Genomic DNA, 57671 nt, shown 5'->3' with positions numbered 1-57671 from the left:
ACCACCTTTCCTGGTCTGGCCAAGGTAGATGTGCTTGCCGCTGATATCTATGATAACGATTATAAACAGCGTTATTATGAGGATTTGCTGGCATTGGCAGGCAACAAACCTATAGCCATCGGGGAGCATGGGGAGATGCCAAGTGCACGAGTGCTGGAATCCCAGCCGAGATGGACCTACTCCATGACTTGGGGCAAGATGCTGCTGGAGAACAACACAGAGCAGGATATTGTGAATTACATGGAGCATGAGCGTACGTTAACCCGTGACGAGCTTATAGAGGATATGGAGGGGAATAACGAAGCTCCCACTCCGTCATTGCCTCCACAAGATCCAGGCACTTCTGAAGGGAATCCGAGTCTACCAGAGGAGCCCATCGGTTCCCCACCTTCTCCTGCACCAGAGCCTCAGCCAGAGCCAGAACCAGAGTTAATTAATGGCTTATATGGAGAGTATTTTAACAACATGACACTGAGCGGTGATCCTGTGCTTCGTCGATTGGAGGCCAAGCTGGATTACAATTGGCGTACGGCTTCTCCTGATCCTGCTGTACAAGCAGACCGGTTTTCTGCCCGCTGGACAGGGAGAGTAAGCCCACGATTTACAGATGTGTACACGTTTACGACGATATCGGATGATGGAATCCGGGTATGGGTAAATGATCAACTTATTATTGATAGCTGGTTCAAGCAGAGCTGGACAGAACGTAAGGGTAGCATCGCTTTGAACGGAGGCGAGCTCTACGACCTCAAGGTCGAATACTATGATCAAGAAGGCGATGCCATGGCACGTCTCATGTGGGAAAGTCAGCAAGAAGCCAAAGCAGTTATACCTTCTAATGCTTTGTTTCTGCCATTGAATTGAACGCTCTTTCCCGGCCATTAAACCAGTGGAGAAAGTGTGGACGAGGATATGAAAAAAAGGTTGGCGAACAAATATGCCTTATTATGCATGGGGCTACTAGGTCTGATCGTGCTGGTATCCCTGCAGCTGAATGGGGACAGCCAGACGACCGAGCCAGAATCCGTGAATGCGGCAACCACGATCTGGAAGCTGGGGACTCGTGACAACTCTGCGGAGGAGTTCAAGGGAAAGGCAGGCAACCAGCCCGCGGCCGTTCGTGTGACCTCGGCTAGCCAGACAGGAAGCAGCTCTACTCAGGTGTCTTCGGGCACACTCAAGCTGGATGGGGCCATTCCTACTGGACTGAATGCGTCGATTAATCCCGAGCTGGTCCTTCAGTATGAGCTGGATCAGGTTCCTCCTAACGGGGTGCTATTTAATGTGCGTATTCTGGATGCGGGCAAGGCAGTTCCTCAGATGGCTGTGTTCTCCAACCGACAATTGGCGGGCATTATCCAGATTGCTGGAGTATCGGGTACGGGAAGTGCACACTCGTTCAGAGAGAACTATCAATTGTATATTCCCAAAGAACAGCTAAAGAAAGGCAACAATGAGCTGCGCCTGGAGGCGGTACGATGCCTCTACTGCACGAGCTCTGAGGACCCGAATCTGTGGTGGACCTGGGATGATCTGAATCTTCAGGCACTCTCTTCCCCGGCGCAAGAGCCAATTCATGGACGCTATATCCGTACAGGCACCAATGTCAACAATCAGGAGTTCTACTACGATCAGGGAGCTGTACGTCATCTGCCTACGGTGATGAAATGGCTTGGAGTTGCGTATAGCGGAAATATTATGAGGGTGACGTGTGCCAGTAATGTGGGCAATGCCTGCTCGGATGTGGATGATTATTACAAGACCCTTAAGCAGTACAATATGCAAGCGGTAGCCTTATATTTGTATACAGGTGATATCAAGCTAAAAGCCGACGGCAGTCTGCCAGACACGGCGAAGCAGAAGCTGACCTCCTATTTACAGAAATATGGACCTTACGTGCAGTATTTTGAGGTCGATAATGAGCCTGGACTCTTCAACCGCTCCAAAGCCGTAAATCTGGCGGTAGCCAAATGGCTGAATACGGAGGGCAAGAAGATAGCCCCTCATCTGAAGACCGTCGCACCAGGCTGGGCGTACTGGCCAGCTTATTCTGTCAAAGCCTGCAAGAATCAGGAAGGCGGTGCGAAGGCTTGTGGTACGCCTGATGGATGGGAAGCCGACCCGAAGCAGCGACTTGAGCTGGAGAAGGTTACGGATCTGACAAATGGTCATGCCTATGGTGCATCCTATGTGGATGCTGTAGGTGGCAGCTTCGTAGAGAACCTGCGTACCTTTGGCGGTGCAAACAATGGTCTTAGCAAGCCTATGCTGAATACGGAATTCGGTACGTCAGGTACGCATGTGGATGATCCGGCTTATGGCGCGAGTCAGCCGAATGCTGCGGCATTTGACCGAATTATGCGTTCGCAGATTGGATTTGCCGATATGTTCGTACAGCATGCGGCCTTTTATCAGGACTTCTCGCTGTTCAAGACGGGCTTTGATCTGCAAAAACATAATCCAGCAACGACGGAGGTCTATCCGTTCAGCAATGGTCAGGATTCGAGAGTCGACATTATGCGTAGACTAAGCCTTGCTTATGCAACCCATGGCAAGCCCTTGACCTACACCGTATTGAACACCTCCGATACGGCGGACAAACTGGTGTATGTGCGTGCTGTAGATACCTCGTCGCTTGCTCCCATTGCTGGCAGTGGCGCTAAATCCAACAAGCAGCTGGTAAATTTGGTGAACTTTGAACCGACTACACAGCAGATCAAGGTTCGCGTAACGATGCCACAACAGGGGGAATATCGTGGAGAGCGAATCGGTTCAGGTGCGACTTATACAGCGGCACATCGGAATGTGAGCGGTCTTAAGGCATCGCCGACACTGGAGTTCGAAGAAACATTAGGGCCGGGCGAGTCTGTACAGTACATTCTGGAAAAGGTAAATGCGACAACCGCGAGTACGGCTGTGGCCCCGGATTGGGTCCAAGCCAGTGCAGCCAAGTCAGATCAGATTCAGGTGAGCTGGATGCAGAGTGAAGGGGTGCAAGCTTACGACGTGCTACGTGCCAGCAGTAAGGAAGGGGACTATCGTGTTATCGCTGCGGAGGTAGAGGGAGGCTCTTATGCCGATCGTACCGCTGCAGCTGGTACCACCTACATGTATAAAATCCGTCCGACTGGCTCTACCCAGATATCTGAGAAGGCTGAGGTGACCTTCACGGGTCTGGCGCAGCTGGACAGGAGCAATTGGAAGACCAGTGCCAGTGTGAATAGTGACAATGCTAGATTGGCTATTGATGGTAATGGGCGTACTAGGTGGGACACGGGTAGCGCTCAGCGCTCGGGAGTCTTTTATCAGGTGGATTTAGGAGCGACGCAAGTCATTAGCCGTTTATTGCTGGATACCACCCCTTCGGAGGGAGATTATCCGCGTGCCTATGATGTTCAGGTGTCTGCGGACGGCAAGCAATGGACCAAAGTAGCTTCTGGGACAGGCTCAGGCGCACAGGAGGAGATTAGCTTCGCTTCTTCCCGTGCTCGCTACCTCAAGATCACCCTTACCGGTACAGCTTCGAACTACTGGTCGATTCATGAGCTTCAGCTATATGGATCATAAGCTTCATGGAGCTTTCATCTGTAGGCTGGCAGGTACGGCCTCTACTAGGAAGGCAGATACAAACGAAGGCTTACTGGAGTCATGTCCCCTCCGGTAAGCCTTCGTTTGTTGTATTCGCCAAAAATATCTTTTGCAGCTTAACGTCGATGGTGGCCTCAAGCTTATAAGTCTTTACGGATGAACCGGCGCATTCCGATTGCAAAAAGCACTGCCGTGTATACGGCGGCATACACCACAAACGTTGTCGAGGGAACGTCGCCAATACCGAAGGGACCGTCCATTCTTACTGGGACAATTCCCTGAATGTCTTCATAGCTGAACAACACAGCCTGCATTTTCCTGTGCAGTCCATCAGCCGGCATAATCAGTGACAGGATGCCTGTAATGTTGCTGAGCGTCTGGAGGGGGCCTGGCTCAAGGCCCACAGAGCCGATGATTTTGCCAATCATGCCGCCGAGCCATCCCGCTCCATAGAGCATCGTCATGACCACTCCATTCGCAATCGAAGACAAATAGCCAGACCCGAACATGGATACAGTTACGAGTAAAGGAACAACCGAAGCAAAGAGCAGAAATGCCTGTGCCAGCACCAGTGGGTCACGTGGGATCGAGGCATGTACATCGGTGATCCATAGAATTAGGCTAAACAATATTAAAGCATAGACCAGACCAAATGAGACATAGCCGAGCCAGCGGCCTGTATACCATTTCCATCTTGGGATCGGTCGCGGCAGCATGGCCTGCATGATGCCTTGCTCCGCCTCACCTGCAATCGCAGAAAATGAGCTGAAGATCGACAAAAAGGCGAGCACAAAGCCAGCGAAGAGAAAGCCGAACATCAATATTAACATACCTAACATGAATTGCTGAATCATAGCTTCACTATTCGTCATGGCTGTGGGGGCCTCTCCACCAATGGCACTGGCGATGAACCAGAAACCCAGCAGGAACAAGGCTGTCAGTATGATCGTCAGCAGCAGGACCCGTTTGCGAAGGAGCTCCTTCCAGGTCATGGTCCAAATAATCTTCATTCCTGTTCCCCCCTATGGTTCAAACCAGCTACAGCCTCCATGAACCATTCTTCAAGCCGTTCCCGGACCTTGGTGACCTCGTACAGCGTCAGCCCTTGTTCTATTAGCAGTGAATTGACCCATCCAGCCTGTTCTTCGTTCTCCAGCTCTGCTTCAAGCCAGACGATATCCTCTGCACTCGAACCATAGGCAGCTTCCCCCTGATTCTGTTCGTCATTATGTAAACGAAAGTCAAATCCTGTTGTATCCATTAGCCATGATAGCAAAAAAGGCGAAAATCCACCGACTTTAAAACGCCAGCAGACTCGCTTTTGGAGCACCTCATCTACCCGTCCATGACGGAGCACCTGTCCGTTGTTCAAGAGTGCCATCCTGTCACACAATACCTCCACATCCTCCAGCAGATGTGAATTTAAGAAAATCGTCTTCCCTTGCTGCTTCAGTTCCTCAAGCAGACCGCGTACATGCATCCGTCCGACAGGGTCCATAGCCGAGGAGGGCTCGTCCAGAAAAAGGATAGCCGGATCATTCACCAGTGCGCAGGCCAGCCCCAGTCGCTGCTGCATGCCTTTGGAATAATGCTTAACACGGTCCTTGCCACGTTGACCGACACCTACCTTGCGTAGCAGCTCAGGAACTCGCTGGCTGATTACGCTTTTGTCCAGGCCACATAATTGGCCGTGCAGACGAACAACCTCTTCGCCAGTAAGCCACTCCTGATATCTGTATAGCTCGGGCAAGTATCCGATCTGCCGCTTCGCTTCAATAGTACCGATAGGCGCACCCAGCAGGGTCGCTTCTCCTGCAGTCGGGTGGATGAGACCGACGAGCATTTTCACAAATGTGCTCTTCCCGGCGCCATTGGGACCGAGGAAGCCAAAGGCTTCCCCTTTCCCTACAGAGATCGTGACGTTACGGCAGCCACGACCATTGCTGTATTCCTTGGTTAGTGCCTTCGCTTCGATGGCCAGTTCACTCATGCCTCGACCAGCTCCTTAAGCTTGTTCATGAAGTCAGCCTCTTCTTCGTAGACGCTCCCGCCCTGAAAGTGGAACAGTTGCCCGTCCTTCACCCAGACCGCGATATGCTCTGTCAGCTGGTTGTATTGGCGTTGTTCAATGAGTACCTTCGTTCCGGCAATCATCGTCTCCTGGATGTCGGCTGCCTCATCAACTACATATGGCATGGGGATGGAGCCTGTCAAAATACCGCTCTGCTGCAGCTGTTCCTTCAGATCGGAAGGAAGAATAGGGAGCTGAAGAACGGCCTCCACGGCTTCTGTCACATCCACGGATGGATCAATCAGGAATTCAGGTGACTGCATTTGTCTCAATGATGCCCAATTCTGATCGCTAGTGCTCATGTCATACATGATGCCTTCATGAATATTCAATTCCACTTCTTTGCCGTCCATAGACTCTGGTAGCAGCTTGGTCGCTCCTACGCGCTGCATAGCTTGATTCAGCTCATTCACATTTAGCTTCATCATAATCTTATGTGAGGGAGTAACGTAGACTTCCTCTTCGGTACCTAGGAGGTTGGCCGGAAGCAGCGGCACCCCTAGACGGGATAGTGCTTCCTCACGCGTAAATTGTCCCTCAACGCTTCCACTTTCTGTGCTGAATTGTCCAAAAACATTCTCCCTGCTGGCCGATTCGCCCGGGACAAGTTGATTCAGCATATTCTCGATGCTTTCCCCGTCGACGGTAGCAATTTCCTGCACCTTGAATTGATTCAGAAGGGCAGCAAGTGCATTATTGCCCATTGGTGTGACAAGAACTGTCCCAACGATCACGGCAGCGACGGCAGCACTGGTCCATTTCCAGCGTCGACCTCCCCGTCTGCGGTGAGTGTCAACAGAAAGCGGAGTGCTCTCTTTCATTTGTGCTGCTGAGGTATGGGTTGTAGACACTGCAGGGGCTGCCGCCGAAGACTGCGGGTGAGTAGCTGGCAGACGTAGCTCCTGCTTACTCGCTTCCCAAGTTTCCCATTTAGCGTTTACGGGCTCGCTCGCCAGTTTTTTCTGTAGTTTGTCCCATGCCTCGTGTGTGCTTGTATCTATTCCTGAATCCTGTCCTTTGTTAGTCATATCTTGTTCACCCTTTCATAGCTAGGTTAGTCTTGTTGGGCCATAGCTTTGCTAGCTGTCGTCTCTAGCTTGCGTGTTGCCCTTTGCAGCAGGCTTCCAATGAGAGGCCGTCTGACCTTAAGCTCCTCCGCAATCTCTGCATAGCTATAGCCTGAGTAGCGAAGCAGTAGTGCCTGTCGGTCACGCTCAGGCAGGCTACTCAGCCATGTCTGGACCTCTGCCTGATCTAGCTGTCTCATTAGGACTTCTTCGCCAGATTCCGGGGTAGCTTCACCTTCATACATCAGCTCCTGCTTATCCTGGAGTCTTCTCTCTCTAGCTTTCTTCTCCAAATAATCGTAACCGATTCTTGTAAGTACCCGGTGCAGCCATGCCCCCAGGGTGGCAGGATTGTCTGGTGGATTTCGGTATAGTCTCAGGAAGACCTCCTGTGCCAGATCGTCAGCAGCGGCATCATCGCGCACCAGCGCGGCTAATTTTCTACGTACGGTTGGATAATGTTCAAAAAATATGTTGCGGAATGCTGAGGATTCCGGAATACTCATAGTGTAATTGCCTCCTTTCAGCTGCAGCTATTAGGAAGACGAACCTTTTTACGTTTTTGTAGCATGAACAGAAAAATTTTCTCGGATTCGTCTCTTTCTACATTACATAACAGAATATAGCATAGCTAATTCTAGCACCTTGACTACACCTGATTTCAGGTTCAATGATCCGAGAGAGCGTAGTTGTGAGCGGAAAGCGGGGAAGCTCTAGAGAAACGAAGTGTCCGTCTTTAAGCCTGCTGTTCATCTGTCTTCAACTTCGTTCGAAAGAACAGCAGGCTTAACAACGGTCGACAGGGCTCCCCGCTTGCAGCGGCTCTACACTCACGCTTGATCCGGCCAAGGTCTAATAGTAACTTTGCCTACATTCGTCAAATTTCATCATAAATAGACCAATTTCGCATCCAGCAGACGACAGTATTTGCTGTTCACATTGAATATGATAGAGATATGCAGCGGGAGATTACCTGAGAAAAGAGGGGAGTTACATGGGTGAAGAGTTCCGGATCTATAATCGGGAACTGGCAGCAGAGGAGCTATGGGTACAGGGTAGACAAGCTGTAGAGGCAGTTCAGCTGGATATCCTGGACATTCTTCGGCAATGTGGGATCAAGCAGCCAGAGTGGCTGAAGTCCGTGCATCCGGTGGAGGACTGAGCAGAACAGCCCAAAAACGAACTCGCAGTCCCTAGGGGAAGATACGGGTTCGTTATTTTGGCATGTCATTCAATTGTGGATGAATCTAGCGCTCCATCATGCGCTCCATGCGTACAAAGGCAATAAATCTACGGGCTTCATCTTCGCTCAGGCTACGACCGTCAATGGTCAGGTTGAAGCGATTTAGAATATCCTTATCCGATAACTCTAACTGATCGATGAATTGCTGCATTTCCGATGGCAGCGTTGTATTCTTATGGGTAGTCCGTCCAATGATATAGTCTATGGATACGCCGAACAGATTCGCCAGCTTCATAAGCATTTCAAAATCCGGCTTACGCCGGTTTTTTTCATAATGGGAGAGTGCCGCACGGGTAATGCCAAGGGTATGGGCGAGCTCTTCCTGCTTAAGTCCCAGCTCTTCTCGAAGCTCTGCTATGCGTGTACCGTAGTTCATCTAAATCTCCTCCTGATTGCAATTGTGTGTGTATACCTAGGAGTAGTATTGTTAATCAAACTCGAGCTTATGGACACATCGCGGAGAAGGTATGCCCATGGAGCCGTCATGGAGATTTATTCATTGAGGTGACTCCATTTGTGTAAGATCAGATTAGAGCTACATGAATGTAAACATTCATACATATTTATGCAAAAGGTATGTCTGAATCAAACATTAAGCGAGCTCAAAATATAACCATACATCATAATATATATAATATTTTACTATATAAAGTATGGTTATGAATAGTATTTTTGCGCCAATATATGGTATGTAAAGGCGTCCTTATGTTCTAGTCATGTTAACTCGTTGTTATTGCTTGCTGGCAGGATGTGATAGACTGAATTTAATGTAATTATTTTTTTGGGGTAGGCAGCGAATGCTGCAAGAAAGGAGTTCAACGGATGAGTCTGGAGCCAATTGTTCGCCTTCAAGGGGTCAGCAAAATCAAAGGTAGCAAAAGACTGGTGGATAAGCTAACTCTGGATGTGCCGCCTGGGCAGGTGTTCGGTTTTCTCGGGCCCAATGGAGCAGGGAAAACAACAACCATTCGCATGATGGTCGGGTTGATCTCGATCAGTGAGGGGGATATCTCCATCTGCGGCCATAGTGTGAAGACGGACTTTGAGCAGGCGATTGCTCAAGTCGGGGCCATCGTTGAGAATCCTGAGCTGTATCGCTTCATGACGGGATATCAGAATCTACAGCACTTCGCTCGCATGCTGCCTGGGATTACAAAGGAACGCATAGAGGAGACGGTTCGTCTTGTCGGGCTTGAACAACGAATACATGACAGGGTAAGGTCCTATTCCCTCGGGATGAGACAGCGTCTGGGTGTTGCTCAAGCCTTGCTGCATCGCCCCAAGCTGCTCATTCTGGATGAGCCGACGAATGGATTGGACCCGCAAGGAATTCGTGAGCTAAGAGATTATCTGCAGCATCTGAGCAGGGAAGAGGGCACCACGATATTTGTCTCCAGTCACTTGCTTAGTGAAATGGAGCTTATGTGCGATACGGTTGCCATCATCCAAAATGGACGTTTGGTGGATGTGAGGAAACTGAAGTCAGATGGCGTACTCCTTGCAGCTACAGAAGTTGCCTTTGAAGTTAGCGATCCTGCCCATGCGCTTACATTAGTAACGAACGGGAGAATTCAAGGGCAGACGCTGGTCGTGCCACTGGATCGGGAGCAGACAGCTGAACTGAATCAACGCTTAATTGAGGCAGGCATTAAAGTGTATTCCATTCGTCCATTGTCGCAGACGCTTGAGGATCAATTCCTGGAGCTAACAGGAGGTGAAGGAATTGTCTAACTTCTTAAAGCTTGTTCATAACGAGAATATAAAGATCTATGTCAGAGTGCGCACATGGGTGATGCTGGGGATCTTGCTGCTCATCGCACTGACAGTGCCTTTACTGGTGTCCTTATCAAGTGACCAGATTAGTGTATGGGATGGCGCCATGCTGACCATGTTGGTATGCTTCTTCCTGCTCACGATCTTCACGGTCATTGTTAGTGCAGATATTGTTGCAGGGGAATTCAGTTGGGGTACGATCAAGCTCTTGCTGATTCGTCCATGGAGCCGAACCAAAATTCTGATATCCAAGTATATAGCAGTCATTCTGTTCAGCCTGTTCGGCACAGCACTGCTGGCTGCAGGGAGTATACTTACGTCTGCGCTGGCGTTGTCACCCGAGTCGTTCATCCCTACAGGTGAAGGCTCGGAATTAACTCCTGCACAGTATGCATTTGCCATGATACTGACTAAATATGTGACGCTGTTCATCATTCTGACCTTTGCATTCATGGTGTCCTCCGTATTTCGGTCAGGTGCACTTGCGATTGGTTTATCACTGGGCATTCTATTCTTACAGAACTTCGTAGGAATGTTTCTGTTGTTCCTGCAAGGAAGAGCAGAATGGGTGAAATATTTACTCGTATCCCATCTGGATCTGACTGTGTATATCGACAGTCCAGTCTCAAGTATGGGCACGACACTTGGCTTCTCCATCACCGTGCTGGCTGCTTATTATATTGTGTTCCTGGCGGTAAGCTGGCTCGTCTTCATCAAGCGTGACGTCTCGTCCTGAGGTGAGGCATCATTAGAATTAGAAATAGAAGTAGTAGCCTATTAACAAGCCCTTTGCCCTTCCGTATTGCACGGTTCTGGCAGAGGGCTTGTGGTTTATATAATGACTACGGTGCAGATAATAGGGAGCATAGGATCAGTCTAGCCAGCCTCGGCACGTGAGTGGGCGGAGGAGGCCTCCGATTCTGAAGCATTCGTCTCTTCAGCAGTGGTACTAACGGGACGTTCCATTTTGGTAGCTCCATCGAGAATGGCGCCTTCGAACACAATAAGCGAATTGGCGGTGATATTGCCATGAATTTCGGCTGTGGAGGCCAGTGTCAAGCGCTGCTCCGCATGTATCTCTCCGATCAGCTTGCCTGCAATAACGATATCTCGGGCAGTGACGTCCGCAGTGACAATGGCAGACTCGCTAATAATGATGAGATCGGTGCTGACAATGCTACCGTGTACAACGCCTTCAATTCGTACGGGGGTGTGACAATGAAGCGTACCTGTAAAGGTCGCGCCATAGGACAGGACTGACTCAACAGGGGCTGCTTGTCGCTTCCCTAAGCCAGGCTTGAACATGTACATCTCTCCTTCGGAATAGGATAACTTCTCACAACTGGAATAGGTGACGGCTCATAAAATTTACATATTAACGCACATACAGTAGGGGATCGATGGGGATATTTTGTTTAACCACCTGAAAATGTAGATGTGGGCCTGTACTGCGTCCAGTACTACCGAGCTTGCCGATCAGCTCGCCCTTGCTGACTTGCTCGCCTACAGATACAGATAAGGCGTGCAGATGCATATACCAGGTCTGTAGGCCATTTGGATGCTCAATCATAATATATTTGCCGCGACTGCCGTCCTGAGCGGAGGCAATGACCTTCCCTGCACCTGCCGCATAGATGGGGTCACCTGTGTTCCCTGCAATGTCGATACCAGCATGATAGGCGGCACGTCCATTGAAGGGGTCTGTTCGATAGCCAAAGCTGGAGGTAATTCGCCGAGCGGCTGTAGGCCAGGCATTTGGCTTGCCATTCTCAGCCAACTCCAGTTGTCGTGCCTTCAGACGAGCTTGCCGCTGCCGTTGCTCCAGCGAGGTCTGTACGGACTCAGCTTTCTTCAGGACACGAGGTATCGAGGATTCCATGCTATCCAGCATGGCCGTGATTTCCTCGAAATCCTCGGTGGTCTCCTTGCCGAGTGTGCTCAACTGTTTGTCATGCACCGCGATCCATTGGCCGCCCTTGTTCCCGTTGGCATCCCAAGCCAATGGAGTAAAGGAAGACGCAGAGGTCTTGCTTGATGAGATGTCATGCTTCTGGATAAATTGCTCCAATTGCTCCTCCAGCTCACGTATTCGCTCCATGCGTTCCTTGACGCTCTCTGCCTGATTAGACAAGAGCAGAATCTCCTGCTGCAGCCGCTGGATGGCTTCATCCTTATTCGTCACGGTCATTTCCATCTGCATGCTCTGGGCAGCCAGTGTGGTCTCCAGACGAGATATCGTCTGTGAGGAGCGGATCTGGAGGGTAATAATCATAGTCGATATGGACAAAATAGCCAGCGTAGGTACTAGGATTACGATGGGCCTGGATATATGAAACTGCCGGGGGGACCGCTGTGCGTCAGAGAGCACAAGTAGAGTCATCCTCCGGTTCCAATCTTGTTTTCTCATAAACAGCTCCTTTCCGGCAGTCCGCCCGGCATGGTGAAGTGCGTGAGTGAAGTGCCGGCTATATGCCTGTTTGCTTACTATTTATTCAGCAATCCTATTAATCATGACAATAATGTACAAGGAGGTGCCTTATGCTGTGGCTGATGATTGTGCTGCTCATATTTATTTTTCAGACTGCAACCATCCTCATCCTTGAGTTTCGACAGCCTGCTAAGGCGGTCGCCTGGCTCTTTATTCTGTTTTGTTTTCCGCTGATTGGCTTCGTTGTGTACTATTTTGTAGCTCAGGATTACAAGAAACGAAAAGTGCTTCGCAATCAGGGGTCCAGATTGTTCCAGCAGATTAAGGAAGCTCTGTGGCGTCAGACCAAGGTAATCCATGACATCCAGCATATGTCCAACCCCGAGTTCATCCACTATGAACGCTTGTTCAACATGCTGTCCCGACTCACGGAGAGTCCGATTACAGGCCGTAACAGGGCAACGGTGCTCACGGACGGGGAAGAGACCTTTGCTTCAATGCTTGCAGCGATCGAACAGGCACACGATCATATTCATATCGAATTCTATATTTTTCGCGCCGATACGATTGGATCGACCTTTCAGAAGCTGCTGATCCGCAAGGCCAAGGAGGGCGTCAAGGTCCGCTTTGTTGTGGACGGGCTGGGCAGCTATCACCTCCCATCCTCCTTTGTCCAGACCTGCAGGCAGGCTGGAATAGAATTTCATTACTTTCTGCCGCCATTGCTTGCCACGCTTGATAAACGAATCAATTATCGTAATCATCGCAAAATTCTGATTGTAGACGGTAGAGTTGGCTTTGTCGGTGGTCTGAATGTAGGTGATGACTATCTGGGCCAATATCCGAAGATGGGATATTGGCGAGACACGCACACACGCATCGAGGGCGATGCGGTCTATTTTTTGCAGAATACCTTCCTTAGTGACTGGAAGCTTGCCTCGGGTGAGCGTATTGATGATCCCCGTCTCTTTCCGCCACATGAGTGCGAAGGGGAGGATCAGGTCCAGATTGTAGCCAGCGGGCCGGATTTGGCATGGAATGCGATTCAGGAGCTGTGCTTCGGAGCTATCGCAGTAGCCAGACGCAGAGTGTGGCTAACAACACCGTATTTCATTCCCGACCCGAGTATTTATGAGGCGCTCAAGACAGCGGCTGTCAGTGGGGTGGATGTACGAATCATCATTCCGTATGAGTCCGATTCCATACTGGTGAAGCTTGCCTCGTTGTCCTATGTAGCTGAGCTGCTGAGTGCTGGTGTCCGATTTTATCAATATCGCAAAGGCTTTATGCATGCCAAGATACTGATTGTGGATGATCTGTTCGGATCTGTAGGGACGGCGAATATGGATATGCGGAGCTTGTTTTATAATTTTGAGCTCACCACCCTGGTCTTCTCTCAAGCGTTCATTCAGCGGCTGGAGCAGGACTTCAGGCTGGATCTGGAGCACTCAACAGCGATAGAGTCTGAACGATTCAAGAAACGCCATCGCATTCAGAAGACAGCAGAAGTGCTGGCACGCATGTTATCGCCCCTTCTTTAAAGTCGATTTGAACCCGTTTAGCATAGATAATCCTGCTCATTGAAGAGTATACTGCTTTTTTCTAACTTTTTTGCCTAAAAATCTCCTGTTATGATATAGTATATATATGAGAAACAACGACGGGAGGAGGGGGCTGCATGGAGCGGTCCCTTTTCTTGTAATTGTAAGCTGAGAAAAATGGGGGGAGTAAAATGAGCAGCATGACTCCAGATGAGATAGCAACGAATCTACAGAAGCTTCCGGTTAGCCGGAAGGTGCAGACGAAGCGGCTGCTGCAGAAGGGTATCTTTATCGTACTCGGAGCAGCTTTGATGGCGGTGGCCCTTGAGATTTTCCTCGTACCAAATGGAGTAATAGACGGCGGTATTACCGGTATTTCCATCATGCTGTCTGAAATTTTCGGAATTCCCCTCGGCGTGTTCCTCGTGATGCTGAATCTTCCTTTTCTGATCCTCGGCTACAAGCAGATTGGCAAGACATTTGCATTATGTACGTTGCTTGGTGTCGTACTAATGTCAGGTGGTACGTACCTGCTGCATGACGTATCTGCATTAACACCGGGTGAGCCCTTGCTTGGTGCAATCTTCGGTGGTGTCATTCTCGGTGTAGGTGTCGGTCTGGTCATTCGCTCTGGCGGATCTCTGGATGGCACGGAGATTGTGGCGATTCTCGTCAGTGAGAAGTCACCATTTTCCGTAGGCGAGGTCGTGCTGTTTGTCAACGTCTTCATACTCGGAAGTGCAGGCTTTGTGTTTGGATGGCCGAATGCCCTCTACTCCATGATCGCGTACTATATTGCGATGAAGATGATTGACATTACCATCGAGGGTCTGGACCAATCCAAATCGGTATGGATTATTAGTGAGAAATATCGTGATATCGGTGATGCACTTACCGATCGACTGGGACGTGGTGTAACGTATCTGGATGGAGAAGGCGGCTTTTCGGGTGACAGTAGGAAGGTTATCTTCGTCGTCATCACTCGACTGGAGGAAGCGAAGCTGAAGAGTATTGTGGAGGATTGGGATTCGCATGCATTCGTGGCGATCGGCAATATTCACGATGTGAAGGGTGGACGCTTCAAGAAAAAGGGAATCCATTAGCGAAGCTGAAGCCGGCATAAATGAATGAATGGTTGGCAGGCTGTTGAACCAATAACTGGACTAATAGCTTGACGTATAGCGCATAGTGTGTAGCAGAAGTGCCCGGCAGGTAAGTGACCTGTCGGGCTTTTTTTGTCGTAAATAAGCTTATTATTTCTTGAGCTGACGGATAATCGGCTCCAGGGGCTGTGGAGGAAGGGAATCCAGCAGGTCACCCAGCTTGCCCAGCCGTTCCTCAATGTTAAGCAGATGATAATCCAGTGGAGAGACATTCTGCCTTACCTCTGCCCATGTGAGCGGTGTGGATACAGTTGCTCCGGCGCGAGCCCGCGGTGTATAGGGGGCTGCGATCGTCTTGCCAGCGTAATGCTGCAAATAATCAAAGTAGATGCAGGTACCGCGATCTTTTTTTAACCGCTCAATCGTGAACAGCTTTGGATGCTTCTCCGTTACGTACCGACCGACCAGATGCCCTACACTGCGCAATTCGTCGAAGGTAATCCCCTGATGAATCGGCACGATGATCTGAACACCTGTAGCCCCCGAGGTCTTGGCAACGGATGCAATGCCTAGCGAACGGAGGACGTCATCGACAAGACTGGCGGCCTCCATAATTCTAGGCTCGATTTCAAGCGTCGGGTCCAGATCAATAATCCATTCGCGAGGTAGTATACTGCCTACGTTATGCAAGGAGGGATGAAATTCGAGAGCAGCCTGATTGCCAAGCCATAATAGCTGGGGCAGCTCGTTCAGCACAATATACTCAATATCACCATCACGGTACGTCGATATATACTCGGGTCTGGGGACAGGAGCGTTTTTCTGATAAAAAAATTTGCCATGAATGCCATGCGGCCAGCGAATGACGGTTAAGAGACGATTGCGGCAATATTTCAGCAAATATGGTGCGAGCAGGGCAAGCTTCTCCAAATAAATGGCCTTGGTAATGCCTGCCTCCGGCCACAAGGGCTTGTCTGGGTTCGTAATGGGAATCTCGCAGCCCATGATGGTGATCGTTCCCTGTGCTGTACGTGCCAATCCTGCACCTCCTTTGCTGGTCGGATATGTGGACTAGGTCTTGGTCCGTTTTGTTGTGCTTTTACGCTTGGGAGCCGCAGCGGCATTACTGGCTTCGCCACCAGCAGCTTGCCGTGAGGCGGCTGGCTTGCGCGGCTTGCGTGTCTTTGCAGGAGCCGGGCCGGGATCTGTAGCGACAGGCTTGATGGACTCGATACTGGCTTGCAGTGCTGCCATGAGATCAACGACGTTCGTCTCTGGCTTGGATGGAGCTACCTTAACCTCCTCGCCTGCAATTTTATGAGAGATGAGCTCGAGTACCTTGTCACGATATGCATCCGTATATTTGGCAGGGTCAAATTCGCTCGATAGCTGCTCAATAAGCATTTTGGCCATCGTAAGCTCCTTCTCGTTCACCTGCGGCTGCTCGGGCAGATTGGGAACCTGACTTACGGGTCTTATCTCATCCGGGTAGAAGATCGTCTCGATTGCCAGACAGTTGTTGTACACCCGAATGGCCGCCAGACTGCTCTTGGAGCGGATGGAGATTTGGGCAATCCCGATTTTTCCGGTATCCCGCATCGCGTTCAGCAGTAAGGAATAGGCATTATCTCCTGTCTGATCAGGGGACAGATAATAAGTTTTTTGAAAGTAGATCGGGTCGATATCCTCCAGATTCACGAAATCCAGAATCGTGATATTCTTGTTGCTCTGCTCCGTGAGCTGCTCTAGCTCGTCCTTATCAAACATGACGAATCTGCCCTTCTCGTACTCGTAGCCTTTGCCAATCTCTTCCCATTCCACCTCTTTGTCACACACGGGACATTTACGAACATAGCTGAGCGGACTGCCACATTCCTTGTGAATGTAGCGCATGGAAATGTCCTTATTCTCCGTTGCGGAAAACATCTTGACGGGGACGTGAACCAATCCGAAGCTAATGGCTCCTTTCCAGACGGTATGCATGGCTGCACCTTCTTTCATCTTCGATTTGTGTGAGATCCTATTAGCATTGTGCATCGTATTCCATTTCAAATATTCTACTTGCTTCATTTTGCTTCATTTGGGTGGATGCATCTTGGCGATCATATGACCTTAAGCTGGACGTATGATGTTTATTATTAACAGGCGCTATTGTTGAAAATGCCGCTTCGACCTTCGGTTGATACCCCGGCTACAGCTATGGCTTGTGCATGGAGAATATGCGTCCATCTCGCTTATCTGTAGTATGCTTCATGAATGATTTTGTATGAACGCATGTCTGATGGATGTTCTGTACATAGTAACAAACGAACAATTTATGTGGAGGGATGAACAGCATGAAGAGACCCGCCAAGGTCAGACACAAGCTGGGTAGTCAAGCGTTGGTGATCCGTTTTCCGGCAGCCGGAGAGCGTGATGCATTGCCGCCAGAGTTCATGCTGTCACATGAATCTGTACCCCCATATCCTATTGCTGCACAGCATGTGAACTGGGAGGCACTGACCGCCAAGGACTCAGGTATGAAAGAATATCCGGCACTGGATGTGAACCAGATGGCGGAGGATGAATTGGAAGCCATGCAGGATTCGATAGCGGTAAGTAATGAACCAGAAGTGTCGGAGCATTAAGCTGGCAAAAGACTGTGAGAGGCTAACAAAAGCTGAAAGGGCGATAGGATAACATCAGAAAGGAGCTGTAAGCCGTATGATGGATGTGAAGCGTGCAGTAGATATTTACAACTCCAAGGAGATGATTTCGGTCAAACTGGAGGGAGAGCCGGTCTGGATCGAGCATGTGGATACCGAAAATGGCATGGCGACGGTTCAAGTTGGAAGCAGGCCCACGAATACGATGACAGTCCGGGTGGACCGTCTGGAGGAAGAAAGTTAAGGTTGAATGAGCAGGCTCAATGTCAGGATGCTGCAGCGATTGTTGATGCGGGCATCCTTTTTTGCGTAAATTCATAGGAATGAGCGTGCAATCGACTTAGGTGAATACTTCTTCATGGCAAGGTCTACATATATTATGAAATCACGAGCTTTCCTTGCTAGAGCTTGACGTGAAATATATAATAAAGGTCAAGTTATGGAAGCTGGAATATGGACCGAATCAAATTTTTGGGATGAGTGATCTGGGAAGCATGGTCGTTATCGGAAAAGCGGCTCGACACTCACATTGGATCTGGTCAAGGTACTAGTCAGGCTCTGAGGTGATGATGATGACGAGTTCAAATCAAGGTAGCTATACATTTCGTTCCCTAAGTGAACAGGATACGGACAAGCTGGCAGCACAGCTGGCGCTAAGATCCGTACCAGGGGCAATTATCGTACTGGATGGGGATCTCGGAGCAGGCAAAACAGCCTTCTCCAAAGCATTTGCCAGACATCTGGGCGTAGAGGGCGTTGTGAATAGTCCTACATTTACGATTATTAAGGAATATGAAGGCAGATGGCCTTTGTACCATATGGATGTGTACCGGATCAGCCAGGAAGAGGCCGAAGAGCTTGGCCTGGATGAATACTTTTATGGTGAAGGCGTGTGTCTGGTTGAATGGGGGAGCTTGATTCCCGAGCTGCTGCCGCCGGAGCATCTGCACATCAGGATTGAGTACACGGGAGAACAGGAACGGATTATCCAGCTGAATGGCTATGGTGAGCTATATGCTGACTGGTGTGCCAGTCTTGGAGAGAATGGAGTATGAACGATATGAATCATGAAAAGAACCAGCCGCAGATGCGGCTATTGGCGCTGGATACAGCTACCGCGGTCATGGCTGCGGCAGTAGTGGAAGCACCTTCGCAGCAGCTGATCGAGGAGAAAAATATACACGGAGAGCGCAATCATTCCGTTCATGTCCTGACTGGACTTCAAGAGCTAATGCTGGAGACCGGGACAGCACGTGAGCAGATTGCGGGAATCGCTGTCGGCATTGGGCCAGGCTCCTACACAGGGGTGCGAATTGCAGTTACGGCCGCAAAGACGCTGGCTTGGGCCTGGAAGGTCTCAGTGGTAGGCGTATCCACATTACAGGCACTAGCCTGGGGAGGCTGGAACCGGGCGCAGGCTGGTGAAACAGCGAAGCATTCTGAAGAGAGTCGGATTGGGGAGTCTGTATCTTCCCCCGCACAGGCAGACGAAGCAAATTACATACAGTGGATTGTACCACTGCTGGATGCGCGCCGAGGTCAGGTGTATACATCGTTGTTCGCAGCAGCTGGTAGTAGTGAACCACGTCGACTAGCCCCGGATGCGATCCGGCTTATGAGTAGTTGGGTGGAGGAACTGGTCCAGCTTGTCCAGGACACCTCACCACAGGAACGTCCCAAGGCCATATACCTGGTAGGAGAGACTGAGGTGCACCAACTTGCTGCCACAGAACTGGCAGAGCTATTGGAGCTTAGAGCTCAACCCTATGAGCTGGAGGGGCGATGGATTGGAAGGCTAGGTGCTACACGGTTACAGGATGGACAAGAGGATGAGCTTCATACCTTGGTGCCGAACTATACGCAGTTGGCAGAGGCGGAGGTCAACCTGCTTCAGGCACGTACGAAGGGGGCGACAAGCACATGAGGGAGCTGAACGAGCATGAACGGCAGGAGGCGAGCATTACCTTCCGTCCTATGCTGGTAGCTGACATTCAAGAGGTCATGAAGATTGAGCGGGAATGCTTTACATTGCCCTGGACCGAGGATGCGTTTCGCAATGAGCTAACCCATAATATGTTCGCCAAGTATCTGCTGATGGAGCTGGATGGAGACGCTATCGGATATGCTGGTATGTGGACGATTCTCGATGAAGCCCATATCACGAACATTGCCGTGCGTGAGCAATATCGCGGACGCAGACTCGGAGAGCGGCTGCTTGACGAGCTGATGGAGCAGGCGAGCCAACTAGGAATGGAACGGATGACGCTGGAGGTCCGTGTCTCCAATCATGTGGCACAGAAATTATATGAGAAAAAGGGATTTATACCTTCAGGCATGCGCAAAGGCTATTATTCGGATAATCAGGAGGATGCGCTTATTATGTGGGCCGATCTTCCTGCCGGACATAATCCCGAAGACCAGGAGGAGTGGACAAAGGGATGACAATGCAGGAGCACATCAAGGCAGATGTAGTTGAACCATCGAAGCCTTGTTATATATTAGCCATCGAGACCAGCTGTGATGAGACAGCCGTCTCGGTCATCAAGGATGGTACGGAGGTGCTGTCGAATCTGATCGCCAGTCAGATCGATACTCATCAAGCCTTTGGTGGCGTCGTACCCGAGGTTGCCTCGCGCAAGCACGTCGAGAGCATTACTTATATGCTGGAGGAAGCTGTGGAGAAATCAGGTATCGAACCGGAGGAGCTATCCGCTGTTGCCGTGACACAAGGGCCGGGGCTTGTCGGTGCACTGCTCGTAGGAATCGTAGCAGCGAAAAGTGCCGCGCTTGCCTTCGACAAGCCGCTGATCGGCACACACCATATTGCTGGACATATTTATGCTAATGCACTGACCTCGGAGTTGAAATATCCATGTATGGCTCTTGTGGTATCGGGAGGCCATACGGAGCTGGTCCTGATGGAATCAGAAGGGAGCTTTCAGGTTATTGGACGCACACGCGATGATGCGGTGGGTGAAGCATACGACAAGGTTGCTCGTGCCATCGGCTTCCCGTACCCTGGTGGACCGCATGTGGACCGGATGGCCTTGGAATCGGACGAGGTAACCCCTCTTCCCCGTGCCTGGCTGGAGGCGGACTCCTATGATTTCAGCTTCAGCGGCTTGAAGTCAGCCGTGCTGAATGCTATTAATCAGGCGAAGATGAAGGGAGAAGAGATTCATCCCGGGGCGATTGCCCGCGGCTTCCAGGAATCTGTGATTGAGGTGCTTGTGGAGAAATCCGTCCGTGCCATGCACCAGTTCAAGGCGAAGCAGCTGCTGCTCTGTGGTGGTGTAGCTGCCAATCGTGGTCTGCGAGCTGCATTGCAGGAGCGCTGTGAGCGTGAAGGAATTGAATTACTGATCCCACCGATGAAATATTGTACGGACAATGCAGCGATGATCGGAGCCGCGGCTTATATCAAATGGCAGCACGGAGAATCGTCCGCACTTGATATGAAGGCAGACCCAGGATTATCTCTGGAGCATTGGTCCGTTCAAAGGACAGAGTAACGTTGAAGCTTTACTGTAGCATTGGCCAGACGAGCACTATGCTTATCCAGGACTTCTTGTGAACTCTGATTAGGTTGGTTTTAAGACCCAAGCAAGCTCCAAATTAGATTGGATTAAGGGTAGCTTTAGATAGAATCACTGATCATTTAACATAGTGCCTGTCGTCTCTTTCAGAGTCGGCAGGCTTTTTTAATATACGCGAAAGCCATCCCTAAATCGGAAATTGGTGCAATGACATTTGTCAAGTTGTTAACAATGTTATCCACATATCCATGCTTTTCTGTGGATAATGACTGAAAAGGCCCGCCAGCCATGAAATTTGTCGAATGGGAGCACAGGGGATAGATCTTAACAAAATGATGACGAAAATTGTGGATAATGTGGATAAAAGGGTGGATAATACTGGTTATCGAGTGGATTACTTAACACAGCCCTTATATAACAAAGAAAAAAATGACCAATCAAGGTCATTTTCATCTATTGTGAATGCAGTTTTAATGTGAATAACTTTGTGTACAGACGGCGGTAATAAAATTTGTCGTTTTTTTTACACATCGTTTACACTGCGACAGATTTATTCTCCTAGGAGCTGCTCCCAAGCTGAGTACACTTCTGTAAGCTCCTGCTTCCGCTCCTCAAGCTTACTCTGAATGGCCTGCAGAGCTTCGTAATCCTGATATACCTCAGGCGAGGCCATCTCCAGCTCCAAGGCGTGAATTGTCTCCTCCAGCTCGGCGATCTGCTGCTCATAGGCCTCGACCTTACGCTGACGGCTGCGTTCCTCACTCTTGGCCTGCTTTCCGGCTGCATAGGAGGTTGCTCCGTTCTTGTCCGCATCAGACGGACTGGACGCGGTAGCGGTCTTGCTGTTATTGGCCGAGGAGGCATTTTCCATGGCAATCTCCTTAAGCTCCAGCTTCTTGGCCACATAATCGTCATAGTTCCCCAGGAATTGCTCCATACCTTCTGGATGCAGCTCAATGACCCGTTCAGCCATTTTATTCAGGAAATAACGGTCATGGGAGATGAATAGTAATGTTCCCTCATAATCCAGCAATGCAGCCTCCAGTACCTCGCGACTGAACAAGTCCAGATGGTTCGTAGGCTCGTCAAGAATCAGCATGTTGGCTTCTCGCAGCATCAGCTTCGAGAGTGAGAGACGGGCCTTCTCCCCACCACTCAAGGTGGATACCTTCTTCAGTACGTCTTCTCCACTAAAAAGAAAGTTCCCAAGCACCGTACGAATTCGAGCCTCTTCCAGATGCGGATACTCACTCCACAGCTCCTCCAATACGGTATTGCTGGGATTCAGACTGGTATGCTCCTGATCATAATAACCGATCTTGATCTTGCTTCCCCAATGAATGGCCCCCTGATTGGGACGAAGGGAGTCTGTCAGACATTTTAGTAGGGTGGACTTACCGACTCCATTCGGTCCGATCAGAGCCACCGTGTCTCCGCGCCAGAGCTGGAACGATACATTCCTGAACAGAGGTTGTCCCTGCTGGAACTCGACGGAGAGGTTCTCGGCTGTCAGCACGTCCTTGCCCGACATGTACTGGATGTCGAAGGAAAAATGCGCCTTCTTCAGCTCGCCTGCTGGCTTATCCATTCGATCCATTTTTTCAAGTGCTTTTCGGCGACTCTGGGCACGCTTGGTCGTGGAGGCACGTACAAGATTTTTCTGAATAAAGTCCTCAAGCTTGGCAATCTCGACCTGTTGCTTCTCGAACTGCTTCATCTGTGCCTCGTACTCGGCAGCCTTCAGCTCAATATAACGAGAATAATTGCCGGTATAACGAGTGGATTGATGTCGCTCGATCTCGACAATGGTCGTGACGAGCCTATCCAGAAAGTAACGGTCATGGGATACGACAAGCAAGGCGCCAGGATAGGCACGGAGATAATCCTCCAGCCAGGTCAGGGTCTGAATGTCGAGATAGTTGGTAGGCTCATCAAGCATGAGCAGATCAGGTGCCTGCAGCAAGATGCGGGCTAGTGCCAGACGGGTCTTCTGACCTCCGCTTAGCGTTGAAATTGGGGTATCCGGAGCGAAGCTACCGAAGCCCATTCCGTGCAGTACGCTGCGAATGCGAGTCTCCATCTCATAACCGCCCTGATCCTTGAACCAGTCGGACTTGCGAGCGTAGCGCTCCAGCAGCTCCTCGTAGGCCTTGGCAGATTGGTCCTGTGCCTGTTCTGCAATCTCCTGCTCCATTTGCCGCAATTCAGCCTCTGCGGTCACGAGCGTATCGAATACACGCAGCATTTCTTCCCAGATGGATCTTTGAGAATCCAGTCCGCTATTTTGCGCCAGATATCCGATCCGGGTCTCTTTGGATTTGTATATTTGTCCTGCATCATAAGACAGCTCTCCTGCAATGATTTTCAGCAGGGTGGATTTGCCCGCGCCGTTCACACCAACGAGGCCAATCCGTTCGCGTTCAAGAACTTGCAGATTAACCCCGTCCAGAATAGGGTCAACTTCATATGCTTTTGTAATGCCAGATACTTGCAGCAGCATAACGATTCTATTCCTCCATCACAAATTGCGTCTGCTAACGGCAGACCTATTACCAGTGTACATGAAATCCTACGGAATGCACAGCAGCGGCGGCTTGAGGCACCGGGCTTGTGGTTATTTTCCACAATCAATGATACACTACAAGTAGAATGTTTAGAGACTATGATCAGGCAGCATGGACAAGAACGAAAGGAACTGCTTCATGACGGATATCAGCCGAATCAAGGCCAGCATACGAGCCCAGCAGAGACAGCTCAGGAACGCAAGGGCTAAGGATGCTCACGCAGTGGACTCCAGTGTGGCTTGTCAGCATGCGATTCAGGCCTGGGAGGAGCTGCGTGTACGCAGCGGAGGTGGCAGACTCACGCTGTTCAGCTACATACCCTACGGTAGCGAGATTTCGACGCTGGAGCTCATTCAACATGGCTGGAGCAAAGGCGATCTGGTGCTGGCACCGAAGGTACTGCAAGAAGCACATACATTAGAGCTGCGCGAGATCAGGAGTCCATCCGATCTGGTGCCAGGAGCTTGGGGGATTTTGGAGCCTGCTGAGCATTGTCCACTTTGGCCTCGGAAGCAATGGGGAGAGGTGAGCTGGGTAGTCGTACCAGGTTTGGCCTTTGATCAGAGTGGAGGCAGGATGGGCTATGGAGGCGGATATTATGATCGCTTTGCTAACGTTGTGGGGCAAGCCCGTTCTGAACAGACGGACAAGCCTTGTTATGTTGCGCTCGCCTTTCCAGAGCAACTCATTGCACATGTACCGATGGAGAGTACGGATCTCAGGCTGGATTTCATTTTCACGAGTGATGGCAGTATTAGTACGACAAGATAATCAAGGGAAGGTGACGGGGTGGAGTCTTTTACCCATTTTAATGATCAAGGGCGCGCGCGGATGGTAGATATATCAGGGAAGACACCCAGTGTGCGTACCGCCGTAGCCGTTACGAGTCTTACAATGGCTCCATCTACCTTGCGAGCAATACGTGAAGGGGCTGTGAAGAAGGGTGATGTGCTGGCGGTTGCGCAGGTAGCTGGTATACAGGGAGCCAAGAAGACCTCCGATTGGATTCCGATGTGTCATCCGTTGGCCCTGACAGGCGTGAATATTAACTTCAGCGACAATGGTGAGGATATCCTCTATATTGAAGCGGAGGTTAAGACTGAAGGTAAGACGGGAGTAGAGATGGAGGCCTTGACTGCAGCTTCTGCGGCTGCTCTGACCGTCTATGATATGTGCAAGGCACTGCAGAAGGATATTGTGATCGGCCCGACCATGCTGCAATCCAAGACCGGAGGCAAGAGCGGGGATTTTCAGCGTGGTGAATAACTAGCTATATGATCTATATCTCCGAAATCTGGCAGACTGGGGCTTTGAAGTACTGTATGGTCGCAAAGAACGGGATAGGATACAAAAATCGGCACTTCAGCCTACGGGCTGTAGATGCTGAACATAGGAGAAGGGTGATCTTATGTTGTGGAAAACAGCGATTCTGACAGCCAGCGATAAAGGAGCCCGCGGGGAACGAGAGGATACCAGTGCTCAGGTCATTCGTGAACTGATCGAGGAAGAGTTGGGCGGAGAGATTGTGGAATACCGCATTGTGCCTGACGAGCCGGATGAGATTATAGCGGCACTTATTGAAATGACAGATTACTTTCATGCCGACCTGGTGCTGACGACAGGCGGAACAGAGCTGGCCATTCGAGATGTGACTCCAGAAGCGACCCGGCGTGTCATTGAGCGTGAAGTCCCTGGCATGGCGGAGGCAATGAGAGCATCTGTTATGCAAAAGAACCGGGCAGCCATGCTCTTCAGGGGCACGGTGGGTATACGGGGACGTAGCCTTATTGTGAACCTGCCTGGTACACCAAAAGGAGTACATGAGAATCTGGCTGCTATCATGGATCAGCTTCCGGAAGCTTTGCTCATGGTAACGGGTCAATTCAAGCAGGGCTCTTGAGTATTCTACGGCAGGAGACCATGACGAGTATGGACATGAAGCTGTGATGCTAACCTTATGCCTTGCATGATAAGGAGGAATGGACATGCCGACGATCGGGGCTTCAGGCTATATTTTGTTGATTATACTAGCATTGCTATTGTTCGGACCTCAGAAGCTTCCTGAGCTTGGGCGAGCGCTGGGGCGAACATTTCGAGAATTCAAGAACGGTGCGCGCGAGCTTATGGCCGAGGAGCATGTCGAGGAGCACAAATCCAAGCCAGCTCACGCATCAGCTACTTCCTCCAAGCCTGAGTCTGCAACGGAGCAGAAGTCAGCTGCGAACAAACAAGAACCCTAAGCGATTCAGCAGGGTATGACCGGAATCCTTTCCTCGTGGAGAGGATTTTTGTGTCTAGGTTTGTATGTAGATGGATGGGAGGGAGGTTAACCTTTGGACAAGGAGCAGAAGCAGCAAGATCGTCAGGAAGCAGGACAGGGAACAGGCCCTAACGAAGCCCAGAAGAAAGGGCAAGAGGAAGTCCTGGAGAAAGCACAAGAAGAAGTTCAGGAGGAAGAGCAGCATAGTGAGACAGACCAAGCTAGGCAGCAGCCAAGCCTGGAGCAAGAGCGTCTTCTACGGCAAGCTCGACTGCAGAGCGGGAAGCCAAGATCGTACATTCAGAGTACAAATGAGACCTACGAGGAGCTACTGTCCCTGACTGAGCATCTGACGGAGCTAAGGCGGAGAATCATATGGGTGTTGCTTGTGCTGGTAGGCACGTTAATTGGTGGTCTGTATGCAGCCGCCCCAGTGTACCGTTATCTTCTTACCAAGCGCTTTCCGTCTGATCTGGAGCTGAACGCACTCTCGGTATGGGATGGAATCAGCATCTATGTGAAGATTTCGTTCATATTCGCTGTAGGCGCTACTTTGCCCTTTGCGCTGTATCAGCTATGGCGCTTCGTGGGTCCTGGACTACGACAGCAGGAGCGCTCTGCGGCCCTGCGTTATATTCCATATGTGTTCTTGCTGTTCGTAGGTGGAGCCCTGTTCGCTTATGGTGTCATCTACCCGATGGCTCTGGCTTTTACAACCTCTGTGAACCGCAGTATGGGCCTGCAGGAGACTTATGGAGTCATGCAGTATTTTGGATTCCTGTTTAACATCGTGCTGCCTGTGGCTTTGTTATTCGAGCTTCCGTTAGTCATTATGTTTTTGACGGCGATTCGCATCATGAATCCGTCGCGTTTGCGTAAGGTGCGGCGTTTTGCTTATTTCGGTCTGGTATTTATTGCAGTTGTCATTACACCGCCAGATCTGGTATCCGATCTTCTCGTCACTGTGCCCCTACTACTGCTTTATGAGGGAAGCATACTCGTGTCCTCTCTTGTCTATCGGAGGCAGCAGCGTGCAGATGAGGAGAGGGATGAGGATCTTGGAGGGAATAAAGTTTAGAAGTAATAAAGTTAAAGGGAATAAAAAACAGTGAAGTACAATAATGATCTTATTAGGAGCTTGTCTCTCGGTAGAATCAGGCGATTGGCATAGATAGACTAGAATTGGGTACAATGGAGTGGGGTTGGTGGACTTGCTGGATTTTTGCAAAAATCTTCAATAAAAATGACCTTAAGCACTTGAAATTGAATCCCAAGTTGAGTATTATGAAATTGGTTGTTAGCACTAAACGTTGTTGAGTGCTAATACATAGACCAACAACCCTATAATCCAGAACATTTGAATAAGGAGGCTATTTTTTCATGATCAAACCTTTGGGTGAACGCGTATTGGTGGAAGCGATCGAACAAGAACAGACAACTTCCTTCGGAATTGTCCTGCCTGACTCCGCTAAAGAGAAGCCGCAAGAAGGTAAAATCATTGCGGTCGGTGCTGGCGCATTGAAAGACGGTGTCCGCATTCCTCTGGAAGTGAAGGAAGGCGATCGAGTCATTTTCTCGAAGTACGCCGGAACAGAAATCAAATACGAAGGTAAAGAGTATTTGATTATGAAAGAAAGCGACATTCACGCGATCATTGGTTAACGGTGTATCAGCATAAGGATATATCCGGTTCAACCTGAATATAGGAATTGAACGTTAATTTATAATCCATAGGGAGGTTTTCTCAGAATGGCTAAAGAGATTAAATTCAGTGAAGATGCTCGTCGTTCCATGCTTCGTGGCGTAGATGCACTGGCTAACGCGGTTAAGGTAACTCTCGGTCCTAAAGGCCGTAACGTAGTGCTGGAGAAGAAATTCGGCAGCCCGCTCATTACTAATGACGGTGTAACCATCGCTAAGGAAATCGAGCTGGAAGATGCATTCGAGAACATGGGTGCTCAACTGGTTAAAGAAGTAGCTACCAAGACTAATGATGTTGCTGGTGACGGTACGACTACGGCTACTGTACTGGCTCAAGCCCTCATTACTGAAGGTCTGAAGAACGTAACGGCTGGTGCTAGCCCAATCGGTATCCGTAAAGGGATCGACAAGGCTGTAAAAGCAGCTGTTGCAGAGCTGCAAAACATCGCTAAGCCAATCGAAGGCAAGCAATCCATCGCTCAAGTAGCGGGAATCTCTGCTGCTGACGACGAAGTAGGCGAATTGATCGCTGAAGCTATGGAGAAGGTAGGCAAAGACGGTGTAATCACGGTTGAAGAATCCCGTGGATTCGCTACAGAGCTGGAAGTCGTTGAAGGTATGCAATTCGACCGCGGCTACATCTCTCCATACATGATCACTGATACGGACAAAATGGAAGCTGTACTGGACAACCCGTACATTCTCATTACAGATAAGAAGATTACTAACACACAAGAAATCCTGCCATTGCTGGAGAAAATCGTTCAGCAAGGTAAGCCACTCGTTCTCATTGCTGAGGATGTAGAAGGTGAAGCGCTGGCTATGCTCGTAGTGAACAAGCTGCGTGGTACATTCAATGCTGTAGCTGTTAAGGCTCCTGGCTTTGGTGACCGTCGTAAAGCTATGCTGCAGGATATCGCTGCCCTGACTGGTGGTCAAGTGATCACTGAAGAACTGGGTCTGGACCTGAAATCCGCTACAGTGGATCAACTGGGTACAGCTCGTCAAGTTCGTATTACAAAAGAAAACACAATCGTTGTTGACGGTGCAGGTAACAAAGCCGACATCGATGCTCGCGTAAGCCAAATCCGTACGCAACTGGATGAGACTACTTCCGAGTTCGACAAAGAAAAACTGCAAGAGCGTCTGGCTAAGCTGTCCGGTGGCGTTGCTGTAATCAAAGTCGGTGCAGCTACTGAGACTGAGCTGAAAGAACGCAAACTGCGCATCGAGGACGCTCTGAATGCTACTCGTGCAGCGGTTGAAGAGGGTATCGTATCCGGTGGTGGCGTAGCGCTGCTGAACGTATACAATGCTGTGGCTGCTGTTGAACTGGCGGGTGACGAGCAGACTGGCGTGAACATCGTTCTGCGCGCTCTGGAAGCTCCAATCCGTACTATCGCAGCTAATGCTGGCGAAGAAGGCTCCGTTATCGTTGAGCGCCTGAAACGCGAAGAGATCGGTGTAGGCTACAACGCAGCTACTGGTGACTGGGTGAACATGATCGACGCAGGTATCGTTGACCCTGCGAAGGTAACTCGCTCCGCACTGCAAAACGCGGCTTCCGTAGCAGCTATGTTCCTGACTACAGAAGCGGTTATCGCTGACAAGCCAGAACCTGCTGGCGCTGCTGGTGCCCCTGACATGGGCGGCATGGGTGGCATGGGCGGCATGATGTAATAAGGGCTGAAAAGCCTGTAATACCGCGTCTAGCGGAGTGGATTTTTGGTCAAATGATCGAGGATTTGTGAAGCAGACACTGTTACGAGTTATAAATGAAGCAAAGACCACTTCTTATATTTCTTAAGGAGTGGTCTTTTTGTTGTTGGAATTTTCATTCAGGGTTTTTGGGAATAATTCAAAACACGACCAAAACCATTAATTCTATCTTTTTTAAAATTGAATAGCTGTTGAGGGTGTTTATATATGCTTAGGTTTAATTCTCGTAATTGTGTATTATGAGAACTGGAATGAGAAAAGCATGGCATCTGGTTTGTATTCCGGAACGTGATTAGGGACTTAGTAAGTCCTTGTTAATACAGACCCCACCCAGTGCCGAATCAATCCGTTTTCATATCAAGCAAGAAGTTTACCCTCGTTCTATCCGTACCAAAATTTTCTGATTTTAATGTACGTACATGATTAGGATAATAAGGTATTGATTTATTATCCAATATCTCTGTCGCTGAGAATAACTTAATACCCTTAACTATCAATAGAGGAAACTGTTTGATAATGTCGAATTTTTATTATAAGTTAACAGGGGGCGGATATAAGCAAAGGATATGTAAATAATATTAGGTAATAAAAAGTAGTAAGGAAAGTGTGATAAAAGTGGATTATGGTTATTTGAATAAATTTTTTACAAGGAAGGCTCTAGTTGATGCTGTTTTCTCAAGTGATTTTAAGCCTATTATCTATTTGTATGAGGTGGAAAAAAATTACCAATTATTGAGTGACAACTATAGAAATGAATTTTTCTTTAAAAATATCTTGTTTAACAAATTTATATTAGGTAAATACAGTCTAAATACATCTGCCGCTTTTAGCGAAGTGGTTATTAATAATTCTAAAGCAGATTTTGTTTTAATAAATCATTCTAATGGAACTGTATTTGAAATAAAAACTGATTTAGATAATCTGGATAGATTGATTTATCAGATTAATGACTATTATACTGTATTTAACGAAGTGTATGTTGTAACTTCAGAAAAAAATTACTATCCGGTTTACAAGCTTTTAAAAGATACTTGTCCGAATGTAGGCATTATTGTACTAAACAAGAGGAAATATTTAAGTGTTAGAAAAAAGGCTAATATTGATTCTTCATTTCTGAATCATGAGTCAATCTTTAAGATATTAAGAAAAAAAGAATATGAAACTATTCTACTTAATCAGTTTAAGTTTTTACCTGAAACCAAGCCAGTCTTTCACTATAAAGCTTGCCTAACACAATTTAAAGAGATAGATATAAGTACGGCTCAAAAACTGGCATTTCAACAACTAAATAATAGAAATAAATCTTTAGACTATGGTATGTTGAAAAATTTACCTATTTCCCTTAGATGGCTGATTTACTCAGGAAATTTTTCCATACAACAATTAAATGAAATATATATTAGATTAAATATTGAGGGGGTATAGGCATGTACTATCCAATTATCAGAGGTAGACAGTATGATTTACTAGCACTTAGAGAACTGAAAAGTAAAGGGAGATTGAGCAGTAAAATAATACCAATTATTGAACCGATTAAATTAAGCTCTACTTTAATATCTACTGTTAGTGCCTTTTTAGAAGTAGGGGATAAGATTATTGTAATATCTAATCCTAAAGTAGGTTCATTAATGGGAGAACTACAACTGGAAACTAGCAAAACAAAGTTTGAAAGCATACTAAAAAGTGAAAGTGTTATTGTAGCTCATCACTTAAATGAAAATTCTAATAGTCAATTAAATTCGTTAATTGAAGATTTAAAAGTAAAATTGGATGATATTGTTGTTATTCATTCAAAAAAGAGCTTTGTTGCTTTTTACAAAGATAAGTTTGATAATACTGTTCCGTTTTTGAATTTAATACCTTCAGATAATGCAGTTAAAAGACAGTTAAATAGCTTGAATTTAGTTGGTCTAGCGGATAAGTATAATAAACTAGATAGAAATGCTGATTACTTAGAAATTGGTAGTGAATTTTTTTCTGAAGAACACTTATATTTCCGGGAGGAAGGCTATATTGGGTTTTCTGATTATTCCGTTGTAGGAGAAGATTATACTGAATCTGGATTTGCCCCATACGCAGTAGCAATTCATATTGTGTACCCTAACCATGAGAACGCATTGGAAATAGCACATTTTGTTTCAGACTCTAACAAGGATACAAGTGACCCGGCGGGTAAATTTTCAGAAGCATTAGAGAAATTAATTGTATGGTATTCTAACTATTCAATGGACTCAAGGATGGATACCATAGCAATGAGGATATTCAGTGAGCATTATAAAGAAGGCACATACCCTGGCTTACCAACTTTGAAAAAGTTATCTATTATGCACCACTTGGAATTAATAGGGAACCTTTTGGAGGAGGGGGTCTAAATGAATTGTTGTGAAAATTGTTTTTTGTCAGAAGAAATAAAAAGCATCATTAAGAGCTTGAAAAATACTGGGGATTGTAATTTTTGCAACAGTTCAGAAGTACATGTATATAATATATTAGAAGACTTCGGTCTTGATGAACGATTCAACGACATACTTAGCATATTTAAACTTGCATCTGAGCTATCTACATACAATTATTCACAATATAAGCTAATAAGTATAAAAGATGAATTCGAGAAAAATTGGAGTATATTTAATAATCTGAGTAGTAATAAAATTCATGAATTTTTGCATGTCTTACTGGAAAAGAATTATCCCGATAAGTTACCATTTTTAAGTAATCAAGTTGGTGTATTAGAATGGATGAATGAGCAGTATCTTAATGATAATTCCGTATTAAGAGGACAATCATGGAGTGAATTTGTTCAATATATTAAACATGAGAACAGATTTCATTCAAAACATATAAATTATACGGTGCTAGAAGAATATTTGAAAAGACTAACTTCAACATTAGATGATGACGATTTTTTTCGAGCAAGAATTTCTAATAAGGAGGAGCTATCATTAAAAAAAATGGGAGCCCCTCCAAAAGAATTTGCTACCGCTGGTCGGGCAAATTCAGAAGGTATAAGCCATTTGTACCTAGCCAGCGATACCTCAACAGCAATTTCTGAGATCAGACCCAGCAAAGGGGATACGATATATGTAGGGAAATTTCCTGTTAGGATGCCTTTGAAAGTAGTAGATTTTAGAATTTTAAAGAAACTAGATGTATTTGAATTTCAAGACCCTGTTATATATGCAATTAATCTCGAAACATTTAATCAAATGAATAAAGCAATTTCAAAACCTGTAAGAAGTGGTGACAGTAAGTTAGATTACTTACCCACACAATTTATTGTAGATTTCATCAAAAGTCTAAATGAAACTATTGGGGCAGGATACGATGGAATTGTGTTTGAAAGCACCGTAAGCACCACCGGATATAATTTAATGTTATTCGATCCTAAAATAATTAGCTGTACTCGTGTTGAAAAAAGAATAATTGAATCTCTAAGTTATGGTCACGTTGAATTTCAAAGATAACTGACACTTTTAAGTATATAATTTGAAGTGAATAACTAATTCATTAAGTTATGTGCCTAGTGGATGTGTTGAATCAGACCTCCGCATTGGCTAATTGTCTTTGGTATGGAGGGCAAGAATGTTAAAGTTCTGAAAATTTTCAGGTAGGGGCTTATATTTGGTATTAATTCATCTTTTATTTTTACTAAGAATACTAAGGAGAGAACGTCTCAGTCTTGCTTTTGAGAGATTCTCTTTTTGTGCTTTATACTTGAAATTCCTCATTTTACCCGCTACAATTGATATACAAAACAACTGGATAATTGACAGTAATTACATTCAAAAGTTCGTACCTATTCCTACACCGTCGGCATCCGCGCTGTCACCTCCATCGACGGCATGACCGCCGACTGGGCGCGCATCCCGTGGGACGTGCTGGAGAAGATCAGCGTGCGCATCGTTAACGAAGTGGACAACGTGAACTGCGTCGTGTACGACATTACGTCGAAGCCACCGGCGACGATTGAATGGGAATATAAAAAGAGCAGACCTCGAAATCTTGAATAATTAAGATTTTCGAGGTTTTTCTAATTCGCTTCTTCTTGTTAAGAAGAGGTGTCAATTTATAAGCATATATCACTTAAAATGATTATATTAATGATCGCTATACGAGTAGGGGGAAAGAGGATGCATGCTGATAAATACACTTTAGAGCAAAAACTATTTGAGGATATGAAGAGTATTTACTCTGAAGCCAAGAAAATAGGATATACACCAACACGGTTTATGGAAATGTTAGCTAATGAAGGTGGATTAAAAGTAGCGAAAAATCTTATAAATAGCAAACAGCCCTCTGATGGCTTTAATAAACTATGGGAGTTAAAGAGGCTGGATTTAACAGTAGAAGCTCTCATCCTAAAATCAGATTATAGAAAACTTTTCACTGAGAATGAATTAGATATTGTTAAGGATAGATTAAACAGGTATGGGTATGGATTAATAGAAGATTCTAACAGCACTGAACTTAAGTCCGACGAATTAATATTGAGTCATTTAACGTCCGTTGAAAAAGAGCATTTTGATGCTAATGATTTGATCCAACAAATTAAAACAAGAGATTACAAATCAGGTGATGATACAAAGTATTATATTCTTACTATAAAAATTGCACCTGTTAATGCTTATAAAGAATATTTCAAATATTTGACAGTACTAATGGAGGAAGACCTAATTATTCAGGTTGAGTCAATAGAAGATGCAAGAAGAAATATACTAACTGAATCTAAGAAGATCGGCTTAGTGATGTTATACCAATTGAATCCAAGTGTAACTATAGATGAAATTACTATGTTGCACTATAAGACAGACAGAACTCGCCAATGGAATAAAGAAAATAAGGAAACTTTGTTGAAACTCATTGATGAATTGGTAAATGAAAACCAAATTAATGAAAATAGTACCCGAGATCTAGTTAATACAGAGAAATCACATTTGATAAAAATTAGAATCGGACAACAGTGGTTTAAACAATCTCTGCTGAAACGCGAGAAAAAGTGTAGTATATGTTCTATATCTGATGAGAAGTTCTTGATTGGTAGTCATATAAAACCTTGGAGAGTAGCAAATAATAAAGAGAGACTGGATGTACATAATGGTCTTTTATTATGTCCTAATCATGATGCGCTATTTGATAGAGGATATATTTCCTTCAATGAACAAGGCATGATTATGTTATCTACTTCTGTCGATATAAGCAGTTATCAATTAATGGGGATTAACAATGGGGTTAGTATAAAATTAACTGAAGAGCAATTGGAGTATATGAACTGGCATAGAGCAAATCTATTTAAATCGTAAACATCAAAAACATTTGAGCGACCATATGACTTATCCTCGCATTAAAAGGCTGTCTCCACACGTAACACCTGTGGGACAGTCTTTTTTTTTCGTTGTAGTGGAGATCTTAGCTTTCGCTGCAAGCCTGAAAATCTCAGCTTTGTTTACATTGAGCCTTTATTATTGAGGGGGTCTTAACAATTGCTCTACGTTTTTCACACAATCGCTCTTAGCGTTGTCATGCACGCTGTTCAATTGAAGGAGGTTTTTACTCGTGGTGAACTCATACACCGAAATCACATTTGACGAGTTACAGGTGGCGTTAAATAGCCAAGAGAGGATGAAAATCATTGACCTCCGGGCACCGAGAAGCTTCGAACGCGGGCACATCAGAGGAGCCATTAACATCCTTTATACTCTTGGTTTAGACTCCCACAAGTCACGGCAGAAGAACAAGTGGCGATGGTCAGTTATGTGGGAATAGCGGATCGAAAGGCCTCAGAACGATTATCTCGCTCTCATGAAAAGGTATAGAACTAAATCATTCAGGTATCCTGGCCAGCTGGAAGGGATACCTTTTTTTGTATACAAATTGACCCTTACCAGCATACTAACCATGAATTAGCAAGCAGGGGGGAGCAGCATGATTCGAGATCGGCGGCGTAAGGGAACGAATTCCTCACAACAGACAACTCATAAAGATGAGGCGGAGCGGAGGTCAGATGCTACTTCAAGGGCCAGAGCTGACGCAGCAGAACAGACGAAACAGATACAGTCAACTCCTATAAGCTTGTCCCTGTCAGAGTCATTGGCCTACTTGCGTGGGCGAATCGGAGAGAGCCCGGATTTTATCATTAGACGCTGGAGCATTCAGAACCATGTCGGGGTTGAGATCCCTATTGCGGTCTGCTATATCGAAGGTCTCGTCGATTCAATGTTGGTGAGCCGTCTAATGACCCATCTGCTCAGCCATGAGTCGGAGCTGGTCAATAAAGATCATCATACAGAGCGATGGAGCAGATACATTACGGATGGAGATGTGACAGTGGTACGGAGTCGTGAGGAGCTGCTCTCTTCCATTCTCATGGGTAATGCGATGGTCATTCTGGAGGGGGACGATGAGTCTGTCGCCGTCTCGGTGCAAGGAGGGGCGAGAAGGGGTGTGGAGGAGCCCTCGACTCAGACGGTAGTACGTGGCCCGAAGGAAGGCTTTACAGAAAGCATCAGCACGAATCTGGCTCTTCTTCGCAATCGAATTCGCTCTCCTGAATTGACATTCGATCAACATATTATCGGCAAGTACACACAGACTCGTGTCGTGCTGGCTTATGTAGACGGAATCGTTAATCTGGAGGTTCTGCGGACGATCACTGACCGCCTTCGTGCGGTGGATACAGATAGTGTGCTGGAGAGTGAATACATTGAGGAGTTTATTCAGGACAAGATGTGGACGCCGTTCCCTACAATGCTGAACACGGAACGGCCGGATGCAGTCGCGGGTAACCTACTGGAGGGGCAGGTAGCTGTACTAGTCGATGGGACACCTTATGCTTTACTCGCTCCGGCGACGTTTTTCAAGTTTTTCCAATCCAGCGAGGATTATTACCAACGGTATGATATTGCTACTTTCTTGCGGTATGTTCGTTTTCTAGCCTTTGTAATTACGCTGCTATTACCGTCTTTATATATTGCCGTTACTACCTTTCAACAGGAGCTGATTCCAACACCACTGTTGTTCAGCTTGACCGCCCAACGAGAAGGGATACCGTTTCCCGCCTTGCTTGAAGCCTTCATCATGGAGATCACCTTTGAGATTATACGTGAAGCAGGTGTGCGTATGCCCCGGGTGGTCGGATCAGCTATCTCCATCGTGGGTGCGTTGGTACTCGGCCAAGCTGCAGTACAGGCAGGGTTAATCTCCGCTGGTATGGTTATCGTGGTCTCCTTCACGGCGATCTCCAGCTTTGTCATTCCGATGGTAAATATGTCTGCCGCCATCCGATTGATTCGCTTCGCCCTGATGCTACTGGCGGGGGCATTCGGTATCTTTGGTATTTTGTGCGGCGTAGTTACGTTGTTGTTCCATATGGCTTCACTCAGTTCCTTCGGCGTGCCTTATCTTACACCGATAGCTCCATTGAAATGGTCGAACATGAAGGATGTCTTCGTACGGACGCCTTGGCCCAAAATGGATCGTCGTCCTGTCCATCTCAGTCAGCGAAATCCGGTGCGTCAAGGTTCTGATCTACAACAAGAACGCGAGAAAAATGACAAGTAGGTGAACAGGCTATGTCCCGCTATTGGATGAAGATGTGGATCATTGTACTCGTTACTTCTTTGTTGACAGGCTGTTGGGATCGGCATGAGCTCAACAAGCTGGGTCTGGCGATTGCGGTGGGGCTGGATTGGGAGGAGGATCATTGGAAATTATCCTATCAGGTGCTCGTGCCCTCTGTTATTGGAGGGGGGATGAGCCCAGGGGCTGCATCTGGAGGAGCAGCAGTCCATGTGATTAGCACCCAAGGAAAGACCGTCCGCGAGGCATCTATGAAAACTTCACTAGAGAATACCCGACGTTTATATTTTGCGCATACAGATGTCATGATTATTGGAGAAGAGGCAGCTAGACACGGGATTCATGAGTTTCTTGACTTGCTATTTCGAATGAATGCTTCTCGTGAATCTGTGATTGTGGCCCTTACTGACGGTAAAGCATCTGACCTGATAAGGAAGCTAGTATTACCTGAAAAGTATCCTGGCATTGCACTAACTGAGCTCATCAGGCAGACGTCTACGGTCAATTCTGATTATCCAACTGTGAGGGTGTATCAGCTCGCGCAGAAAATCACTTCAGAATCACACGCGGCCGGCGTGCCAGTGATTATGGCTGGACAGCAAGCTGACCCCGTGCTTGAGTCTGAGGAGGAATCCAAGAAGACTTCTACTCCTGGAGCTCCAAAAATCGTCAAACTTGGCGTCTTCCAGCGAGATCGCCTGATTGGATGGCTGAGTCGTGAGGAGAGCCAAGGTCTGGCTTGGCTTACGAATCAATTCAAGATGGGGACCATTAGTATTCCAGTGTCTACCCGTGCGGGAGGGTACTCCAGCTTTCGCATACTTCGATCAAAGAGCAGGATTAAGCCGATCCCGGTTGGTGATCATTTCAAGATGCAGGTTATGGTTGAGCTGAAGGGTGAACTATTGGAGTATGGAGGCCATTTGGACCTGAAGAGCCCAGATAGTCTCAGACCCATTGAGCGTGAAGTAGAGAAGAAGGTAGCCTATATGATATCCAAGAGTTGGGAGGGCAGTCGGAGGCTGAAGGCTGATCTGCCAGGATTCGCTGATGAAATTCATCGGCATTACCCCAAGAAATGGAGACAACTGAGCGATCATTGGGACAACGAACTGGCTGCTCTGGACCTTGACGTTCAGGTTAAGGCGAAGATGAAGCGACCGGGTCTGCTGAATAAATCCTTTGAACAGCTATTGCCTCACTAGTAAAGGACGGTATGAGAAAGGAGGAAGGCTCGTGAAAAGAGAGCAGGTGCAGACGTCGCAGATTGTCAGTACATTTATTGTGTTCCAAATGGGTGGACTCGCCATTTATTTCTTCGGAGGCTCAGCCAAGCAGGACGCTTGGCTATCTATGCTTCTGGGTGCATGTATTGGGCTGGTACTGCTCATGCTGCACTTTGCGATGCATCGCAGAGAACCGAATAAGAATCTATTCGAGTTGTTCCAGCACTATATGGGCAAGGGATTAGGCTCTATCATTGCCATTATGTTCTGCATATATTTTGCCTATGAATCCTCGCGCAGCCTGCGAGATATTGGAGAAATTACAGTCTATATGCTGCTTAATCAGACACCTATTGTCATTCCCATGCTAATGATTTTGGGGATCGGATATACGGCAGCTCGTTACGGGCCACGCGTCTACTTGCTCGGAACTCAAGTGCTGCTACCAGTGCTGCTTATTAGCTATGTCATCCTGCTTATTATGATTTTCGGTACAGGCTTGGTGAATTTTGAGTATATGCTACCTGTGCTGGAGCATGGAATACAGCCTGCCTGGGACGCAGCCATACCACAGATGCTATCCTTCCCGTTTGCTCAAACCATCCTGTTCATGGTGTATTTTCCTATGGTAAAGAAGGGCGGCAGCCTGCGTAAATCGATGCTAATCAGCTACGGTACCGTATCGCTCGCCATGCTGGTCATCAATCAGATCAATTTGCTTGTGCTTGGTCCGGTATTGGCTCCTACAGTTGTATTTCCACTGCTAAAGGTGGTGCAATTGATTGAATTGGCTGAGGTATTTGAGCGAATGGACGTTTTATTTATTCTCGCCGCCTTTCTGGGGCTGGGGACAAGAATGTCCACCTTTCTGATTGCGGCAATCATCGGTTTCTCAGATACAACACGTACAAGCTATAAGAAATGGATCCTCCCTGTGTGTATAGCTGTATTTACCATGTCGATGCTGCCCGCAAACTTTACTGAATTTTATCATGCAGGCATTATTGTGGGGGATATGGTATATCCGTTATTCCAAATTCTACTTCCTATCCTGCTCTTCATCGTGATGCTGCTCCGCCGCAATACACGCTCATCCACTTCAGAAGATCGCAAACGCCTGTCCCCTTAAGAATCTGTATCGACTCACCATAGTTGCTTGCTGACCATTTCATGAAATCAAATTTCATGAATTCGGAAGGATGGAGGCTTTCCGTGTAAGGGACTGCCAACTTCTCTGTAAGCCATTCAGCATCGGTAAAGTTTATAGTATCATGAGTGCCATACCTACTGAAGCAGGAGGGATGAGCATGTTGAATATAGCTTTTATCGGATTCGGAAATGCCGTTGTGAATTACCATCTTCCTTATGTGGAGCACCGTGAGGATATCCGTGTGAAGTCGATCTTTCGCAGAGAAGAGGATCGGATCGGGGATACCGAACGGGAGAGCTATTATCCAGCTATTCACTTTACGACGGACCTGATGGAAGTTCTAATGGATGATGAGATCGACGTGATCGTAGTATGTACTCATGTGGATAGTCATGTGGAGTATGCCAGATTGGCCTTGGAGCATGACAAGCATGTGCTTGTGGAGAAGCCATTTGCTTCAGATGCAGCGCAAGCACAGGAGATTTTCGAGCTGGCCCGGTCCCGCAAGCTTATAGCCATGGCTAACCAGAATCGTAGATATGATGGAGATTTTCTTACATTGAAGAAAGTGCTGGAGAGTGGAAAGCTGGGCAATATCGTGGAGATTCAATCCCATTACGACTATTTCTGGCCCAACTCTATAGGGCATGGTTTTGGGCTCCTGCATGGTCTGGCGGTTCATACGATTGATCAGTTAATCTCATTATATGGCCCTGCGGATCGTATTGATTATGATGTGCGAAGTCTCGTGGCTCCGGGGCAGGCAGACGACTATGTGGATATTGATTTCAGATATGGACGGATGAAGGCCACGATCAAATCCAGCTTGCTCGTCAAGATCGATCATCCGAAGTTCGTGGTGCATGGTGACAGGGGAAGCTTCGTGAAGTACAGTAGCGGTCATCAGGCCAAAGGCCACACTGGGCCAACACTTGTATCCTTCGAGCAGGAGTCAGAGGACAATTGGGGCAAGCTGTCCTATGTGGATGAGGACGGTATAGAGCATAACGAGCACGTGCCTTCTGAGGTCACAGACTACGGCCTGCTGTACGAGGGATTAAAGCAAGCGATTCGTCATGGAGCCGAGAAGCCAGTGAAGGATGAAGAAGTGCTGTATGTGCTGAAGGTACTGGCAGATGGAGTAGAAGTGGCACGACAGGCACAGTAAGTTCTGCAAGTTCTGCACAGTAAGCTGATACCAGGTATTCCTAAATGGCCTCATTACTGCTAGGGGCAATATGGGCTGGTATTCAGAAATAACAATAATAAATAATATCATATAACAACGTATTAATACGTCATAGTGAGGGGATCACTTACGAATTGGGGGATATGGTATGAAAATTGGAACTATTGGCACAGGCTCAATTGTAGATGGCTTTTTGTCAGCAGCAAGTCAATTGCAGCAGGTGAGCTGCACGGCCATGTATTCAAGAAAGCGCGAGACAGCGGAGCCCTTGGCTCAAAAGTATGGTGTCGCCACAATCTATACGGATCTAGAGGGACTGCTGACAGACACGGCTGTGGAGGTCGTGTACATTGCTTCCCCCAACAGCCTGCATTATGAATATGCGCGGAGGGCGCTGGAGCACGACAAGCATGTGATCTGTGAGAAGCCATTTACATCCACGGCACGCGAAGCAAAGGTATTGATGGAATTGGCTATGAGTAAGAAGCTGATGCTATTCGAAGCGATATCCCTGATCCACCTTCCCAATTATCATGTGATAAGAGAATACTTGCCTAAGCTGGGTCCTATTCGCTTTATTCAATGTAATTACAGCCAGTATTCGCGCAAATACAATCAACTGCTGGTAGGAGAGACACCGAATGTGTTTAATCCTGAATTTTCGGGAGGAGCACTGATGGATATTAACATCTACAACATTCATTTTGTGATGAATCTGTTCGGTAGTCCGGACAGCGTAGCCTACACTGCGAATAAGCACGCGAACGGCATCGACACCTCAGGGGTGGCCGTACTGCAGTATCCCGATTTTATCGCGGAATGTGTAGGGTCCAAGGATACGGCAGGTATGAACTTTGTCTTGATTCAAGGGGAAAAGGGATATTTGCATGTGGTCGAAGGTCCGAACGGTTGCCGGAGCTTCTGGGTGAAGTTGGGAGAAGAGGCCGAGGAGGTCAATGTTCAGACGCAAGCTAATCGGCTATATTACGAGCTGAAGTCCTTCTACGATATGATTGCAGGTCAGGACCTGGAGCGATGCTATGAACTACTGAAATATAGCTACTCTGTCATGCAGGTATTGGACCGGGCGCGACAGCATGCCGGAATCGTCTTTCAGGCAGACCAATCCCAGCCTTGAGTTCTGCTGCTATTTTTCAATAGAAATTACTATTGCTATCAATTCACTCTCTATGTCTGGTCATACCGGGGACAGGGTTCCTCTAATATGAGCAATAAGCCAAGGAAAGCAGCAGTGGCTGCCAACTCCTTGGCTTATTCATCGTTGTCCAAGAGACATACGTACAGGAGGTCAAAAATGTACATGATGGAGATCATGGAGGATGGCTTGGACAAGCGGAAGTCGCCACGATAGTTCGGTAGCAGCAGTACGGCATCGCATTGCTTTGCAAGTGTAGAGCTGGCATGGGAGGTAATTGCAACGGTCTTACCTTGTCTATGCTTCAACTGTCTGGCAGCTTCGAGCATCGCTGGAGTTTCTCCAGTTTTGGAAATGATGAGCGACAAGGGGAGTGCCTCCAGATTCAGCTGGCGAATATAGTGGACATTAACCGTGTTGTAGGCCATCGACGATTTTCCGAGTTCATTCCACTTGCTGCTGGCCTGCTGCCCTAGATAATAATTTGAGTCACTTCCGTAGATATCAATGCGCCTGCATTCCTGTAGCCAGCGATATACCTTCAAGAGCTCACTGTGGCTCAGCAGTCGCCGGGTCTGCTCTACCGCTTGCTGATACAGATACGGGACTTTGTCCATGGCGAGGATAGTCGGGTCAGCCGCCTTCGTGTTCATTCCGTCCTCATATACAGAAATATTCTGCGGCGAATGTGGGTATTGTAGCGCGAGTTGAAGCTGGAAATCCGGGTAGCCCTTGGTACCAAGCTTCTTGCAGAAGCGCACAATGGTCGAAGAGCTCGTGTAGGTCTGCTGTGCCAGCTCCTGAGCCGTCGAGGTAAAAACAGCCTCCGGATTACTCAGTACATAGGCCGCAATATGCTGTTCCTGGATAGTCAAGTTCTCCGCGTACTTCAGCTGTTGGATGAGCATGTCTGAATCCTTTCTGTTCTTACATCCTGTATCTAATTCTATATTACCTTGAAGCCTTCTATAGCTCAACATGCTGTGTCTGAGATCCGGGGCTTGGGATGGACAGTGGATGAAAAAAATCGACAAATTTCGCAAACTCTCTTCATAGTGCAGCAGGAATAACCGATGATTCTAACGATGGTGCAAATATGAAGAATAGAAGAGGGTGAAGTATCCGATGAACAAAAAGTTTCAATGGAATACGTTAAGAGTCAAACTGACAGCATTTGTGATGGTAGCCGTGTTGATCCCAAGTCTGTTGGTGGGATTCTTCTCATACAATAGCTCCAAGACGCAGCTGCAGGTCAAGCTGAATGAGTCAGCAGTTTCTCAGATGCAGCTTCTGGATGCCGCATTAAATCAGCTAGTAGAGATGGAGATAGCCAATGTTAACGGACTAGCCCAGCAGCTTAGCTCGGAGCAATTGGATGTGAACGATCCTGAGGCGCGCAGAATCATTGATAATTTCGTGACCAGTCACCCGGAGATCGAAATTCTGGTCATCGGTAACGACCAAGGGGCATGGATGAAGTCCCCTGACCCAGGCCAGCAGGATTATGATCCACGCACCCGCTCATGGTATAAGACCATGATGGTAGACCCTACACAAGCTGCCGTAGCTGACCCCATCATATCGGCGACTTCAGGTAACTATAATCTGAATATTACAAGAGCCTTCCCAGATGGCAAAGGGGGCGTAACGCTCGCGATCAGCTTTGGCAAAATTAATGACATCATCAGTGGGCTACATGTCGGCTCAGAGGGTTATGCGTTTATTCTGGACAAGACCAATAAAATTATGGCTCACCCTACAATGACCCCCGGGGATCAGGTAGAGGGCAGTCAATACGACTATATTCAGCAGAACGATTCCGGCACGCTAGATTTTGCGCTGGATACAGGTGAACAGGTTCAGACGAACTTCATGACGAACAAGTATACCGGATTGAAGATTGTAACCGCACTTAAAATCAATGAGTATAGTGCGGCTTCAGAGCCAATTCTGTATACGATGTGGATAGTGCTCGGTGTCTCTGTTATTGTGATGTTGGCCATCCTCATCATCGTGATTCGCGGGATAACGCGTCCAATCGAGCAGATGGTGGTATCTACGAAGCGGGTAAGTGAAGGGTATCTGAACGAGCAAATCAATACGCGGCGCAAGGATGAAGTCGGGCAGCTGGCCTCTAACTATAATGCAATGATCATTTCCTTACAGAGGGTCATTCAAGAACTGGCCAATACGTCCTCGCATCTGGTCGCATCCAGTGAAGAGATGAATGCAACGACAGAGCAGAATTCCAAGGCAGTAGAGCATGTCACCGAGCTTGTTGTGAAGTCGGCAGACGGTGCAGAGGTCCAGGCGAATGTCTCAAGAGAAAGCGCGAGAGCAATGGAGGAAGTGTCAGCTGGCATTACGCGCATTGCAGACACCTCGAATACGATTTTTGCATCGACAGAGAAGACAGTACAGACGATTCAGCTAGGAAGTGGGAAGGTATCAGAAATGAAGGCACAGATGGAGGCTATACAAACCTCTGTTCGAGAGTCAGCTTCCATGATCGAGCAACTGAACCAGCATAGCAGCGACGTCATTGAGATGAGCAAGGGCATTGCGGATATAGCGAAGCAGACGAACCTGTTATCGCTCAATGCCTCCATCGAAGCAGCCAGAGCAGGGGAGCAGGGCAAGGGCTTTGCAGTGGTCGCCAATGAGGTTAGCAAGCTCGCGGATCAATCCAAGGGGACTGCCGACCAGATTCAGCTCGTCATAACACAAATGATTGATATGATTCGTAATGTAGCACATATGATGGAGGGGCAGGTGATCTCCGATGTCACACATGGTCTGCAGGTGACTCAGGAGACAACAGAAGCCTTCGCTGATATCCAGGCCGCGACGGAGCAGATCGTAGATCAGCTTGAAGATGTATCGTCTGTAACTCAGCAGATCTCTGCCAGCGCTGAGGAGGTATCCGCATCCGTACAGGAGGTAGCCGACATCGCTCAAGCCAATATGGAATCCTTCCAAGGAGTCACGGCTGCTTCCGAACAACAGCTTGCTTCTATAGAAGATATTCATGCTGCTGCCAATACCTTGTCCAAAATGGCAGAGAACATGCAGCAGGTCGTAGAGCGCTTCAAGCTGTAAGAGGATAACCGATCCTTAGGTCTGAATCTGGGTACATGCACAATATGGAAAGCCCGCCTATATAATATGTTAAAAAAGGAGCTCTCCAGCATGTATTCTACCTTGCCTTTCATGCATTACATGAATTCCTTCCAGGTGTACCGTCATGATCTGTGGACCCCGTCCATGGTGGAATTGAACAGAACGCTTCGTGCATTATGGGAGCAGCATATCTATTGGACACGTTTGACAGTGAATAGTATTGTGGGCAGTCTGCCTGATCAGCAGGCAACGACGGCCAGGCTGCTGCAGAACCCGGAAGATTTTGCAGCGGTGCTGAAGCCGCTCTATGGTCCAGCCATAGCAGGGGAATTTGCACGCTTGCTACGCGAGCATCTCACGATTGCCGCAGAGCTAGTGCAGAAGCTCAAGTCGAACCAGATCAAGGAGGCGGAAGATGCCCAGAGGCGGTGGTACGCCAATGCGGATGCTATTGCATCGTTTCTAGGCAAAATTAATCCCTATTGGTCTGAGGAGGAGTGGAGGCATATGATGTATGAGCATCTGCGTCTACTCACAGCGGAGGTAGCCGCCCGTATTGCAGGGAAATATGAGGAGAATGTTGCCACCAATAAGCTGATTGAGCCGCAAGCGCTAGAGATGGCCGACGTAATGACAAGAGGAATTGTGCAGCAATTCCCTGCAAGCTTTCAGGGTTAAATGAGATGCCAATGAATTCACTGAATAACATCAAGATGCCTTGCCCTCTATCGGGTAATGGCATCTTTTTGTGTGAGGCTATGCCATTGGAGGATTCTATCAGGACAGAATGAAAATATTATAATTTCTTAGTTTATAGGTGAAGAGCTATTTTTCTATATGTTTAATGTAATTTAATGTTTAGACCTAATTATTTACAAATGATACGATGATATAAGATTTATAGTTTTTTTACAATCATGGGAATTGACTAGCTAAGGAGCGTGTTTTGTTGTGAAGAAGAAAAGTTTTGCCTTGTTACTGTCTGGTTTTGCACTAGGTGTAACGGCATCATTCGGTGGTTCGGCCTATGCTGCGGTCAAGCAGTATGTACTTACTGAATTCAACAGTCCGGTTGTTGTGAACGGAACCCTGTATAAGGACCAAACGAATCCTATCCTGAACTACAATGGAAAAACGTATATCCCGTTGTCTAAAATCGGTGATCTCACAGGCGTACCCTATAGATGGAATGCTGATAAAAAACAGGTTGAGATCGGGAATGCGACTTCTGGCTCTGCTTCCAATTCCGCTTCCAGCTCCGATGTAGACATTTACACCATTGATGATGGTCGAATTCGAAATACAGATGCCATGATTGCCGAGGAGCAGGCTATTAAGGATTTTAATAAGAATAACCAGGTCCTTGTGGAGAGTGAATCGGGTGTCTATCCGTCCAACGGGATCAAAGTCTTCAGAGCTTATGACAAAAGTGGAAAGCTGATCAAGGAGTATACTGATTCGGATGATTCAAACCTGATTATTGCCGAGACCATGCCAGGAAGTACTATCCCACCTAAAATCTCTGAAGGCTGGCTTGCCAGCGAGTTGTTGGAGGATGCTTATGATTATGATGTGATCGTGGAAGGTAACGATCTGATCGTCAAGACAGGCCCGTTTGTAGCCAATACAAAAGAATTCGCACGTCTTACCCTCGACGAGAGCATCATTAATGGTACCAGTGGCAAGGCAACGGTGAATGGAATTGGCGTTACTAAGTATAAGAACAGCTACTATTTCAATATCAATAGCCTCAAGCAAGCTGGGCTGATCTGATTTGTTTTGTTTACCGAAGTAGGGTCTTTTGCTCCCAGAAGTGATTATGGAGTGAAGGGCCTTTTTCCAGTATTCTCATCTGCATATTCCATCACTCAAGCAGAGAAGCTAAACGAGTCTAAAAATAAAGGAGTGATATGTATGGGAATACTAAGTGGCAACCCTAAGGATGAACCAATGCATTACGGAGAAGTCTATGGAGTATGGCAGACATCCATGATGGCCAAAGGAGCACTCTCTTGTTATCAGGCGTACCTGAATCATGCAGGCGATAAGGATCTGAGAAAGACGTTAGAGGCTCTGATCGACCAAGCCAAGCTGGAGATTAAAGAGTGTGACACGCTGCTGACGGATAATGGAATTGCCCCATCCCCGGCTCTGCCAGAGAGACCTGCTGTTAAATTAGAGGATATCCCTGCAGGAGCCCGATTTACAGACCCAGAGATTGCAGCCAAGATCGCCGTAGACACAGCGGCAAGCCTGGCAGCATGTAGCTCCATGATGGGTCAATGCATTAGAGAGGATATAGGGGCACTATATGCCAAATACCATGTGACGATGGCCGCATTGGGTGTGCGCATTCTTCAATTAACGAAAGAAAAAGGCTGGCTGATTCCTCCTCCACTTCAAGTGAAGAGACTCGAAGCTGTGGAAGTGTAACTGTAGCGCTAACTGGATATACCTTGCATGCCAAAGAGCAGGTGGCTGAGTTCCATCTGTTCTCTTTTCTTATATTTATTTCATGTGAATTGTTGCTTCACCTGGAAGGGGATCAAATTACTAGCCTTATAAAGTACATACAGATGAATCTTTTTCGTTGCTTTAACTCACAATGACTTATAAGCGTTGTTGTGCACACATCCTGATGGGTAAGGAAAATAGCGAAGTGTGAAGTGATGAGAATAGAGGTGCTCAAGGTGAATTTCTATGAAGTATGGGAAGAATTCTGGAAGTCATGCGTTGTCATTATCGGTGCCATGCTGCTTCTGAGAATCGCGGGCCGTAAATCCATCTCGCAAATGACTATTCCCACCACAGTAATCATGATCTCCATTGGTACCGTCATCGTACAGCCGATTGCAGATAAGAGTATCTGGTTGGCTCTGGTAGCAGCGGTTACATTCATTGTTATTTTGCTACTGATGGAATATTTGGAGCTGAAATGGAATTGGTTCGAGATTTTGATGCGCGGCCGCGCAGTGACAGTCATTCGCGAGGGACGGCTGCAGGAGCATGAACTGAAGAAGCTACGGATGACAGTGGACCAGCTGGAGATGAAGCTACGGCAGACAGGAATTGCTCGTTTTGAGGATATAAAGACGCTGACGGTGGAGACCAATGGTCTGATCGGCTACGAATATATGCCCGAAGCACAGCCTGTAACGTTCGGACAAGTCAAGGCTCTAATGGAGCAATACTGGGGGAACGGACAGCAGGGACAGTTGCAAACACAGTCAGAAGCACAGTCCCAGCAACAAGGACAGCCACAGCAGCCAAAGACGGAACAGGCTCCAGCCTCCTCCGTCAAATCTGATTTATTCAAGGAGTTGAGCCAAGGTGAGGCCCATCACGAGAATAAAACCCTGAATTAACCAAGCCAGGAATGAGGCAGGCATTGAGGACAAGCTCATAATATTGTATGATGTAGCTTGAGTTTGCAGTCAGCTTCAAGGTTAACAGTGAGTCACGAGATGATTGTGTGTATTGAATCTTGTCTGATTGCAGGGCATCTTAGCTTGAGGTACAGAATTCTATAGTAAAGTGAGCCGTGAACATGCATCCAAATGAACAACAATACAGCATGCCGCCAGAATGGGCGCCGCATGAGCGTACTTTTATATCCTGGCCTGTGCAATCCTCCATGGTCTATCCTGACACCCATGCTTCCGTGTGTGAGGGCTACGCAGAGATTATCCGAGCGATGGCCGAATTCGAGCCTGTCACCGTAGTGGTGAATGCTGCTGATCTGGAGCAAGTGCGTGCACTCCAGCTTGGTGACAATGTAGAGCTGCTACCAATTGAGCATAACGACGCCTGGTTGCGTGACAACGGTCCGACCTTCATCCAGGATGCAAATGGACGTCTGGCAGGCGTGAACTGGAAGTTCAATGCCTGGGGCGAGAAATACAAGCCTTGGGATCTGGACGATCATGTGGCGCCACAGATTTTGCAGCATCTGGGAGTTACCCAGTTTGATGCTCCGCTAGTCATGGAAGGAGGCTCTCTTCACGTGGATGGAGAAGGCACGCTCCTGACGACAGAGGAATGTCTTCTGAATCCGAATCGTAATCCACAGATGAGTAGAGCTGACATTGAAGAGCAGCTGTACCGTTACACAGGAGTGGAGAAGGTCATCTGGCTGAAGCGTGGATTATCTGGTGATGAGACGGATGGTCATGTCGATAATATTGCTTGTTTTGCTGCGCCGGGCAAGGTCATCATTCAGGTGTGCAATGATCCAGAGGATGAGAACTATGAGATCAGCCGTGAAAATCTGGAGATTCTGCGTAACACAACCGATGCTCGTGGGCGCAAGCTGGAGATTATCGAAATTCAGCAGCCACCGAGAAGAGATTATGAAGATAGCCGATTAACCCTAAGCTATATTAATTTTTATTTTGTCAATGACGGCATCATTCTACCGGTATTCGGCGAGACGGCGGCAGAGACGGATCGACTTGCGGAGCAGGTGCTGAGCAAGACGTTCCCGAATCGTCGTATCCGCACAGTAGACGGCATGGCCGTTATTCGTGAAGGCGGAAATGTACATTGCACCACACAGCAGATGCCTGCCTCAATCCAAGGCTAGTAACTTGGCCGAATCTAATTTCAGGTGTAACGTGTAAAGCCAGTCGACAGGGCTCCCCGTTTGTAGCGGCTCTACGCTCACATTTGACTGGTCAAGGTACGGGACCCTAGATGAATTGTCTAAAAGGAGGATGAACATGAGAGAAGTGAAGGTTGCAGCTACCCAAATGAGCTGTTCAACGAATATAGATGAGAATATTAGCAAGGCAGAGACTCTTGTGCGCCAGGCGGCAGCGGATGGAGCGCAAATTATTTTGCTGCAGGAGCTGTTCGAGACGCCTTACTTCTGTCAGAAGGAGAAGGCTGATTACTATGTATACGCGACGGAGCTCGAGCACAACAAGGCCGTGAATCATTTCAAGGCGATCGCCAAGGAATTGCAGGTCGTATTACCGATCAGCTTCTATGAGAAGAAGAACTATGCACGCTACAATTCTCTCGCCGTCATTGATGCGGACGGAGAAGTACTGGGCAAGTATCGGAAGAGTCATATCCCGGACGGCCCTGGCTATGAGGAGAAGTTCTACTTCAATCCAGGCGATACCGGCTTCAAGGTGTGGAATACACGCTATGCGAAGATCGGTGTAGGCGTATGCTGGGATCAATGGTACCCGGAAGCGGCCAGATGCATGGCGCTCATGGGAGCAGAGCTGCTCTTCTACCCTACGGCGATCGGCTCGGAGCCGCAGGATGGAGACATTGATTCCAAGGATCACTGGCAGATGTGCATGCGTGGACATGCAGCCTCCAACCTAATTCCTGTCATTGCTTCCAACCGGATTGGACTGGAGGAGGATGAGGATTCCAGCATTACATTCTATGGCTCCTCGTTCATTGCAGGTCCGCAAGGGAATATGATTCAAGAGGCTGGACGTACAGAGCAATCCGTGCTGACAGCTACTTTTGATCTGGATGCATTGGAAAATGCACGTATAGAGTGGGGAATCTTCCGCGATCGTCGTCCTGAGCTATACAAGGCTATCGCAACGTATGATGGGGAAATCAAGCTGTAAGCTCGGATCAATCCTTTCTCCCATTAGTATGGCTGCACAATTAGAAGTACTGCAAATCTTACAAAATACTGTAATAAAATGAGACTGTTGACTACCAGTGATGGTAAGCATCAGTCTTTTTCTATTTTAACAAAACTACCCAATATTAACAGAGGAATAACAGTCGCATGATGCTCACATGACACATGATCTCTACACTGATGAAGGTAACAGGAACAATTTACCGTTTTAAGTCATTGCAGAAGGGATGAATTTATGAGTGAGCTTCACGAGTCGATGAATTTTCCGGTTCGCAAAAGAACCAAGGCGCGACAGAGCATGAATCGACCAGCCTCGCTACGGGTACAAATGCTTCGTGAGCAGGCATTGGCTTATGTATTCTTGGCCCCGTCGATGCTGCTATTCTCCATCTTCATGTTCTACCCGATGCTGAAATCCGTCTATTTGAGTCTTCACTCGACCTCGCCCACCGGGCAGGTAGCCGCATTCGTGGGACTGGATAACTTTGTGACGTTGCTTCGCTCGGGACTCTTCTTTCAGGGTATTCAGGTCACCGTTCTATTCGCCCTGCTCACAGTGCCAGTTGGCATTTTGCTAGCCTTGGTACTGGCGGCGTTGACCCACACAAAGCTCAGGGGAATGCGTATCTTCCAATTCAGCTTTGCCTTGCCTATGGTGCTGTCAGTAGGCTCCTCAGCGGTCATCTGGAAATTCCTCTTTCATCCGACTCTGGGTATGCTGAATTATTGGCTCAGCCTGGTAGGGATTGAACCGATTCCGTGGCTGACAAGCCCGGACTGGGCCTTGTTCTCGATTGCCATGATGACCATCTGGATGAATCTGGGCTTCAATTATATTGTCCTGTCCAGTGGACTTCAAGGGATACCGGAGGAGCTTTACGAGAGTGCTAAAATCGATGGAGCAGGGGCGATGGTCACGTTCTGGCGTATCTCGTTACCGTTGCTGTCCCCGACGATCTTTTTCGTGGTTGTCGTATCCATCATCGGAGCGTTCCAATCCTTCGCTCAGATCAATATTCTGACGAAGGGTGGGCCTATGAACAGCACGAATGTCTTCGTCTATTCAATCTATCAGGAAGCCTTCGTGAACTTTCGCTTCGGAACGGGCAGTGCTCAGGCACTCGTACTGTTCAGTGTCATCTTCCTGTTGACGCTCATTCAGTTCAAATGGGTAGAGAAGAAGGTGCATTATCAATGAAGCGCTCTTTGCAGACATCGCTGATCTATGTTGTATTGACGATCCTGGCTCTACTCGTGCTATACCCGGTAATTTATACATTTTTTATGTCCGTCATGTCACCGCAGGATGCGAGTGCTTATCCGCCACGTCTTGTCCCGACATCCTTTCATCTGGTGAACTTCGTTGAAGTGTTCGGGATTGTGCCGATTGGCAGATTCATTGCCAATACGTTCTTGGTATCCGGGATCACCATGGTCGGTCAGTTGATTACCGCCAGTCTCGCAGCTTATGCGTTTGCCAAAATGGAATTCAAGGGCAAAAATCTCATGTTCAGCCTGTTCGTGGCTACCATGATGATCCCCTGGGAGGTCACGATGATTCCGAATTATCTGACCATTCGCAGCTGGAACTGGCTCGATACATATCAGGGACTTACGATTCCTTTTCTCGCTACAGCCTTTGGGACTTTTTTGCTTCGCCAATTCTTCATGCAGCTGCCCAAGGAGCTCTATGAGGCGGCACGCATGGACGGATGTGGTCATATTCGTTATTTCCTGTTCCATGTGCTGCCGCTATCTCGCCCGGCACTTGGCACACTTGCAGTCTATTCTTTTCTGGATATGTACAATGCGTATTTGTGGCCTTTGCTCGTTACGAACACACCACAGATGCGCACCGTACAGATTGGCATATCCATGCTGGAATTTCAGGAAGCCACCTCGTGGAATCTCGTGTTTGCAGGAACTGCCCTCGTTATTCTGCCGTCGCTGCTCCTGTTAATCCTTGGGCTGAAGCAGCTGGTACGCGGGATGGCAGCAGGGGCTCTGAAGGGATAAATCAGTATCACATGATCTCATTTACCATAATCTCTTTCACATGATCTTATTACTATAATCCCATTCAGGTTAATCCAAATCCATATTCATTCAATCCATATACATTCAAATCAAAGGAGCGATTCCATGTTCACGCGTAAGAAATCCATTCCACTCATGCTTATCTGTCTTAGTATGCTGCTCGTTCTTTCAGCCTGTAGTGGAGGTACAGCGGCGGAGAATGCCCAAAATCCTGCGAGTGATGGCGGTACTGGAGGTCCTGTTAAGGTAACCTGGTGGCACTCGATGTCCGGAAATGGTGAGAAGGCCATTCAACAAATCGCGGATAAGTTCAACAGCTCACAAAGCGACATTCAGGTTGAAGCGATCTATCAAGGGAAGTATGATGACAGCCTGAACAAGCTCAAGGCCTCCATGGGCTCGGATAGTGGACCGGATCTGATTCAGGTCTATGAGATCGGGAGTAAATTCATGATTGATTCCAAAGCCATCACCCCGGTACAGCAATTCATTGATAAGGATCAATTTGACCTGTCTAAGCTGGAGCCGAACATCACTCGTTATTACACGATAGACGGCAAGCTGAATGCGATGCCATTCAATACATCCAATCCAATTCTGTACTATAACAAGGATGCCTTTAAGGCTGCGGGCTTGGACCCAGAGAAGCCACCAGTGACCTTTGAAGACTTCGAGCAAGCAGCCACAGCTCTGAATGCGAACGGACAGACAGGAGCTTCCATTGCGATTTATGGATGGTTCCTGGAGCAATTTTTTGCTAATCAAAATGCAGAGTATGTGAACAATGGCAATGGTCGGGACGCTGCTGCCACTGAATCTCTGATTAACAGCGAAGCCGGCGTGAAAACCTTGACGTGGTGGAAGGGCATGCTGGATAAGAAGATCATTTCGAATCTTGGACGGAATACCGACGACACGAACAGTGCATTTGCCGCAGGTCAGATTGCGATGACACTGGATTCGACAGCAGGCCTGCGATCCATCGTGGAGAAGGTTGGAGACAAGTTTGAGGTAGGTACAGCATTCTTGCCGCGCCCGTCCAGCGCTACTGAGGGTGGAGTTGTCGTAGGTGGAGCCAGTCTCTATATTATGAACAACAAGTCTGAGGAGCAGCAGCAAGCGGCTTGGGAATTCATTAAATTCGTCGCATCCCCTGAGGTTCAGGCGGAATGGAGTGTGAATACGGGCTACTTCCCAATAACAACAGCTGCTTACGAGCAGCAGGTATTGAAGGATAACATGGAGAAATACCCACAATTCAAGACAGCGGTCGATCAACTGCACGCTTCTGCCGCGACGAAGGCAACACAAGGGGCTGTCATGGGCGTATTCCCGGAGGCTCGACAGATTGCGGAAGGTGCCATCGAGTCGGTGTTAAATGGACAACAGGAGCCGAAGGCGGCCCTGGATCAGGCAGCACAGCAAATTACGGAGAAGATTGCGCAATATAATCAGACCGTGCAATAAGCATGCAGATTAAAATAATCTGCGAAAGTGTAGAGCTACTTTCCGCTAACCATGCTCTCTGTAGATCATTTAAAATCACAATCAATTTCAGTCAAGGTACTAGATTCGTAGAATTGAATAGCTACAGCTGAAGAGGCTAATATGCTCTCCTCAGAGTGGATAGGTGAAGTTACATTTACCAACACACTTGAGGGGAGCATTTTTATTGTCCATGTTGCTTGGAGCTGTTCCTAAGGTTATTGAACGGATTGTTTGAACGGTTATTCTAAATTCATGCTATTGGAAATTTTAGTATTGAAGTTAGGGCACCGACATGATTATAATAACTTCAGTGGATTTTTTGTACTGGATGGTCAGTTCAAAAAAAGGAGGAAGCATGAAAAATCAAACGAAGGAGCTCATCTTCAATGGTGCACTGAGGGCCTTTTCCGAACGTGGCTATAACGAGACCAATATGGAAGAGATCGCACGGGCATGCAGCATTGCCAAAGGCACGTTGTACTATAATTTCAAGAATAAGCAGGAGCTGTATATCTTTATTCTCAAGACAGGTATGGACCGATTCGTGGAGCAAATGAAGCAGGGCATGGATCTGATTCCAACGGAGAATGTCATGGAGCGGGTGGAGCAGCTCTTTGAGCTTCATTTCAAATTCATGAGGGAGGAACAGGATTTTTGCCGATTGCTTGTCAGTAAGGGCTGGGTCGTCAATGAGCATCATTTTGATATTCGCCAGGTGCTAGATAGCTACTTCACCTACATGGAGAACGAGATTGATTCTGCCAAGCAGCTTGGGTTCATTGCACAGGAGCTAGACACCAAGACGATTACCAATTGTGTCTTCGGGATCTACATCTTCATGCCGATGAGCGTCGTTATTGGGGGAGACGGTGTTCCCGACCCGCAGATTCGCAGAACGGTAAGAACATTTATTTACAATGCATTGGGGCTGAAGGCTCCGCAATTATAATCAATTCATGGAGTGGATTAGAGATGACTATAAAAAAATATACAATCTATGCAGGTCTTATCCTTATCATTGCACTAGGCTTCTATGCACTGTTCGCCTTCCAGGGGACACAGACAACTGCCGGGCAGTCCGATTTCTCCGGTACGTCAGGATCTGTAGAATCTGACATCATCAATGCGAGCTTCAAGACAAGTGGTCGCATCTCCGAATTGCTAGTGAATGAAGGGGATAAGGTTACTAAAGGCCAAGTTATCGCCCGGATCGAAAATAAGGAGCTGGAGGACAAAGTGAAGCAGGCTGAAGCAGCCCTGCAAGCAGCCAAAGCCAATGTCTCCAAGGCTAAAGCAGGCGTAAGCCAAGCCAAAGCAACGGTAGGCGCAGCTGAAGCCAAGAAGAGTCAAGGCAATACTGCAGTAGGTGTGACGTCCCAAACTGTTGAGAGCCAGATTGCCCAGGCCAAAGCAGCATCAGCAGCCGCCAAGGCGAAGCTGGATGCACTCAAGACGGGAGCGCGGCCACAAGAGATTCAACAGGCGCAGCTGAACCAGCAGATTGCCAAGTCTGCATATGAATTGGCGACTACGCAGCTACAGCGTATCCGTGATCTGAAGGATGCAGGTGCAGCTACGCAGGCTCAATTGGATCAAGCTACATTGGACCATTCACAGGCAAAAACCAAGTATGAGGTTGCCAGCCAGCAACTGGACCTGATTCAGCAGGGCAGCAGAAGTGAAGAAATTGCAGCTGCAGAAGCTCAATATCAGCAAGCCCTTGCTGCCGTGAAGGAAGCCCAGGCCGGAGCAGGGCAGGTGACGTTGAAGCAGGAGGATGTCAAGGCGGCTCAAGCCTCTGTAGAGCAGGCTCAATCTGCAGTGAAGCAGGCGCAATCCACTGTGGAGGGTGCTGAGTCCCAAGTAGCACAAGCCGAAGCAGCGTTGCAGGAAGTACAGACGTATGTAGGATATTCTGAATTACTCGCACCGGCTGACGGAGTTATTCGCTCCAAGACGTTGAACCTGGGAGAGCTGGCTAGTGCAGGCTTCGCTGTATATACCATTGAGACAACCGGGGAGCGCTGGGCGAAATTCTATGTGCCAGAGACACAGTTGAACGGTCTTCATGTAGGAGATGAGGTACAAGTGAGCCTGCTATCGGATCAATCTGTGGTCAAAGGAAAGGTTGCGGTGATGGATGCAGCAGCAGACTTCGCAACACAAAGACCGAGTCAGAACTCCGGTGATACGGATGTGCGTTCCTTTGGAATCAAAGTACTGCTGACGGATCTGCCAGATACCGTACCGACAGGCTCTACCGTATTCCTGCAGCAAGGGGCACATTAATATGGAAGACAAACTGACAATCAGGGGCGTTCTTGCCCAGGAGTTCCGACTGCTGATTGCAGATCGAAGATTGCTGTTAATCTTGCTGGCTACGCCTATCCTTTATACGATATTATTTGGCTTCTTATACATGAATCAACGAATTACAGAAATGCCTGTGACGGTGTATGACGGCGATCAATCGCAGCTTAGCAGACAGATTGTTCAGGCGTTCGATGCGACAGATACGTTTGCCGTGAATCGGCAGGTCTTTAATGAAGACGAAGTCGTCAGACAGGTGGAGTCCGGTGAGGCTAAGGTAGGCATTATCATACCTGATAATTTTGCGAATCGGATCAAGCATGGAGAGAACATACCAGTCATGACACTTATTGATGGTAGTAATATGATGTATTCCAATAGTGCAAGCCGGATTGCGAATCAGGTCATCAGTAGCATTAGTGCAGGAGTATCCACCAAATCGCTGGAAATGAAGGGGATGAACCCGGATCAGGCTGCATCGACGTTTAGTGCGATTCCGTTCCGTTCGCGGGTGCTCTTCAATCCGACCTATGATTATCAGCTCTTCATGCCTATCGGTGTACTTGGCGCAGCCTTGCAGCAGTGCTTGCTGCTTGGAATTGCCCTGTCCTGCACCGGGGAGAAGGAGCGAGGAACATGGGCACGCTTCGGTGCCTGGCGCCATACGCCTTGGCGGCTGGCCATCGCCAAGCTGACTCCGTATTTCCTGGCTGGAGCGATCAACACGGTGACTGTATTCGGCATTAGTGCGTTAGGATTCGGGATTCCGTTCAACAGCCAGCTGTTACCATTCGTATTGGTATCACTAGCGTTCAACTTCGCACTCTGCGGGCTTGGCTTCCTGTTCAGTCTTATATCGACGACGAAGGTCAATGCTACACAGGTGCTGATGCTCATTGCAGTTCCTTCCTTTATGCTATCGGGATATACTTGGCCAATTGAAGCGATGCCTGGATTTATTCAGGGGATTAGCCATGCGCTTCCGCTGACGTATTATCTGGAGGCTGTGCGCAATCTGACTCTGAAGGGCTTGGGGATGGACTACGTCCTGAAGGATGTGCTGGCATTAGGACTGATAGGGTGCATTACCTTGCTCGTATCATTCGTGATCTACCCGTTGTGGTTCAGACAGAAACAGACTGCTGAGCAAGGTTCGGTGATTCTTGCGGATGATAACGCGGTTCGCGGCCAAGCCAGTCAGGGCTGGAGTAGATAATATAATAAAGGTCGAGGGAGGCTCTAAACTGTACCCTATAAGATGGACACTTTAAAAAAGGTCATCTTGTAGGGTGTTTTTTGTGTCAATCAATTAAAACGAGCGGTGGTCGAATCGAATGTCTAAAAAATTATTTTCCACTCAAGAACAAACGCAATTAAGAACAAATCCCTATGTGAAAAATGTCAGTGCCAAAGCCATTACATATACGGATGCGTTTAAAGAACGATTTATTCAAGAATACAATCAAGGTAAGTTTCCAAGTGAGATTTTTCAGGGGGCCGGCTTTGACTTGGACGTTTTGGGTACAACCAGAATTATGAGAGCTTCAAATCGTTGGCGTACGGCGTA

55 protein-coding genes and 1 pseudogene (1 of these 56 running past the window's edge) are annotated in these 57671 nt (G+C 47.7%); 45 read left to right on the top strand and 11 right to left on the bottom strand.

What is annotated here, in order from left to right; genetic code table 11:
* Positions 1-864 carry the 3' portion of a glycosyl hydrolase gene (locus K331_RS0116085; protein WP_404821500.1) on the top strand. The gene continues 681 nt to the left of window position 1, outside the view, so only the last 864 of its 1545 coding nucleotides appear in the window; its start codon lies off the left edge, out of view; its stop codon occupies positions 862-864.
* 48 nt (positions 865-912) lie between these two features.
* Positions 913-3567: a discoidin domain-containing protein gene (locus K331_RS0116080; protein ID WP_036635105.1), complete on the top strand. Its 2655-nt coding sequence runs from the start codon at positions 913-915 to the stop codon at positions 3565-3567.
* 161 nt (positions 3568-3728) lie between these two features.
* Here the strand turns inward: K331_RS0116080 and K331_RS0116075 are convergent, their stop codons facing one another.
* From K331_RS0116075 to K331_RS0116060, 4 genes are read right to left on the bottom strand one after another with little or no spacing between them, the layout of a single operon-like run.
* Positions 3729-4598: an ABC transporter permease subunit gene (locus K331_RS0116075; protein WP_028591081.1), complete on the bottom strand. Its 870-nt coding sequence runs from the start codon at positions 4596-4598 to the stop codon at positions 3729-3731.
* Positions 4595-5578, bottom strand: coding sequence for an ABC transporter ATP-binding protein (locus tag K331_RS0116070; protein ID WP_028591080.1), 984 nt, complete (start codon positions 5576-5578; stop codon positions 4595-4597). The genes K331_RS0116075 and K331_RS0116070 overlap by 4 nt, the downstream gene beginning before the upstream one ends.
* Positions 5575-6687 (bottom strand): hypothetical protein, encoded by a 1113-nt coding sequence (locus K331_RS0116065; RefSeq protein ID WP_028591079.1) that lies wholly within the window; start codon positions 6685-6687, stop codon positions 5575-5577. Before K331_RS0116065 ends, K331_RS0116070 begins: the two co-directional genes overlap by 4 nt.
* A gap of 26 nt (positions 6688-6713) precedes the next feature.
* Positions 6714-7232 (bottom strand): sigma-70 family RNA polymerase sigma factor, encoded by a 519-nt coding sequence (locus tag K331_RS0116060; protein WP_028591078.1) that lies wholly within the window; start codon positions 7230-7232, stop codon positions 6714-6716.
* Positions 7233-7720: 488 nt separating this feature from the next.
* On the opposite strand from K331_RS0116060, the gene K331_RS31945 reads away from it, so the two are divergent.
* Complete coding sequence (locus tag K331_RS31945; RefSeq protein WP_156897670.1) at positions 7721-7888, top strand: hypothetical protein; 168 nt, start codon at positions 7721-7723, stop codon at positions 7886-7888.
* Positions 7889-7973: 85 nt separating this feature from the next.
* On the opposite strand, the gene K331_RS0116050 is transcribed toward K331_RS31945, so the two are convergent.
* Positions 7974-8345 (bottom strand): helix-turn-helix domain-containing protein, encoded by a 372-nt coding sequence (locus K331_RS0116050; protein WP_018886686.1) that lies wholly within the window; start codon positions 8343-8345, stop codon positions 7974-7976.
* Between the two features lie 446 nt (positions 8346-8791).
* Between K331_RS0116050 and K331_RS0116045 the strand changes: the two genes are divergently transcribed.
* Entirely contained in the window at positions 8792-9700 is a 909-nt protein-coding gene (locus K331_RS0116045; protein WP_028591077.1) for an ABC transporter ATP-binding protein, read from the top strand.
* Positions 9693-10478, top strand: coding sequence for an ABC transporter permease (locus K331_RS0116040; RefSeq protein WP_028591076.1), 786 nt, complete (start codon positions 9693-9695; stop codon positions 10476-10478). Before K331_RS0116045 ends, K331_RS0116040 begins: the two co-directional genes overlap by 8 nt.
* 140 nt (positions 10479-10618) lie before the next feature.
* Here K331_RS0116040 and K331_RS0116035 read toward each other — a convergent pair whose 3' ends face one another.
* Entirely contained in the window at positions 10619-11047 is a 429-nt protein-coding gene (locus K331_RS0116035) for a bactofilin family protein (protein WP_028591075.1), read from the bottom strand.
* Positions 11048-11117: 70 nt separating this feature from the next.
* A complete protein-coding gene (locus K331_RS0116030) occupies positions 11118-12149 on the bottom strand; it encodes a M23 family metallopeptidase (protein ID WP_028591074.1) in 1032 nt (343 codons plus the stop codon).
* A 131-nt stretch (positions 12150-12280) separates the two neighbouring features.
* Here K331_RS0116030 and cls point away from each other — a divergent pair, with 131 nt between their 5' ends.
* Together cls and K331_RS0116020 are read left to right on the top strand one after the other, a co-directional pair.
* Positions 12281-13711 (top strand): cardiolipin synthase, encoded by a 1431-nt coding sequence (gene cls / locus K331_RS0116025; RefSeq protein WP_028591073.1) that lies wholly within the window; start codon positions 12281-12283, stop codon positions 13709-13711.
* Positions 13712-13911: 200 nt separating this feature from the next.
* Entirely contained in the window at positions 13912-14814 is a 903-nt protein-coding gene (locus K331_RS0116020; RefSeq protein ID WP_081625315.1) for a YitT family protein, read from the top strand.
* A 150-nt stretch (positions 14815-14964) separates the two neighbouring features.
* Here K331_RS0116020 and ligD read toward each other — a convergent pair whose 3' ends face one another.
* Both ligD and ku read right to left on the bottom strand, forming a co-directional pair.
* The gene (ligD, locus tag K331_RS0116015; protein WP_028591072.1) at positions 14965-15852 is read right to left on the bottom strand and encodes a non-homologous end-joining DNA ligase; all 888 of its coding nucleotides are present in this window, start codon (positions 15850-15852) and stop codon (positions 14965-14967) included.
* 33 nt (positions 15853-15885) lie between these two features.
* Positions 15886-16797, bottom strand: a complete 912-nt coding sequence (gene ku / locus K331_RS0116010) for a non-homologous end joining protein Ku (protein ID WP_028591071.1) — start codon at positions 16795-16797, stop codon at positions 15886-15888.
* A 353-nt stretch (positions 16798-17150) separates the two neighbouring features.
* Between ku and K331_RS29730 the strand changes: the two genes are divergently transcribed.
* The 6 genes from K331_RS29730 to tsaD all read left to right on the top strand — a co-directional run bounded on the left by K331_RS29730 (position 17151) and on the right by tsaD (position 20971).
* Positions 17151-17441: a hypothetical protein gene (locus K331_RS29730; protein ID WP_051289866.1), complete on the top strand. Its 291-nt coding sequence runs from the start codon at positions 17151-17153 to the stop codon at positions 17439-17441.
* A 79-nt stretch (positions 17442-17520) separates the two neighbouring features.
* On the top strand, positions 17521-17703 hold the full coding sequence (locus K331_RS0116000) for an H-type small acid-soluble spore protein (RefSeq protein ID WP_028591070.1): 183 nt from the start codon (positions 17521-17523) through the stop codon (positions 17701-17703).
* Between the two features lie 325 nt (positions 17704-18028).
* Positions 18029-18514: a tRNA (adenosine(37)-N6)-threonylcarbamoyltransferase complex ATPase subunit type 1 TsaE gene (gene tsaE / locus K331_RS0115995; RefSeq protein WP_404821499.1), complete on the top strand. Its 486-nt coding sequence runs from the start codon at positions 18029-18031 to the stop codon at positions 18512-18514.
* Between the two features lie 5 nt (positions 18515-18519).
* A complete protein-coding gene (gene tsaB, locus K331_RS0115990) occupies positions 18520-19383 on the top strand; it encodes a tRNA (adenosine(37)-N6)-threonylcarbamoyltransferase complex dimerization subunit type 1 TsaB (RefSeq protein ID WP_028591068.1) in 864 nt (287 codons plus the stop codon).
* A complete protein-coding gene (rimI, locus tag K331_RS0115985; protein ID WP_036635085.1) occupies positions 19380-19901 on the top strand; it encodes a ribosomal protein S18-alanine N-acetyltransferase in 522 nt (173 codons plus the stop codon). The genes tsaB and rimI overlap by 4 nt, the downstream gene beginning before the upstream one ends.
* Positions 19898-20971: a tRNA (adenosine(37)-N6)-threonylcarbamoyltransferase complex transferase subunit TsaD gene (gene tsaD, locus K331_RS0115980; RefSeq protein WP_036635084.1), complete on the top strand. Its 1074-nt coding sequence runs from the start codon at positions 19898-19900 to the stop codon at positions 20969-20971. Before rimI ends, tsaD begins: the two co-directional genes overlap by 4 nt.
* Before the next feature lie 574 nt (positions 20972-21545).
* On the opposite strand, the gene K331_RS0115975 is transcribed toward tsaD, so the two are convergent.
* A complete protein-coding gene (locus K331_RS0115975; protein ID WP_028591065.1) occupies positions 21546-23495 on the bottom strand; it encodes an ABC-F family ATP-binding cassette domain-containing protein in 1950 nt (649 codons plus the stop codon).
* A gap of 202 nt (positions 23496-23697) precedes the next feature.
* Between K331_RS0115975 and K331_RS0115970 the strand changes: the two genes are divergently transcribed.
* The 18 genes and pseudogenes from K331_RS0115970 to K331_RS0115890 all read left to right on the top strand — a co-directional run bounded on the left by K331_RS0115970 (position 23698) and on the right by K331_RS0115890 (position 41517).
* Positions 23698-24330 (top strand): 5-formyltetrahydrofolate cyclo-ligase, encoded by a 633-nt coding sequence (locus K331_RS0115970; protein WP_028591064.1) that lies wholly within the window; start codon positions 23698-23700, stop codon positions 24328-24330.
* An 18-nt stretch (positions 24331-24348) separates the two neighbouring features.
* Positions 24349-24825, top strand: a complete 477-nt coding sequence (moaC, locus tag K331_RS0115965) for a cyclic pyranopterin monophosphate synthase MoaC (protein ID WP_028591063.1) — start codon at positions 24349-24351, stop codon at positions 24823-24825.
* A 142-nt stretch (positions 24826-24967) separates the two neighbouring features.
* Positions 24968-25459 (top strand): MogA/MoaB family molybdenum cofactor biosynthesis protein, encoded by a 492-nt coding sequence (locus tag K331_RS0115960; RefSeq protein WP_028591062.1) that lies wholly within the window; start codon positions 24968-24970, stop codon positions 25457-25459.
* Positions 25460-25544: 85 nt separating this feature from the next.
* Positions 25545-25799, top strand: a complete 255-nt coding sequence (locus tag K331_RS0115955; RefSeq protein WP_018886667.1) for a twin-arginine translocase TatA/TatE family subunit — start codon at positions 25545-25547, stop codon at positions 25797-25799.
* Between the two features lie 318 nt (positions 25800-26117).
* Positions 26118-26897: a twin-arginine translocase subunit TatC gene (gene tatC / locus K331_RS0115950; RefSeq protein ID WP_028591061.1), complete on the top strand. Its 780-nt coding sequence runs from the start codon at positions 26118-26120 to the stop codon at positions 26895-26897.
* A 302-nt stretch (positions 26898-27199) separates the two neighbouring features.
* Complete coding sequence (gene groES / locus K331_RS0115945; protein ID WP_014280320.1) at positions 27200-27481, top strand: co-chaperone GroES; 282 nt, start codon at positions 27200-27202, stop codon at positions 27479-27481.
* Positions 27482-27568: 87 nt separating this feature from the next.
* On the top strand, positions 27569-29200 hold the full coding sequence (gene groL / locus K331_RS0115940; protein ID WP_018886665.1) for a chaperonin GroEL: 1632 nt from the start codon (positions 27569-27571) through the stop codon (positions 29198-29200).
* A gap of 645 nt (positions 29201-29845) precedes the next feature.
* Entirely contained in the window at positions 29846-30664 is an 819-nt protein-coding gene (locus tag K331_RS29725) for a sce7726 family protein (RefSeq protein ID WP_211237340.1), read from the top strand.
* Positions 30665-30666: 2 nt separating this feature from the next.
* A complete protein-coding gene (locus tag K331_RS0115930) occupies positions 30667-31611 on the top strand; it encodes a sce7725 family protein (protein ID WP_028591060.1) in 945 nt (314 codons plus the stop codon).
* Positions 31612-32703: an RES family NAD+ phosphorylase gene (locus K331_RS0115925; RefSeq protein ID WP_028591059.1), complete on the top strand. Its 1092-nt coding sequence runs from the start codon at positions 31612-31614 to the stop codon at positions 32701-32703. It begins immediately after the preceding gene.
* Between the two features lie 327 nt (positions 32704-33030).
* Positions 33031-33249 (top strand): annotated as a pseudogene (locus K331_RS31545) (GMP synthase (glutamine-hydrolyzing)); the annotation flags it as partial.
* A 120-nt stretch (positions 33250-33369) separates the two neighbouring features.
* Positions 33370-34539 (top strand): HNH endonuclease, encoded by a 1170-nt coding sequence (locus K331_RS32705; RefSeq protein WP_051289863.1) that lies wholly within the window; start codon positions 33370-33372, stop codon positions 34537-34539.
* 253 nt (positions 34540-34792) lie between these two features.
* On the top strand, positions 34793-35002 hold the full coding sequence (locus K331_RS33130) for a rhodanese-like domain-containing protein (protein ID WP_028591058.1): 210 nt from the start codon (positions 34793-34795) through the stop codon (positions 35000-35002).
* Between the two features lie 159 nt (positions 35003-35161).
* On the top strand, positions 35162-36796 hold the full coding sequence (locus K331_RS0115910; protein WP_028591057.1) for a spore germination protein: 1635 nt from the start codon (positions 35162-35164) through the stop codon (positions 36794-36796).
* 11 nt (positions 36797-36807) lie between these two features.
* Complete coding sequence (locus K331_RS0115905; protein WP_028591056.1) at positions 36808-38019, top strand: Ger(x)C family spore germination protein; 1212 nt, start codon at positions 36808-36810, stop codon at positions 38017-38019.
* A 31-nt stretch (positions 38020-38050) separates the two neighbouring features.
* Complete coding sequence (locus K331_RS0115900; RefSeq protein WP_028591055.1) at positions 38051-39169, top strand: GerAB/ArcD/ProY family transporter; 1119 nt, start codon at positions 38051-38053, stop codon at positions 39167-39169.
* A 178-nt stretch (positions 39170-39347) separates the two neighbouring features.
* Positions 39348-40358, top strand: coding sequence for a Gfo/Idh/MocA family oxidoreductase (locus K331_RS0115895; RefSeq protein WP_028591054.1), 1011 nt, complete (start codon positions 39348-39350; stop codon positions 40356-40358).
* Positions 40359-40527: 169 nt separating this feature from the next.
* On the top strand, positions 40528-41517 hold the full coding sequence (locus K331_RS0115890; protein ID WP_028591053.1) for a Gfo/Idh/MocA family protein: 990 nt from the start codon (positions 40528-40530) through the stop codon (positions 41515-41517).
* A gap of 134 nt (positions 41518-41651) precedes the next feature.
* Here the strand turns inward: K331_RS0115890 and K331_RS0115885 are convergent, their stop codons facing one another.
* A complete protein-coding gene (locus tag K331_RS0115885; protein ID WP_028591052.1) occupies positions 41652-42443 on the bottom strand; it encodes a MurR/RpiR family transcriptional regulator in 792 nt (263 codons plus the stop codon).
* A gap of 217 nt (positions 42444-42660) precedes the next feature.
* Between K331_RS0115885 and K331_RS0115880 the strand changes: the two genes are divergently transcribed.
* From K331_RS0115880 to K331_RS0115815, 14 genes are all read left to right on the top strand, one after another.
* Positions 42661-44634: a methyl-accepting chemotaxis protein gene (locus tag K331_RS0115880; protein ID WP_028591051.1), complete on the top strand. Its 1974-nt coding sequence runs from the start codon at positions 42661-42663 to the stop codon at positions 44632-44634.
* Positions 44635-44724: 90 nt separating this feature from the next.
* Complete coding sequence (locus tag K331_RS0115875; protein ID WP_084165490.1) at positions 44725-45333, top strand: acetylglutamate kinase; 609 nt, start codon at positions 44725-44727, stop codon at positions 45331-45333.
* A 273-nt stretch (positions 45334-45606) separates the two neighbouring features.
* A complete protein-coding gene (locus tag K331_RS0115870; protein WP_028591049.1) occupies positions 45607-46428 on the top strand; it encodes a hypothetical protein in 822 nt (273 codons plus the stop codon).
* Between the two features lie 141 nt (positions 46429-46569).
* Positions 46570-47088 carry a DUF3231 family protein gene (locus K331_RS0115865; RefSeq protein WP_028591048.1) on the top strand — a complete coding sequence of 173 codons (519 nt, stop codon included), beginning with the start codon at positions 46570-46572 and terminating at the stop codon, positions 47086-47088.
* Positions 47089-47345: 257 nt separating this feature from the next.
* On the top strand, positions 47346-48020 hold the full coding sequence (locus tag K331_RS0115860; protein WP_028591047.1) for a DUF421 domain-containing protein: 675 nt from the start codon (positions 47346-47348) through the stop codon (positions 48018-48020).
* Positions 48021-48202: 182 nt separating this feature from the next.
* Entirely contained in the window at positions 48203-49237 is a 1035-nt protein-coding gene (locus K331_RS0115855; protein ID WP_028591046.1) for an agmatine deiminase family protein, read from the top strand.
* Positions 49238-49373: 136 nt separating this feature from the next.
* Positions 49374-50249 carry an N-carbamoylputrescine amidase gene (gene aguB, locus K331_RS0115850; protein WP_018886650.1) on the top strand — a complete coding sequence of 292 codons (876 nt, stop codon included), beginning with the start codon at positions 49374-49376 and terminating at the stop codon, positions 50247-50249.
* 276 nt (positions 50250-50525) lie between these two features.
* Positions 50526-51467 carry a carbohydrate ABC transporter permease gene (locus K331_RS0115845; protein WP_404821498.1) on the top strand — a complete coding sequence of 314 codons (942 nt, stop codon included), beginning with the start codon at positions 50526-50528 and terminating at the stop codon, positions 51465-51467.
* Positions 51464-52285 (top strand): carbohydrate ABC transporter permease, encoded by an 822-nt coding sequence (locus K331_RS0115840; RefSeq protein WP_018886648.1) that lies wholly within the window; start codon positions 51464-51466, stop codon positions 52283-52285. The genes K331_RS0115845 and K331_RS0115840 overlap by 4 nt, the downstream gene beginning before the upstream one ends.
* Before the next feature lie 126 nt (positions 52286-52411).
* Positions 52412-53773, top strand: a complete 1362-nt coding sequence (locus K331_RS0115835; RefSeq protein ID WP_028591045.1) for an ABC transporter substrate-binding protein — start codon at positions 52412-52414, stop codon at positions 53771-53773.
* 376 nt (positions 53774-54149) lie between these two features.
* Positions 54150-54743: a TetR/AcrR family transcriptional regulator gene (locus K331_RS0115830; protein WP_018886646.1), complete on the top strand. Its 594-nt coding sequence runs from the start codon at positions 54150-54152 to the stop codon at positions 54741-54743.
* Between the two features lie 23 nt (positions 54744-54766).
* Complete coding sequence (locus K331_RS0115825; protein ID WP_028591044.1) at positions 54767-56083, top strand: HlyD family secretion protein; 1317 nt, start codon at positions 54767-54769, stop codon at positions 56081-56083.
* Between the two features lies 1 nt (position 56084).
* Positions 56085-57320: an ABC transporter permease gene (locus K331_RS0115820; RefSeq protein ID WP_028591043.1), complete on the top strand. Its 1236-nt coding sequence runs from the start codon at positions 56085-56087 to the stop codon at positions 57318-57320.
* A gap of 118 nt (positions 57321-57438) precedes the next feature.
* A partial coding sequence (locus tag K331_RS0115815) for an HTH domain-containing protein (protein ID WP_028589682.1) occupies positions 57439-57671 on the top strand: 233 nt, incomplete at its 3' end.

The organism is Paenibacillus massiliensis subsp. panacisoli DSM 21345 (assembly GCF_000426545.1).
Taxonomy (GTDB): Bacteria; Bacillota; Bacilli; order Paenibacillales; family Paenibacillaceae; genus Paenibacillus; species Paenibacillus panacisoli.
This window is presented reverse-complemented; position numbering and strand designations above follow the sequence as displayed.

What these genes read in the sequence shown, in the direction of transcription:
- K331_RS0115840 (WP_018886648.1), top strand. Translation starts at nt 51,464, where the DNA reads ATGAAGCGCTCTTTGCAGACATCGCTGATCTATGTTGTATTGACGATC.
- K331_RS0116060 (WP_028591078.1), bottom strand. Translation starts at nt 7,232, where the DNA reads ATGAGTATTCCGGAATCCTCAGCATTCCGCAACATATTTTTTGAACAT.
- K331_RS31945 (WP_156897670.1), top strand. Translation starts at nt 7,721, where the DNA reads ATGGGTGAAGAGTTCCGGATCTATAATCGGGAACTGGCAGCAGAGGAG.
- aguB (WP_018886650.1), top strand. Translation starts at nt 49,374, where the DNA reads ATGAGAGAAGTGAAGGTTGCAGCTACCCAAATGAGCTGTTCAACGAAT.
- tsaE (WP_404821499.1), top strand. Translation starts at nt 18,029, where the DNA reads ATGATGACGAGTTCAAATCAAGGTAGCTATACATTTCGTTCCCTAAGT.
- K331_RS0116000 (WP_028591070.1), top strand. Translation starts at nt 17,521, where the DNA reads ATGGATGTGAAGCGTGCAGTAGATATTTACAACTCCAAGGAGATGATT.
- K331_RS0115895 (WP_028591054.1), top strand. Translation starts at nt 39,348, where the DNA reads ATGTTGAATATAGCTTTTATCGGATTCGGAAATGCCGTTGTGAATTAC.
- K331_RS0115955 (WP_018886667.1), top strand. Translation starts at nt 25,545, where the DNA reads ATGCCGACGATCGGGGCTTCAGGCTATATTTTGTTGATTATACTAGCA.
- K331_RS0115835 (WP_028591045.1), top strand. Translation starts at nt 52,412, where the DNA reads ATGTTCACGCGTAAGAAATCCATTCCACTCATGCTTATCTGTCTTAGT.
- groL (WP_018886665.1), top strand. Translation starts at nt 27,569, where the DNA reads ATGGCTAAAGAGATTAAATTCAGTGAAGATGCTCGTCGTTCCATGCTT.
- K331_RS0115880 (WP_028591051.1), top strand. Translation starts at nt 42,661, where the DNA reads ATGAACAAAAAGTTTCAATGGAATACGTTAAGAGTCAAACTGACAGCA.
- K331_RS0115830 (WP_018886646.1), top strand. Translation starts at nt 54,150, where the DNA reads ATGAAAAATCAAACGAAGGAGCTCATCTTCAATGGTGCACTGAGGGCC.
- K331_RS0115960 (WP_028591062.1), top strand. Translation starts at nt 24,968, where the DNA reads ATGTTGTGGAAAACAGCGATTCTGACAGCCAGCGATAAAGGAGCCCGC.
- K331_RS0116030 (WP_028591074.1), bottom strand. Translation starts at nt 12,149, where the DNA reads ATGAGAAAACAAGATTGGAACCGGAGGATGACTCTACTTGTGCTCTCT.
- K331_RS0115855 (WP_028591046.1), top strand. Translation starts at nt 48,203, where the DNA reads ATGCATCCAAATGAACAACAATACAGCATGCCGCCAGAATGGGCGCCG.
- K331_RS0115845 (WP_404821498.1), top strand. Translation starts at nt 50,526, where the DNA reads ATGAATTTTCCGGTTCGCAAAAGAACCAAGGCGCGACAGAGCATGAAT.
- K331_RS29730 (WP_051289866.1), top strand. Translation starts at nt 17,151, where the DNA reads ATGAAGAGACCCGCCAAGGTCAGACACAAGCTGGGTAGTCAAGCGTTG.
- K331_RS0115975 (WP_028591065.1), bottom strand. Translation starts at nt 23,495, where the DNA reads ATGCTGCTGCAAGTATCTGGCATTACAAAAGCATATGAAGTTGACCCT.
- K331_RS0115910 (WP_028591057.1), top strand. Translation starts at nt 35,162, where the DNA reads ATGATTCGAGATCGGCGGCGTAAGGGAACGAATTCCTCACAACAGACA.
- K331_RS0115925 (WP_028591059.1), top strand. Translation starts at nt 31,612, where the DNA reads ATGAATTGTTGTGAAAATTGTTTTTTGTCAGAAGAAATAAAAAGCATC.
- K331_RS0115885 (WP_028591052.1), bottom strand. Translation starts at nt 42,443, where the DNA reads ATGCTCATCCAACAGCTGAAGTACGCGGAGAACTTGACTATCCAGGAA.
- K331_RS0115930 (WP_028591060.1), top strand. Translation starts at nt 30,667, where the DNA reads ATGTACTATCCAATTATCAGAGGTAGACAGTATGATTTACTAGCACTT.
- K331_RS0115905 (WP_028591056.1), top strand. Translation starts at nt 36,808, where the DNA reads ATGTCCCGCTATTGGATGAAGATGTGGATCATTGTACTCGTTACTTCT.
- K331_RS0116050 (WP_018886686.1), bottom strand. Translation starts at nt 8,345, where the DNA reads ATGAACTACGGTACACGCATAGCAGAGCTTCGAGAAGAGCTGGGACTT.
- K331_RS0116070 (WP_028591080.1), bottom strand. Translation starts at nt 5,578, where the DNA reads ATGAGTGAACTGGCCATCGAAGCGAAGGCACTAACCAAGGAATACAGC.
- K331_RS0116075 (WP_028591081.1), bottom strand. Translation starts at nt 4,598, where the DNA reads ATGAAGATTATTTGGACCATGACCTGGAAGGAGCTCCTTCGCAAACGG.
- K331_RS0115890 (WP_028591053.1), top strand. Translation starts at nt 40,528, where the DNA reads ATGAAAATTGGAACTATTGGCACAGGCTCAATTGTAGATGGCTTTTTG.
- tsaB (WP_028591068.1), top strand. Translation starts at nt 18,520, where the DNA reads ATGAATCATGAAAAGAACCAGCCGCAGATGCGGCTATTGGCGCTGGAT.
- K331_RS0116020 (WP_081625315.1), top strand. Translation starts at nt 13,912, where the DNA reads ATGACTCCAGATGAGATAGCAACGAATCTACAGAAGCTTCCGGTTAGC.
- K331_RS0115865 (WP_028591048.1), top strand. Translation starts at nt 46,570, where the DNA reads ATGGGAATACTAAGTGGCAACCCTAAGGATGAACCAATGCATTACGGA.
- ku (WP_028591071.1), bottom strand. Translation starts at nt 16,797, where the DNA reads ATGCATACCGTCTGGAAAGGAGCCATTAGCTTCGGATTGGTTCACGTC.
- tsaD (WP_036635084.1), top strand. Translation starts at nt 19,898, where the DNA reads ATGACAATGCAGGAGCACATCAAGGCAGATGTAGTTGAACCATCGAAG.
- K331_RS0115970 (WP_028591064.1), top strand. Translation starts at nt 23,698, where the DNA reads ATGACGGATATCAGCCGAATCAAGGCCAGCATACGAGCCCAGCAGAGA.
- cls (WP_028591073.1), top strand. Translation starts at nt 12,281, where the DNA reads ATGCTGTGGCTGATGATTGTGCTGCTCATATTTATTTTTCAGACTGCA.
- K331_RS32705 (WP_051289863.1), top strand. Translation starts at nt 33,370, where the DNA reads ATGCATGCTGATAAATACACTTTAGAGCAAAAACTATTTGAGGATATG.
- K331_RS0116065 (WP_028591079.1), bottom strand. Translation starts at nt 6,687, where the DNA reads ATGACTAACAAAGGACAGGATTCAGGAATAGATACAAGCACACACGAG.
- K331_RS0116080 (WP_036635105.1), top strand. Translation starts at nt 913, where the DNA reads ATGAAAAAAAGGTTGGCGAACAAATATGCCTTATTATGCATGGGGCTA.
- K331_RS0115875 (WP_084165490.1), top strand. Translation starts at nt 44,725, where the DNA reads ATGTATTCTACCTTGCCTTTCATGCATTACATGAATTCCTTCCAGGTG.
- groES (WP_014280320.1), top strand. Translation starts at nt 27,200, where the DNA reads ATGATCAAACCTTTGGGTGAACGCGTATTGGTGGAAGCGATCGAACAA.
- K331_RS0115825 (WP_028591044.1), top strand. Translation starts at nt 54,767, where the DNA reads ATGACTATAAAAAAATATACAATCTATGCAGGTCTTATCCTTATCATT.
- rimI (WP_036635085.1), top strand. Translation starts at nt 19,380, where the DNA reads ATGAGGGAGCTGAACGAGCATGAACGGCAGGAGGCGAGCATTACCTTC.
- K331_RS0116045 (WP_028591077.1), top strand. Translation starts at nt 8,792, where the DNA reads ATGAGTCTGGAGCCAATTGTTCGCCTTCAAGGGGTCAGCAAAATCAAA.
- K331_RS0115820 (WP_028591043.1), top strand. Translation starts at nt 56,085, where the DNA reads ATGGAAGACAAACTGACAATCAGGGGCGTTCTTGCCCAGGAGTTCCGA.
- K331_RS0116035 (WP_028591075.1), bottom strand. Translation starts at nt 11,047, where the DNA reads ATGTTCAAGCCTGGCTTAGGGAAGCGACAAGCAGCCCCTGTTGAGTCA.